This window comes from Comamonas sp. JUb58 (assembly GCF_004364775.1).
GTDB lineage: Bacteria > Pseudomonadota > Gammaproteobacteria > Burkholderiales > Burkholderiaceae_C > Comamonas.
Genome location: NZ_SOAL01000027.1, coordinates 1 through 55,111, shown reverse-complemented (window position 1 = coordinate 55,111; position 55,111 = coordinate 1). Strand labels below are relative to the sequence as shown.

Sequence of the window (55,111 nt, the reverse complement as noted above, 5' to 3'; positions counted from 1 at the left end):
TTCTTGCCGGTCAGAAATCCCATTGGTTTATCCATTTTCTCGAAAAATCTATAATTTTCAACAACTTATTCATATTCTAGCATGAAAAGTTTGCTACCAGCCTTGCTGCCAAAAATTACACTTTGAATTATATCACAATTTATTACTTGAGTTTTTCTATAGGAGATGTAAAGTGAGTCTCATTTACAAACGCATATTGACGGCCGTGCACACAAATACTTATATGTGACTGCACTTAAATTTATCGTGCCAAATTCTCAAGTGCGGTCTAATTCACTGTAATTCATATATTTGTATAAAATCAATACGGGCAACTCAATGAAAAAAAAATCTATTTCGTTTTGGATATTTGTATCCTTCATTGCAATAGTAATTTCTATACTTCTTTTCACATTTTTTGCTCTTTGGTGGAATATGGAGAGAAAGGTTTCTAGAGAAGAAGCGCAAGAATGCATTTCAATGTCTTCCAAAGACATGGAACTGGATATCCTTAAAAATATAAAGTATAAAAAACTAAATGACTTTTATACCACTTACAACTTAGATAATTATAGCGTAGTCAATTTATCTAAAATTAACGATCCTAATCTACCCCGAGTAAATTGGGCATTTGATTTGAAATCGAAAGGAGTAAATTACTATCTACATGGCATGATTGATTGTTCAAGATGGAGGACTGAATATAGTGTAATTAGATAACCAGGTTTTTTAAGATTCTATTTAGTGAATGCGATTTCAACACAAGGAGCTTTAAAGTGACATTGTCAAAGCGTAATTTTTTAATGCAAGGAAGTCTAGTCCCTCTAACGTTGATAGGAAGTGCAAAAGCTGACCCGACATTGCCAGAAGTTGTTGTTGAAGCTCCACAGCCGTTTTTTGATGTTGATCCATCCACCGATTTTTTCATCATGCATCCTAGGTCACCGATGCATAGTGATCAAATGAAGAGAATGCTGTATACCCAAAATCAGATTGATAGCGGGAAATATTTCGAAAATTGGGCTTTATCATGTTTAAGAAAAGATAATGAGGCTGTTTTAAAAGAAATTACCAATGGCGCAGCCATTTTGGTAAATGTAAATAAAGGGACTGGAAGCCCCGAAGTTATGAGTACAAACGAAGCTACGCTTCAAACTATTATTGTATCGGCATCTCCTACGTTTGCCCAGCAGCTGACTGGCTTGATCGCGGGAGTCATGCAGCGAACCCCATTTCTTCCATTTGCTGGAATATGGCTTTATGCCAGTGGCGTGGGGGCGGAAGCGGGTACCGTAGTTCTAGACATCAGAAATCTAGGAATAAACCCCAAGCTACAACATATTGGTCCGCCTAATAACACACTCTCTGCATTCATAGAGAACAATAAAGCAATCGCGGGTGATTATGAATATCACTCCGGACAATTTGGCTATGATACAGCTAATGATGGATTTAAGCCTCGCTTTATAATAGGAAATGTTTCTGCGCTGGTTGATGGTACATTATCGGTGAGTAATGATGGATCTTGGAGTTTTAGAGGTGAGATAGGGTTTTTTAATGATATTTATGACGGAGGGGGATCAAGTTCCCACAGAAACGACGTCGATAATGCAATGACAAATATTTTGGATAGGATTCCAGGTTCGCAGTATGAGATTGAAATTAAAGGTAGGCAACCCTTTACTATAAATGGTAAGTAAAGATGCTTTAATTTAATTCATTTGGTCTAAATAGGATTTGGCGATAGCGTCAGTTCTTCATAATGCGCATGGTTAGGGCTAATCGCTGAATTGAAATTATAATTCCTTATATTAGAAAGAAGCTCTCTATATTTGACCGCTCATATCCGATTCAGGGTATGTGAGCGGTTTTTTCGATGTGCCAGCTCGCTGATAAAGCATCAAAGATCTGGAATTAACGTAGATTAAATTTCCTGGTCGAGTGCTACGAAAAATGCCGATGGCTGGAGCTTTAATGCTCTAATGATCTTGAAGATGTTGATAAGAGCTAGGTTGTGCTCGCCTCGCTCTATCCCTCCCATGTAGCTCCTGTCTATCCCACACACATCACCAAAGGCCTCTTGGGAATAGCCCAATGCCTTCCTATGCTTCCTCACAGCTTGACCGAATGCTATGAGTTCTGGAGCACGAACCTTCTTAGTGTCTTGATTTTTTACCATGCCCCATGGTCATGGAGTGTTGTATAAAACTCCACGGTATATGATTTCACGGGATATAGTTACCTTTTGGCGCTATCATCAGGTAGCTGGTTGCCTCATTGGGGCTAGCTAAAGACCTCTTTAACTTCTAAGTCCTTGATAAATCATGAATAAAAAATCAACTACCATTTTTACCGTTGCTCTTTTTCTGTTGGCTGGCTGCTCAGACGGTCCTGGCAAAAAGGATGTTGTGAATGTGTACGGCAACAACTTAGACAAAATTCAAGGCATTGAAAGAATTGCAGACAGAAACATTGAATTTAAATTGCTAGGTGTTGAGGATGTTGATTGCAAGAAGGATGGAGAAATCTTCTATATCTGTTCAGCAACAGCCAAGATTGAGGTTACGGGTTCAAGGAATACAAACAACAATAAAACAGTTGAAGAAAAGTTCAAGCTGAAGTTGAAAAATCACGAGGGTAAATGGGTCAATTCTAATTCTGATTGGAATTAATTAAATTTCTTGAAGTTGCCCATATGCATAGTCGTAAAGAACTACAAACTACTTCTATTACTGCTCTCAATAGAGTAAAAGCCATTTTTTGGATATTTGTTTTTTCTCCAGTTGTATTCTTTGTGGTATTTGGCCCTTTAAGTGCTGAATTCGTTGGGAAAGCCTATGCAGCATGGGTGGTCGGCAACATCATAATTATTGGTTGTAGGCTAATAGCAAGGGGACTAAATGAACACTCTCCGTTTTTGGAGTACATGGAGAACAGAATCCGTGGAGTCTCTGGAGCAGTTGCATATAGTCACAGACTAGGAGTGATTACATGGGGTGACCATATGGTATGGAATGTGATTGCAGCAGCCGTTCTAGTAGGAAATATTTTTCTCATTCCCAGTTTGCTAACAGTTCCTGTTATGTATATCTATATGAAGGTATTGAATAGGAAAATTTCAAAATTAAATGAGTATTTTGAGGCGGACCCAGAAACTGAAGATTCAGCCATTCCCTCTATGCTTATACCTAAGATAGTTTTCTATTGTGTTGCTATTGCTGTTGTGATAGCTCTTGCGCTGGGTGTCATCCTGTTAGCTTTCGTTTGGTACAGAAAAGTAATTGCATAAAAAACAAAAATTAGCTTGCATGAAATTCAGACTTGAGCAAGAATTAGTTGTCAATTAATTTTTAGGAGTTCTGATGGCTACTTCACTGAGCGACATTCAAGCAAAAATTGCAGCTCTGCAAGAACAAGAGGCAAAACTCATTGAGTCTGAAAAAGATGAGGTAATTCAACAGCTTAAGGAAAAAATTTCAGCTTACAAAATCACCTTTGAAGAGTTGGGGTTTGTTGCTCCCGTTGTCTATGTTGCTCCTAAAAACAAGGCAGAAAAGAAGGAGCCAGCAGAGGCAAAATATCGTGACCCTGCTACGGGTGCAACTTGGTCAGGAGGCCGAGGCAAGAGGCCTGCATGGGTGGCGAGCTTGGTAGAGCAATGGGAAAAGAATGGCAAGAAGTATGAAGATGAAATTCAAAATTATTTGATAAATAAGTAATGCATTTGAAATTACAAAGCCCCTATCAAGGGGCTTTTTTTCGTCTGCATATCTCATCCTATCTTAATCCTTGAATTTTGCTTCTCTTTGTCGTGCTTTTCTTTGTATGCTTGTTCTGTTTGTTTAGCCCTTAAAACTGCGATTTTTTGTTGAAGTTCTGCAAGTTTTAAAGGGTCTTTAACTCCTGCCATTTTTGACAATAAGGAGGCTATTTGACTATCAAAGGAACTTAAAGAACTGCTTGATTGATGAGTTGAATTTACAGAAATATTTGATAATTTATTTTTGAAATTATCAAAATTTAGAGACGGTTTAGGTGTCGGAGCTAGTTCGCTTCGCTCCTGCAAATTGGGGGGCAAGCTCTCGCCTTTTGCCTCTAAGGAGGGCATAGAGGGGGCTACATTCGTTTTTATGGGCTGGCTGGTAGTGTTGTAGCTTGAAGGCTGTTTATGTTCGCTAGAACATGACAAACGGGATTTTATGCCTTCATTTTTGATAAACGAACGGCTGTTTTTTCTTCTTGTATTTTCAAACCTTGGTTTTTTGGGTGATTGGTATCTTTTTAAATTGAATGTACTTCGTTCGGCTTTCAATTTTTCTAATTTGTTTGTATTTATAGCTCTATCTAGTCTACTCAATTCTGTGTTTTGAAAAGTGTTCAATAGTTTATTATAGTCTGTTTCAGGTTTAAAGATTTCTCCTTGAAATCTCATAGATTTTTCTTTGTCTGCAAATTTTACAGATATGTAATCTTGTCCTGCTCTTGTGACTTTGTGGCCATTAGTATTTAAATAATTGATTAAATCAGCTCTATTTTTAATCTTTCCATCTTTTGCCATTTGTTTAATTTTCTTTGAAAATTGAGGCTTCCTTGTTTTTTTCTCAAATGCTTCAAAAGATGAACTAAAACCGTCGCTGGTTACTTGTTTATACCCCGATTTGTCATTTTGTAGAACTTGCCAGGACTTCATTAAATCCATGTTTTTAGCACCAGGTGGAAAAGCATTAAATGCCTGGCCTTTGCTAGTTTGTTTGGGTATTAAAAAGTGTAATTCGGTGTTGCCTTTTTCTCTGTGTAAAACCCAAAGTATAGGTACATCATCATTAGACATATTTGGCAAAAAGGTTTTTTGAAAATCGTCGCACATTTCTTTTATTTGTTCATAGCTGGGTTTTTCGTTATGTCTATAAGCAACAACTCCCGAAGTATATTTATTCTCTCGGTGGTTTTGGTCAATTAAAAAGGCTGTTGAATGTCTGCAACCTTGAAATATAGCGGGCTTTATGGCTCGTTCTTTTCCTTCTGAGTCTTTGCCTAAAAGGTAATTTATTGGGCCTTTGGAGGGGCCTTTTCCTACATTTTTGAAGATTTTTATAATCATCTATTGCCTCTTTTTGTTAGCCTTCTTAATTCTTGCAAGACCTCTTTTAAATCTTGTATGTCTTGTTTAGTTGCTGAGTGAGAATTCAATTTGTAGGCGATTTGATTAACATTAGTACCGATTTTTTGAATCTGATTGAGCATAGAAACCGTTAAATACATATTTTCATTATTTATATATTTCTTTGCTTGATGTTTGGTTAGTGCTGTATCTCGTAGATATTTGGCTATTGATTTTTTTTGTTCAATTGCTTTTTTTTCTATTTCTTTAAATTCTTCTTCGCTTGCTCTTATGTGTATTTGCTTCGTTCTTACATATTGACAAGTATCAGTTCTATCACTTCTGCCAGACTTAATTTTCAATCTTTTTTCTTGCATTTTGTTCCTTAAAATTTCAATATTTTTGTTTTTTGTTTTGGAATTGATTTTTTAATCTCTTGCTCTAAATATTCTTTGTCTCTCAAATTTTTAATAAATACAAAGCAAGAGAAAGCGAACTCTAATTTATCTTTATATTCATCATCTAGAAAATTTATTCCGTCTTTTTCAAAGTCTTTTAATTCTGCTTTTTCTTCAATAGTGAATGCAACTAAATTAATTAACTTATAAAGTTTAACTGTTTCATTTTTCCATTTGATAGGCTTCCAGCTGAACGATTGAACATCTTTTAAATCTTCTTCTTTTAAATACTTGCTAGCAGATTCTGATGATAAACAGGCACCTTTATAAGATGAATTTTTAATATAGTTTATTATGTCTTGTTCTTCTATACTAAATTTTATTGTCATAATTAACCTTGTTGTTTTTATTTTTGGGGCATGGGGGAACCCCATATATAACACTAGGACAAAATTTATTTTGTGTCGCTAGTGAGTTACCTCGTTTATTCTTCGAATAAACTTCGCTTAACCTGCCTAAATCGTATTTAGATTGGTATTAATCACCTTTATACCTGTCTATATTTTTAAGTTTTTCTTGTTTTAAAAGTCTTTGTTTATGGTCATAGATTCTTTGTTGTCTTTTAATTTCTCTATTGAAATTATCATCAATCTCTTGTCTCTTATCAATTCCTGATGTTGAGTTAATGATGTGTGCTATAAGCTTTGCGAATATCCAAAAAATAATAAATGTTACTGATAAAGAATAAAACATTCCATAAATTTCCATATCGTTGGGCTTGCTGCTTGTGAATAAACTTTTAATTATTTGCCATATCATTTTTTAACTCCTTTGAGTTGTTCAGCTTCTCTAAGTCTCGCTTGTATTTCTGCATTGCTAAAAATTGTATTAAAAGTTTTCTCAATTCTCCAAACAATAGCTGTAAAGACACCTGAAAAAATTAGGGCTAGAATTAAGAATGCATAAGCATTTAAAAAATCAAGTATTTCGTTCATAATTATATTTTTCCTTTTTTGATTTCGTGTTTTTTGTGATTAAGCAAAATAACAATATCTGCTCTTAATCTTTTGAAAAAATGCATAAGTTGCCTTTCTTCCTCTTCTTCTTTGTGATTTAAAATATCTTTCTTTTTTAATTCGTAAAGTCTGTTAAATTTGTCTGCTAAATTTTCTTTCATATATAACCTTTTTTAAGTTGTTATATTATTTAAGATACACAAAATAAAACACAAGTCAAATTTATATTTGATGTTTGGTCTTGACAAAGGAAATTTAATTGAATATTATTTAATTAGATTAGTGCAATGCTGATTGTATTATTCATATCTTTAAGAAAAAATTCTGGTGTGGTAGCCAGAACAAGAAAAGCCCCGAAAGGGGCTTTATTGTTTTTGACTTTTAATTTATTTCTGATAAATTAAAAATAACCGAATTCTTAGATTATGAATGAAATAGAAAACTATACAAAACAAAACCCTTTATGGCATTTAGAAATAGAAGGCGATGATTTAAATAATCATCCGTTACCTGTTGTTGTTGAGACTGTGGAGGCTTGGAAGTTCTTTCCTGATGTTCATAAAGCCCAGATGGACTGGACTATTAAAAACATATTTAAAGGTGATGTAGAGGCTTTCCGTAAGTCTGTGCCTATGTTTGTCAAGCTCTGGAAGTTTGAGCATTGGAAGAAGTTAAACACAGTTGTGACTTCTAAAAATGATAAGAATGCAAGAAAATTGAGCAAAGAAAAAAAAGAATTATTGTTATGGTCTGCTCAGCTTTTGAAATTTATAGGAAGAAATGGGGCTAAACAATTGCCATTTTCTTTATTGAATATATATAAAGAGCAACAGAAAAAACAAGAGGAATTTATAAAAAGCCATCGATTAATTGGAAAAAATGGCAGATTTTTTAAACTTAATTCAATTAAAGAAACTAGAAGACATAGAAGAGCACAGAATTATAGAATTTCTAAAACTTTGGAAGATATAGCATTTGATAAAACTTTTACTTTTTCATTTATAACTTTATCTTTGCCTGGCTACATGCATTGCAATCCAAAAAACGGAAATTGCACTTATAGAGGGGCTAAGCCTGGCGAGGCTGTTGCCATGATAAATAATTATTGGGAATTGATTCGGGCTAATTTAGCAAAAGCAGGCTTAAAGGTTGGAGCTGATTTCTTTGGTATCAAAGTTAATGAGGTTATGCTTGACTCAACATTACATATGCATATTATGCTATATCACAGTTATAGAGATAATAATGTAATACATCAAATAATAAGAGATGTTGAAACAAGAGAAAGAATAAAAATAGCCGATTTTTTAGGTGTAAATGTACATAAAAAATTATTAGAGTGGGATATAAGGATTAACAATGGAAAGGCAACGGCTTCAACTTATTTATTTAAATATATTTCAAAAGAAATAAATAAAGATGATGATTTAAAGGTTGAAGCTTGCAGAAGTTTTTATTCAATTAGAGGTTTTAGTTTTTTTGGTGTTGAAAATTGCCTCGGTAAATTTAATCACCTTTGCAGTAATTGCAAGGCTTATGAAAAAGCTTTGACAAAAGATTTGTATAACATTTTTGATACTCGTAATTTTTACGAATTTTTGAAAAATCATTCTCATAAATTTGAAAATTATTCAATTGATAATAAATTTATTGGTGTAATTTATCGAGAAAACTCTCAAACTGTTTTAATTGAGAAAAAGCAGTATTGCTTATTGGAATATCAATCAATACAACAGGAAGATTGTTTTAATGTAAGGCATTCAAAGGATTATTTAAATCAAATTATTTTGAATGTTGAATTTAATAAAAGGCATTCTGGTAATTCTTTCGAGCTTGTAAAATCTAGATGTGAAGTTAATGAAGCTATTGTTCAAAAATTCTTTGAAGAAGAGACGAAGAGGGGTTTTGCTGTCATTTTAAAAAATGGCGAAATATTCGATAATTTTAATTATTTTGATTTATGCACAGATGAAGAAAACAAAGGCAATCAATACTTTAATGATGAAAATGCAAATAATATAATTTTCTATCAATGCTTAAATAATGGTAAATTAGATATTCTTTTAAATACAGTTATACTTATTCAGCATTATTCAAGTAAAAGCTCAGTAGATGAGCTTTTAAGAGTCACGGAGAACATCCGAAGACCGGAAAACCTGCAAAATACAGCTTAAAAAATTCCGTTTCTTAACTTTTCAATCTCTAATTTCTTTGATTTGTAATAGTCAATAAATTCACTTGCCTTGCAATTTCTCTTTCTTATTTCTATACTTCTTTCAGTGTTGTATAGCTTAATTATTTCATCCATTGTTAAGCCGTGTTTTAGCTCGTCTTCAATACAGCTAATTAAATCTGTATGGTATTTTAACAGTTCACTTTTGGAATAAAATAACTTGAATTCTAGTAATTCTATCTTTAAATCATCGGTTGTCTTTGAAAGTTTTATTTTTAATTGTCTAATCTCTTGAATAATTTCAATAATTCTTTTTATATCTGTTTTTGTAATTTCCATAAAAAAACCCTCCTATAACTAGTATAGAAGGGTTGAATTGTGAAAGCAAATTTAAAAAGATGTTCTTAATTTTCTATCAAAAGCTAATTTATAAATCTCTTGCATTGTCTCATTTACTTCGTTGTTTAATTTTTCCAAAGGTATTTTTTAGTGTATGTAGCTGTGTTTATTGAGGTAATTTCATGACCTATAAATTGACATCTATACTCTTCATTTACACCATTCATCATTAGCTCATTGTTGACAAATTTTCTAATGCTGTGCAATACGAGCTTTTTTCTTTTAACCCCTATTTTTTCTAAATGCCTCGTAAAATATCGACTTAAATTATTTGAAGTGATTGTAAAAACTTTTGATTTTTTGGAATTTATGTATTGTTCTAATTCTTCATAAAAATAGCTGTGTATAGGTATCTCTCTAATTCCTGCACTTGTTTTTGAGTCTGTTAATTTTAAGTAATTTATATCATTAATCTTCTTAAAATCGTCTTTTTTAACTGCTGTAATTTCGCTAGCTCTTAACCCTGTTGCTAGTGCTAAAACTAAACAATAGTAGTAGTCTGGTAGTTCTTTCTTTTTGTTTTTAAAGCTTTCACTTTTATAAAAACTCGTAATTTCTTCTTTTTCGAAAAATTCCCATCCATTTTTTAAATTCTCTTTTGCTGTAAGAATTTTCTTATTGGAAAATGGGTTTTTAAATCTGTAATAATTTTGTTTAATTGCAAAATTAAACAATATTGCAAGGTATTTTATTTTGCTGTCAATTGTTCTAGGATGAAGCTTTTTATCTGCTAAGTGATTTTGAAATAAAACAACTTCGCTTTCTTGAATTCTATTAATTGTGATGTTTTTCTTTTTTAGAAATTTAGAAAAATCATCAACGGCTCTTTGATAAAGTAATTTTGTGCTTAGGGTCAAATGACTCTTAATCTTAAAATAGTTGTCTACTAACTCATTAAGAGTTAAGCCCAATAAATCATCTTCTTTTTGTTCTATTGGTGTCATCTGTGGAGAGCTAGACATTGCTTTAAGCTCTTTCAAAGCTTTAAGTGCCTCCATTGCTCTTTGATGTTCCTCGGGTGTGTCTGCTTCTATCACACCTCTCTCAACATTGAGCTTGTACTCTTTGCCTTGTGCTGTGAGCACCTGAGGGAAGTCTTTAAGGGTCGGCTTTTGGGTCATAACTGCAACACTGTTGAGCAACTGGATTGCTCTAAGTATCGCTAGCTTTTTGTAGCCTGTGCCCAGTGACTTCTTGAACTGTCGGCCTCCTACTCTCGTGTGCAAGTAGTAAGAGCCACCTCTGAGATAGATGGGGAGGGCTAACATTGTTACCTCTTTTGCTACCAGGTACTTTTTTAAAACCTGTGTAAGCCGTTGTTTTTAAAGTGAAAACTTCAAAAACAACTGAACCCATTGTTCTTCTCCTGATGAGTTCCAGGCCATGAGGAATGGCCAAAAAAGACTTGGCACCGGGGCAGAGCGTTTCTCGGGGGTAAACGCTTGCACAGGTGGCCAGCTAGGGCAGAATTGTCGCATGCGATTCTGCCTTCCGCTGATTTTGTGTGCTGCTGCGGCAGCACCTGCCTGGGCCAACCATGCCTACGCCCTTTGGGGCGAGCCGCGCTACGGGGCGGATTTCAAGCATTTTGCCTATGCCAACCCCGATGCGCCCAAGGGCGGTGAGCTGCGGCTGGTCAGTGCGCTGCGCTACTCCACCTTTGACAAGTACAACCCCTTCACGATCAAAGGCTCGCCCCCGGCCTACCTGGCCGAGATGCTGTTTGACAGCCTGCTGATCGCCAGCCTGGACGAGACCACGACCGGCTATGGCCTGCTGGCCGAGGACATCGATGTGGCGGCCGATGGCATGTCCGCCACGTTCAAGATGCGCAAGGCAGCGCGCTTTCAGAACGGCAAACCGGTGCTGGCGCAGGATGTGAAGCACAGCTACGAAGCGCTGATCAGCCAGTACGCTGCGCCCGGCTACAAGACCTTGCTGGCCGATGTGGAAGGCTGCGATGTCATCGATGACCGCACGGTGCGCTTTCGCTTCAAGAAACCCAACCGCGATCTGCCGCTGACGGTGGGCAGCCTGCCGGTCTTCAGCCGCGACTGGGGCCTGGGACCTGATGGCAAGCCCAAGCGCTTTGACCAGATCGTGACAGATGTGCCGATCGGCAGCGGCCCCTACAAGATCGGCCCGGTGGTGTATGGCCGTGACATCACCTATGTGCGCGACCCCGACTACTGGGCCAAGGACCTGCCGGTGCGCCTGGGCAGCGCCAATTTTGACCGGATCACGATCAAGATCTACAAGGACAACACCGCCAAGCTGGAGGCGCTCAAGGCCGGTGAGTTCGATGTGATGCGCTTTTTCAGTGCCGGCGACTGGGCGCGGCGCCTGTATGGCAAGCGATTTGACCGGGGCGAGCTGCGCAAGGGGGACTTTGCCAACAAGCTGCCGTCCGGTTTCCAGAGCTATTTTCTGAACCTGCGCCGCCCGGTGCTGCAGGATGTGCGGGTGCGCGAGGCGCTGGGCCTGGCCTTTGATTACGAGTGGATGCAGCGCCAGCTGTTCTACGGCGCCTACGAGCGCGTGCATGGCCTGTTTGGCAATACCGTGTGCGAAACGCATGGCAGCCCGAGTGACGCCGAGCTGGCCCTGCTCAAGCCCTTTGAGAAAGACCTGCCCGCCGGCACCTTGGGGCCGCTGCAAGACCCACCCCGCACCGACCAGGGCAGCAGCCTGCGCGACAACCTGCGCAAGGCGCAGGCGCTGTTGGCCGATGCCGGCTGGAAGGTGGACGCCAACGGCGTGCTGCGCAATGCCAAGGGCGAGGCGCTGGAGCTGGAGTTTCTGGACAGCAACGAAGGCGGCATACGCACCGTGTCCACCTGGATGCGCAACCTGGAAAAGCTGGGCATCAAGCTCAGGCTGCGGGTGGCCGATTATGCGCTCTACCAGCAGCGGGTCGACAAGTTCGACTACGACCTGATATCGGTCAATGTGCCGGGCACCAATATCCCCGGCCAGGAATACGCTGAGCTGTTTGGCAGCGTGGCGGCAGACCAGGAAAGCTCGGGCAACTTCATTGGCTTGAAGAGCCCGGCCGTCGACGCGATGATTGCCAAGATGGTCAGCGCCAAGAGCGAGCAGGAGCTGCTGCCGGCCTGCCATGCGTTGGAGCGCATCATTGTGGCGGGCCACTACCTGATCCCGCAGTGGTATGCCGCAAGCCACCGGGTGGTGTATGACGCCTGGCGCCTGGTGGAGCCGCCCCAGGTGCCCGCCTATGTGCCGGGCGAGACCTGGCTGATGTACTACTGGTGGGCGCGCATGCCGCCGATCACCGCTGACACGGCCAAGCCATGAGCCGGTCTGATGCAGGGCCCAGCCGTTATATGATCCTTCTCACCGCCCCAGCGCGCCTGCCGCGCTGTCCAGACTTTTTTCTGCCACAGTGCCACGGCGCTTGCCCGCCCTTGCTGACATTGGAGCCCGCACCGCATGTTTGCCTACATCCTCAAACGTTTGCTGCTGATGATTCCCACCTTGTTCGGGGTCTTGCTGCTGACGTTTGTGGTGATCCAGTTTGTGCCGGGCGGCCCGGTCGAGCAGTACCTGGCCGAGGCCAAGGCCGGTAACCGGGGCGCCGAAGGGGCCAGCATGGGCTACCGGGGCGCGCAGGGCATTGACCCCAAGCGGCTTGAAGAGATCAAGGCCTTGTACGGCTTTGACAAGCCACCCGTCGAGCGCTTTGTGCAGATGCTGGGCCAATTCGCGCGCTTTGATCTGGGGAACAGCTTTTTCCAGAACAAGAGCGTCTGGCAGCTGATCAAGGACAAGCTACCCGTCTCCATCAGCCTCGGGCTGTGGACCTTTTTCATCAGCTACCTGATTGCGGTGCCGCTGGGCATTGCCAAGGCCGTGCGTGCTGGCAGCCGTTTTGACATGGTCACCACGGTGATCGTGCTGGTGGGCTATGCGATACCGGGCTTTGTGCTGGGCGTGGCGCTGCTGGTGATTTTTGGCGGGCAGCTGCAGTGGTTTCCGCTGCGTGGGCTGACCTCCTCGGGCTGGGAAGAGATGGGCTGGGCCGCCAAGCTGGTGGACTACCTCTGGCATATCACCTTGCCGGTGACAGCCATGGTGGCCGGCAGTTTTGCGGTGACGGCCATGCTCACCAAGAACGCCTTTCTCGAAGAGATCCGCAAGCAGTACGTGATCACCGCCAAGGCCAAGGGCCTGAGCGAGCGCCAGGTGCTGTGGCGCCATGTGTTCCGCAATGCCTTGCTGCCCATCGTCACCGGTTTTCCGGCCGCCTTCATTGGGGCCTTCTTCACCGGCGCCTTGTTGATCGAGACCTTGTTCTCGCTCGATGGCCTGGGCCTGCTGAGCTACGAGAGCGTGCTGCGCCGCGATTACCCCGTCGTGCTGGGCACCCTCTACCTGTTTACCTTGATCGGTCTGCTCACCAAGCTGGTGAGCGACCTCTGCTATGTCTGGGTGGATCCGCGTGTCAAGTTTGACTGAGGCGCGCATGCCTGCATTGGCCACCCCAACCGCTGCGGCCTGCCGCCGCGCTTCAGCCCTTGCGCCGCAGGTACAGGCGCCGCAGCAGCACGGCCACCACCACGATGTTGAGCAGCAGCACCACTGCACCCTGCCAGTGGCGGTGCGCCAGCAGGTGCTGTATTTCCAAGGGAATGTACAGCCCCGAGGACAGCGCGCCCAGCCATTCGCCCCAGGCCTTGTCATGCCACAGGCCCCAGGCCTCCAGCCAGCGCAGCGCGATATAGGTCGCGCCCAGCAGCACCAGAGTATGGATGGAGGTGGCATTGATCTTGTCCACCCAGCTGATCAGCACGGCCGGGTAGCGGGCGTTGGGCGAGAGGCCAAAGTGCCCGATCAGCTCCAGCGCGAGGCGGTGCAGATCGTGGTGCAGCAGGCTCAGCAGCCCCAACAGGCCCAGCAGCGCGGCAACGCCTTTGAGCGCTTCAAAAATGGCAATGCTTTTGAGCGCGGTGCGCAGGGCTTGGGGCGTGGTGCTGGCAGACATGGCGCAGAGCATGGCCGATGGCGCGCCGTTTGGCTGTCGGCCAACAGCGACAACGCTGCGGCCCGTGCCATCGCCGCCACAGCCGCCACCATGGGCCCCAGGCCCCCATATTCAGTGACAGGAGGGGGGCGGTGGCCACACCGTCTCTGCAGACCATAACGATGACCGAGCCTGTTTCCACACTCCCGCCGGGCCGCTCGCCCGCCGCCCGCGCCTGGCGCCGGTTCAAGTCGAACAAGCTGGGCTTTTACAGCTTGCTGCTGTTTTTGGTGCTGGTGGTGCTCAGCCTGTTTGCCGAGCTGATCAGCAACGACAAGCCGCTTATCGTGCGCTATGAGGGGCAGACCTATTTCCCGCTGGCCAAGGACTACCCCGAGACCACGTTTGGCGGCGATTTCCACACCGCCACCGACTACCTGGATCCCTTCATCCAGCAGCAGTTGGGCAAGGATGGCAACTGGGCAGTTTTCCCGCTCAACCATTACGGCCCCAACACCATCAACTACTTTGCCAAGTCGCCCACGCCATCGGCGCCATCGGCCGACAACTGGCTGGGCACCGATGACCGGGGGCGTGATCTGCTGGCCCAGCTGATATACGGCTTTCGGGTCAGCGTGCTGTTTGGCCTGGCGCTGACGGCGGTGGGCACGGTGATCGGCGTGTTGACGGGTGCGATACAGGGCTTTTTCGGCGGCAAGGTGGACCTGATGTTCCAGCGTTTTACCGAGATATGGGGCGCCATGCCGGTGCTGTACCTGCTGATCATCTTCAGTGCGGTGCTGGCACCCAGCGCTGCGCTGCTGCTGGTGCTGCTGGCCTTGTTTGGCTGGATGGCGCTGTCTGACTACGTGCGGGTGGAGTTTCTGCGCAACCGCCAGATGGACTATGTGAAATCCGCGCGGGCCCTGGGCGTGCCGAGCTGGAAAATCATGTGGCGCCACATTCTGCCCAACAGCATGACGCCAGTGGTCACGTTCCTGCCGTTTCAGATGAGCGCCTCGATCCTGACCTTGACCTCGCTGGATTTTCTGGGCCTGGGTGTGCCACCGGGCACGCCAAGCCTGGGCGAGTTGTTGAACCAGGGCAAAAACAGCATTGATGCCTGGTGGATTTCGCTGGCCACCTTTGCGGTGCTGGTCGGCACCCTGCTGCTGCTGACCTTTATGGGCGATGCGCTGCGGGATGCGCTGGACCCGCGCAAGCAGCTCAACACGCCACGCGCTGGCGCAGCACCGGCTGCGACGCCAGCCCAGCCAGCGCCAGCCGCCAGCACCGATGCACAGGAGGCCCGCCATGCTTGAGCCAACACAAGCCCCGGTGGCCGTGCCCGCGCCGCTGCTGCAGGTCAACCACCTCTATGTGGGTTTTGGCGGCCAGGATGTGGTCAAGGACCTGAGCTTTTGCATACAGGCCGGCGAGAAGCTGGCGCTGGTGGGCGAATCCGGCTCGGGCAAGACGATCACCGCGCTGTCCCTGTTGCGCCTGGTGGGCGAGGCCCAGCTGCGCGGCGAAGCGCTGATGGGCGGGCGCAACCTGCTGCAGATCTCGGAGCGCGAGATCCAGGCCGTGCGTGGCGACGAGATTGCGATGATCTTTCAGGAGCCGATGACGGCGCTGAACCCGCTGATGACCATGGGCGCACAGATTGCCGAGGTGCTGCAGCTCAAGCAGGGCTTGGGCGACAAGGCGGCGTGGGAGCAGGCCGTGCAGCTGCTGGCCACCACCGGCATCCCCGAGCCGCAGCGCCGCGCCGGCAGCTATCCGCACCAGCTCAGCGGTGGCCAGCGCCAGCGCGCGATGATTGCGATGGCCTTGGCCTGCCGGCCCAAGCTGCTGATCGCCGATGAGCCCACCACCGCGCTGGATGTGAGCCTGCGCGGCCAGATCCTGGAGCTGTTGAGCGACTTGCAACGCCAGACCGGCATGGCCGTGCTGATGATCACCCATGACCTGCCGCTGGTGCGCCATTTTGCCGACCGGGTGGCCGTGATGGAAAAGGGCCGGCTGGTGGAGCAGGGCGCCGTGGCCGAGGTGTTTGCCACCCCCCAGCATGCCTATACCCAAAAGCTGCTGGCCAGCACGCCCCAGCGCCAGGTGGTGGCCCGCCAGCCCGAGGCGCCGGCGGTGCTGCAGACACGCGGGCTGCGCGTGGGCTATGCGACGCCGCTGCCGGGCTTTGCCGGCTGGTTCCGCAAGGGCCGGTTCGAGGCCGTGCGTGGCGCCAGCCTGGCCTTGGGCCGGGGCCAGACCTTGGGCGTGATTGGCGAATCGGGCTCGGGCAAATCCACCCTGGCCCAGGCGATTCTGGGCCTGCTGCCCAGCGATGGCGAGCTGCGCATTGGCGAACAGGCCTGGCAGCTGCCGGCCCAGCGCAACAGCGCCGCCAACCAGCAGCTGCGCCGCAAGGTGCAAGTCGTGTTCCAGGATCCGTTCTCATCGCTGTCGCCCCGCATGACGGTGCAAGAGATGGTGGGCGAAGGCCTGCAGCTGGCGCAGCCCCACTTGGCTGCTGCCGAGCTGCAGCAGCAGGTGCTGGCGCTGCTGCAGGAAGTGGGTATGAGCGAGGCCCAGTTCCCAGGCCTGCTGGACCGCTATCCGCATGAATTTTCGGGCGGCCAGCGCCAGCGCCTGGCCATTGCCCGTGCGCTGATCGTCGACCCCGAGATCCTCGTGCTGGATGAACCCACGAGTGCCCTCGATGTCACCATCCAGCAGCAGGTGCTGGCCCTGCTGCAGCGCCTGCAGCGTGAGCGCGGCCTGAGCTATGTGCTGATCACGCACGATGTGGCGGTGATCCGCGCCATGGCGCATGAGGTGCTTGTGATGAAGGACGGCGAGGTGGTCGAGAGCGGCGAGGTCATGCAGGTGCTGGATGCACCCCGCCAGCCCTATACACAGCGGCTGATGGCGGCGAGCCTGGAGCTGAGCTGAGGCCGTCCCCATGACACAGATTGACGTAGCGGCAGGCAGCCCAGAGGCGCCTGCGCTAGCACTTGGACATCCATGACAGAACTGCTGCAAGTGACCGGTTTGGGCAAGCGCTTTGGCGGCGTGCAGGCTGTGGCCGATGTGGGCTTTGCCTTGCGCCGCGGCGAAGTGCTGGCGCTGATTGGCCCCAATGGCGCGGGCAAGACGACCACCTTCAACATGCTGGGCGGACAGCTGGTGCCCGATGCCGGCAGCATGCTGCTCAACGGCACGGCTCTGGGCGGCAAATTGCCGCGCGAGATATGGCGCCTGGGGGTCGGGCGCACCTTCCAGATTGCCGAAACCTTTGCCTCGCTGACGGTGGCTGAGAACGTGCAGATGGCCTTGCTGTCTGCCGCCGGCCGCATCTTTGGCCTGTGGCAGAAGGTGGCCCGCTTTCAGCGTGACGAGGCGCTGGCCTTGCTGGCGCTGGTCGGCATGCAGGACCAGGCGGACCGCGCCTGCAATGCGCTGGCCTATGGTGATGTGAAGCGGGTGGAACTGGCCGTGGCGATGGCCCACAAGCCGGTGCTGCTGCTGATGGACGAGCCCACGGCCGGCATGGCGCAGGCCGAGCGCCTGCAACTGATGGCGCTGACCCGGCAACTGGCCCGCGAGCGCGACATGGCCGTGCTGTTTACCGAGCACAGCATGGATGTGGTGTTTGCCTATGCGGATCGCATCATCGTGCTGGCGCGGGGCCGGCTGATTGCCGAAGGCACGCCGGAAGAGGTGCGGCGCAACCCCGAGGTGCAGGCGGTCTACCTGGGCAAGGGCAGCACCTACGACAGTGATGAACAGCGCGAGGAGACCGCCCAATGAGCGTGCAGATGCCGGGTGCAGCGACCGAGCTGCTGCTGCAAGTGGACCAGCTCAATGCTTGGTATGGCGAGGCCCATATTCTGTTTGACGTGGGCTTGGAGGTGCGGCGCGGCGAGGTCGTGGCCTTGATGGGCCGCAACGGCGCGGGTAAGTCCACTACGCTCAAGGCCATCATGGGCCTGGTGGAGCGGCGCAAGGGCGTCGTGCAATTCATGGGCCAGAACATTGCGCAGGCGGACGCCTGGCGCATTGCGCGCCTGGGCCTGGGCTATGTGCCGGAAGAGCGGCGCATTTTCAGCGCGCTGACCGTTCTGGAAAACCTGGAGGTGGGCCGCCAGCCGCCCCGGCGCTGGGCCGATGGCAGCCTGGCCAGCCAGTGGACGGTTGACGAGTTGCTGGCGTTTTTCCCCAATCTGGCTGCCATGCCCCAGCGCCCAGGCGGGCAGATGAGTGGCGGCGAGCAGCAAATGCTGACCGTTGCCCGCACCCTCATGGGCAACCCCTATCTGGTGCTGCTCGATGAGCCTTCCGAGGGCGTTGCGCCCGTCATCGTCGAGCAGATGGCGCAGATGATTCTGCAGCTCAAGCAGCGCGGCGTGAGCATTCTGCTGTGCGAACAAAACCTGCACTTTGCGCGCCTGGTGAGCGACCGGGCCTATGTGCTGGAGAAGGGCGCGATCCAGTTTGCCGGCAGCATGCAGGCGCTGATCGACGAAGAGCGCGCTGGCGCCAAGCGGATTGGCGTCTAAGTCTCTATAAGACAAAGCAAAGCCTGCACGCGGCACGTGCAGGCTTGGATGCCCCTCCGGCGTTTGGAGGGAACTGCCGCTTACCAGTGGCCAGTGGGGTTGATGCCGTCTTGCATCACCCAATGGATGCGTGAAGTCTCCACACCCATCAGCGCCGCCTGGTGTACCAGCATGTCGGTGGTCTTGCCATCGAGCACGGGCTGGCGCGAGAGCAGCTTGAAGGAGTCGGTGGTATCGCCCATCAACATGGCCCAGCGGTAATCCGGGTCGATGGCGACGACATGGTAGCCCTCATGGAAGGGGCCCATGAAGGAGGCCTTCATTGCACCAAAGTTGGGTGCCCCCACGAAGCGGGCAATGCCATGGCCTTCCACCCAGCGGTGGGTGCCGGCATGGAAGCCCCGGGTGGTGATGCCCAGGCTGCCATCGCTCAGCAGTTCGTATTCAACGCGCGAGCGCGTCAGCGGCTTGCCCAGGCCGCGCTCGATGCGGGCGATCTCATACCAGTCGCCGACAAAGCGTTCTGCATCAAAGTCGGCGACCGGCTCAATCAGGTCGACCGGCACGACTTTGCGGGTTTTGTTGCTGGCCCACCAGTAAACGGCCAAGGCTGCTGCACCGGCTACCAGGGGGAGCCAGAGAGAGCGCTGTTGCGGTCGTTGTTGATGATCGAGCTCTTGCATAAGAAATTATTCCTTGTTTTGCTTTATGAATCCTAACCAGATAGGCGTAATTTACAAGCTGGTAGAGCGGGCCAAATGTAAGCAAAGCACCTGATTTGCGTGCTCGCCCTGCGGCTTGCATGCCTAATTTCGCACCCAGGCACGGGAATTAGCAGGTATTTTTATCTGCTCGCTTGGCATCTGTGGCCTAATGTCGGTTTTGTTTATCGCGAGGTCCCAGGATGGGCAACAAAATCGTTACGGAAGCTGACCGCAAGTTCACCCCTCAACCCACGTTGCCTAACGGCAAGAGCCTGCCTACGGCCGGTCGTGGTCAACAGGCTAGCCGTGCCCGTGGCACTGCTACCCGTTCGAAGAAGAACCCAGGCAAGCGCACGCACAAGGGCGGTTAATACCGCTACCGGTTTTGCCCCGTCCGCATGCCGCGCTTGCCACGATCAGGCGCGGCATGCGGATGGTGTATTTTCGGTAAGAAAGAGCCCGCATCAGCGGGCTTTTTTGCGTCTGTCTAAAGCGGGCGTCAGCGCTGCAAGCGGCGGCGCAGCTCCAGCACTTCTTCCATCAGGTCCACGGTCATCGCGGCCAGCTGGGGGTCCGCGTCATAGGTGTGCTCCAGCAGCGCCACGCGGCGTGCGCGCACGATGCAGGTAGCCGCAAAGCGCCAGCTGGCCACGGCATCGGGGTTGCGCGTGCCGGTGCTCGGGGTGAGCACGCCATCCACCACGTGGGCCTGCACCCAGGCCAAGTTGCGCTGGCAGGCCTGGGCCAGGCTGGCGGCGTCAAGGCTGTCGTCGTCGATGATCTGCAAGGTGGTGGTGTGTACGGTCGTGTAGTGGGGCATGGTCACACTCCTTGGCGGGGCTGGTAGTGGGGGAAGGCCTTGGCAAAGGCCGCGTAGGCCTCGCGCTCTTGCTCGGTGGCGGCGGGCGGTATGTGCAACTGCAACTCCAGGTACAGATCGCCAGGCGTGGCCGCCGGCAGGCCCTTGCCCTTGATGCGCAGCTTGCGCCCGGCTGACCAGCCTGCCGGAATAGTCACTTCCAGGGTGCCAGCCGGCGTCTTGACTTCCGCGCTGCCGCCCAAAGCCGCCTCCCAGGGGCTGACGGGCATCGGCATATAGACATCCTTGCCTTCGGCGCGCCAGCGCTTGTCGGGCCTAAAGTGCACTTCCAGCAGCAGATCGCCTGCAGGGCCGCCCTGGTAGCCGGGCCCGCCCTGGCCGGCCAGGCGAATCATCTGGCCTTCGCGCACCCCGGCGGGAATCTTCACCTGCAGCTGGCGCTCCTGGCTGCGCAGCTCGCCGTCCTCGGTCACTTCCTGGCCGTGCAGGGTCAGCATGCGTTCACTGCCCTGGTAGCTGTCAGTCAGGTCGAGCTCGATGCTGGCATGCTGGTCCTCGCCGCGCATCGCCGTGCGTGGCCCGCCGCCGGCCTGGCCGTCGCGCTGGGCACGCGCGGCGTCGCCAAACATCTGACGAAAGAAGTCGCTGTAATCGGCATCGCCCCCCATGCTCTGGCGGCGAAACTGGTAATCGCCGCTGTCAAAGCCCTCGGCACCCCGGAAGGGGTTGCCTGCGCCCGAGGCAAAGCCGCGTGGGGCGTCGAGCATCGCGTCGTACTCGGCGCGCTTTTCCGCATCCGACAGCACGGCATTGGCCTCGTTGACCTCGGACATGCGCTGCTGGGCGTCTTTTTCCTTGCTCAGGTCCGGGTGGTATTTGCGGGCGAGCTTGCGAAATGCCTTTTTGATATCGTCTGCACTGGCCTTTTTGTCCACGCCCAGAACGTCGTAGTAGTTTTTGGAATCCATGCCTGCTCCCGAAGATGTGGCAGCTTGCTGTTGTACCGGCAACTGCCCTATGACTGGTAACTCCCTAGAACTTAGTTGCTTTTGGTTCTGATTCAAGTCAGAGAAGCGCGTATTCGCAAAGGCCGTGGGGCGCTCGGTTACCGCAATGGTGGTAAAAATGCGTCTTTGTTTGCGGATGGATTTTTGTATGACCGAGGCTGCGACGGCGCCCTGGCTGGTGGTGTGTTTGTGCGCGCAGTGGTGCGGTACCTGTGGCCAGTACCAGCCCGCCTTTGATGCGCTGGCCAAGGAATGGCCGGGCATGGACTTTGTCTGGCTCGATGTCGAGGACGAGGAAGAGGCACTGGGTGAGCTGGATATCACCACCTTTCCCACTGTGTTGCTCGGGCGCGGCGCGGAAGCCATGTTCCTGGGCCCCGTCTTGCCTCAGCCCGGCGTGCTGCAGCGCATGCTGGAGCGTTTTTCGCAAGGCGATGCGCGCGCCTTGCCCTCTGGCGACGAGGCCCATGCGCTGCTGCAGCGCACAGTCGCCATCTTGCAGGCCCGCAAGGCGCAGGCTGAGTAGTCCGCGTGCCTAAAAGCCGCTCTGCATCATTGCATTGATACTGGTTTGCCCCTATAATTGATGTCTACACGACCAACCGGGCGGTGCCAACCGCCCGTTTTTTTTGGTCGCATGTTTTTCAGCTCGGTGCTGTGGAATGTGTAACATTCCATGGTTCTCGGGTTTTTTGTATTTGCGGGATAAATAACACACGTGAGCTTGCAAGAAACCACCCTACAAACGGTGAGCGGCCTGGGTTACGACTTGGTGGAGATCGAACGCTCTGCCAGCGGCCTTTTGCGCATCACCATCGACCTGCCTTGGAGTGCGGACGACGTCCGCCCGGAAGGCGTGCCAGAGCAGTTTGTGACGGTGGAGGATTGTGAGAAAGTCACCCGCCAGTTGCAGTTTGCACTGGAAGTCGATGGCGTGGAATACAAGCGCCTGGAAGTGTCCTCGCCCGGTATTGACCGTCCATTGCGCCATGAGCAGGATTTCATCCGCTTCACCGGCGCCGAGGTGGACCTGACGCTGAAGGAATCCATCGGTGCCGCTGCCGAAGGCACGACCATCAGCGCCAATCGCAAGAAGTTTCGGGGCACGCTTGAGCGTACCGAGGCAGGTGGCTGGCAGATCGTCTGGAGCGATGCGCCGCCTGTGAAGCCCGGTGCCCGCGTGAGCAAGAAGCGCCCACCGGCACCGCTGCAAAGCCTGGGTTTTACGCTCGACGAGCTGCGTGAAGCGCGTCTGGCCCCCATCGTGAGCTTCAAGGGCAGGGCGGCGGCAGGCAGTGCCGACGAAGCCCAGGCCTGATTGGCCGCACACATGGTGGCGCTGCTGATGCCGCCTTCTGGTTAAAGATTGAAATAGGAGAGTCGTCGCATGAATCGCGAATTGTTGATGCTGGTGGATGCCATCGCGCGCGAAAAGAACGTAGAGCGCGATGTGGTGTTCGGTGCTGTGGAATCTGCCCTGGCCCAGGCTACGAAGAAGCTGTATTCCGGCGAAGTGGATGTGCGTGTGGCTATCGACCTCGATACCGGCGATTACGACACCTTCCGCCGCTGGCTGGTGGTGCCCGATGATGCGGGCCTGCAAAACCCTGACGCCGAAGAAATGCTGATGGACGCGGTCGACCGTAAGGAAGACGCACAGGTGGGCGACTACATCGAAGAGCAGATCGAATCGGTGCCCATCGGCCGTATCGGCGCCATGGCGGCCAAGCAGGTCATCCTGCAAAAGATCCGTGATGCCGAGCGCGAAATGCTGCTCAACGACTTCATGGCGCGCGGCGACAAGATCTTCAACGGCACGGTCAAGCGCATGGATAAGGGCGACATCATTGTCGAATCCGGCCGCGTGGAAGGCCGCTTGAAGCGCGGTGAAATGATTCCGAAGGAAAATCTGCGCAATGGTGACCGCGTTCGCGCCATGATCATGGACGTGGACCTGACCCTGCGCGGCGCGCCGATCCTGCTCTCGCGCTCTGCGCCAGAGTTCATGGTCGAGCTGTTCCGCAACGAAGTGCCCGAAATTGAGCAAGGCCTGCTGGAGATCAAGAGCTGCGCCCGTGATCCAGGCAGCCGCGCCAAGATTGCCGTGCTGAGCCACGACAAGCGCATTGACCCGATCGGCACCTGTGTGGGTGTCCGCGGCAGCCGCGTGAACGTGGTGACCAATGAGCTGGCTGGCGAGCGCGTGGACATCGTGCTGTGGTCCGAGGACCCCGCCCAGTTCGTGATCGGTGCACTGGCTCCGGCCAATGTATCCTCGATCGTCGTGGACGAAGAAAAGCATGCCATGGACGTGGTGGTGGACGAGGAAAACCTCGCGATCGCCATCGGCCGTGGTGGCCAGAATGTGCGTCTTGCCTCCGATCTGACGGGGTGGAAGATCAACATCATGGACGCGGCCGAATCGGCCCAGAAGCAGGAAGAAGAAACCAGCACTTCCCGCAAGCTGTTCATGGAAAAGCTGGATGTGGATGAAGAAATCGCTGACATCCTGATCGAAGAAGGTTTCTCCAGCCTGGAAGAAGTGGCCTATGTGCCGCTGCAGGAAATGCTGGAAATCGAGAGCTTCGATGAAGAGACCGTCAATGAGCTCCGCACGCGCGCCAAGGATGCGCTGCTGACGATGGAAATCGTCCACGAAGAGAGTGTTGCCCGTGTTTCCCAAGAGTTGCGTGATCTGGAAGGGATGACGCCTGAGTTGGTAGCCCAGCTGGAAGCTGGTGGAATCCACACGCGTGACGACCTGGCCGATTTGGCCATTGATGAATTGACCGAGCTGACCGGACAGTCTGCCGATGACGCAAAAGCCTTGATCATGAAGGCCCGCGAACATTGGTTTGATGGACAGGAATAAGGTCAGGAGGCACGGAACAAGATATGTCGAGTAATACTGTCGCCGAGTTCGCTGTTGAACTCAAAAAATCACCGGATACATTGCTGGAACAACTGCAAGCCGCAGGCGTGTCCAAGCACGACGCATCCGATGCACTGACTGAAACGGACAAACAAGCGCTGTTGTCCCATCTGCAGGCCGCCCACGGCGCTGCAGACCGCAAGAAGATCACATTGACCAAGAAATCTACCAGCGAGATCAAACAAGCCGATGCCACGGGCCGGGCGCGCACTATCCAGGTGGAAGTGCGCAAGAAGCGTACCTTCGTCAAGCGTGACGAAGTCGCCGAACCCGATTCCGACGAAGCACTGAAGCACGCCGAAGCCAAGCAAAAGGAAGCCGAACACAAGGCTGAGCTGGTCAAGCGTGAAGAAGAAGCCCGCCGCGAAGCCGACCTGATCAGCAAGCAGGAAGCGGATCTGGTGCAGCAACGTGCCGATCGCACCGAGCGCGAAGACCGCGAGCGCAAGGAGCGCGAAGCCGAAGAGCGCGCCGCGGCCTATGTGGCCAAGACGCAAGAGCGCAAGGCCCAGGAAGCTGCCGAGCAGGAAGAAGCTGCGCGCCGCCATGCCCAGGAGCTGGCTGCCCGCAACGAAGCCCAGGCTGAAGCCAAGAAAAAGGCCGAAGACGAATCCAAGGCCCGTGAGGCTGAGGAAACGGCACGCGCTGTCGATCTGGACGAGCGCCGCCGCAAGGCCCTGGCCGAGGCGGAAGCCATTCGCGCCATGATGAACGCGCCCAAGAAGGTGCTGGTGGCCAAGAAGCCTTCGGAAGAGAAGAAGGAAGTCAAGCCTGCCGACGCCAAGAAGGGCACCTTGCACAAGCCTGCGACCACCGGGACTGGCGCCGCCAAGCCTGCGGCTGGCGCTGCGCCTGGCAACAAGGAAGTCAAGTCGGCGAAGCTGTCGTCGAGCTGGAGCAACCAGAACGACAACAACGGCAAGAAGAAAGAGCTCAAGACCCGTGGTGATTCCTCGGGTGGCGTGGCTGGCCGTGGCAACAACTGGCGCTCCGGCCCCCGTGGCCGCCGTGGCAATGACCGCAACGACCACCGTGGCCCACAATCGGCTGCACCGGTGGAAGCACGCGTGCTCGACGTCTACGTGCCAGAAACCATCACCGTGTCCGAGCTGGCCCACAAGATGGCCATCAAGGCATCCGAGGTGATCAAGTCGCTGATGAAGATGGGCCAGATGGTCACCATCAACCAGCCACTGGACCAGGACACCGCGATGATCGTCGTGGAAGAAATGGGCCACAAGGCGCACATCGCTGCACTGGACGATCCGGAAGCGTTCACCGCCGAAGAGGAATCCCAGGCCGAATCCGAAGCGCTGCCACGCGCTCCGGTGGTGACCGTGATGGGTCACGTCGACCACGGCAAGACCTCGCTGCTGGATTACATCCGCCGCAGCAAGGTGGCTGCAGGCGAAGCCGGCGGCATTACGCAGCACATTGGTGCCTACCACGTGGAAACGCCACGCGGCATGATCACCTTCCTGGACACCCCAGGTCACGAGGCCTTCACGGCCATGCGTGCCCGTGGTGCACAGTCGACCGACATCGTGATTCTGGTGGCCGCTGCCGACGACGGCGTGATGCCCCAGACCAAGGAAGCCATCAAGCATGCCAAGGCGGCTGGTGTTCCTATCGTGGTGGCCATCACCAAGGCAGACAAGCCCGATGCCAACCCCGACCGCGTCAAGCAGGAGCTGGTGGTTGAGCAAGTGGTGCCTGAAGAGTACGGTGGTGACTCGCCCTTCGTGGCCGTGTCGTCCAAGACGGGTCAAGGCATTGACGAGCTGCTCGAACAAGTGCTGCTGCAGGCCGAAGTGCTGGAACTCAAGGCACCGGTGGAAGCCAATGCCAAGGGTCTGGTGATCGAAGCCCAGCTGGACAAGGGCCGCGGCCCTGTGGCCACGGTGCTGATCCAATCCGGTACCTTGAAGGTTGGCGATATCGTGCTGGCCGGTCAAACCTATGGCCGCGTGCGTGCCATGGTCGACGAAGACGGCAAGGTTGCCAAGGAAGCGGGTCCATCGCTGCCTGTTGAAATCCAGGGTCTGTCGGATGTGCCGCAAGCCGGTGATGACTTCATGGTGCTGCCCGATGAGCGCCGCGCCCGTGAAATCGCCACTTACCGTGCTGGCAAGTTCCGCAACACCAAGCTGGCCAAGCAACAAGCAGCCAAGCTGGAGAACATGTTCGCTGAGATGGGTGCTGGCAACGTGCAATCGCTGCCGATCATCATCAAGGCCGACACCCAGGGTTCGCAAGAAGCACTGGCTGCCTCCTTGCTCAAGCTGTCGACCGACGAAGTCAAGGTGCAGATGGTTTACACCGGCGTGGGCGGTATCAGCGAGTCGGACGTGAATCTGGCGCTGGCCTCCAAGGCGATCGTGATTGGTTTCAACGTACGTGCCGATGCACAAGCGCGCAAGACCGCCGAGAGCAACGATGTCGATATCCGCTACTACAACATCATTTACGACGCTGTCGATGAGTTGAAGGCGGCCATGTCCGGCATGCTGGCTCCCGAGCAACGCGAAGAGATCATCGGTATGGCCGAGATCCGCACCGTGTTCGTGGCCTCCAAGATCGGTACCGTGGCAGGTTCGTACATCACCCAGGGTCACGTTACCCGCAATGCACACTTCCGTCTGCTGCGCGACAACGTGGTCATCTACACGGGTGAGATCGACTCGCTGCGCCGTCTGAAGGACGACGTCAAGGAAGTCAAGGAAGGCTTCGAGTGCGGTATCAAGCTCAAGAACTACAACGACATCAAAGAAGGTGATATGTTGGAAGTCTTTGAGATCAAGGAAATCGCTCGTACGCTGTAATTTCCGATGGCAACTCGCAAGAAAACTGCTGCGCCAAACCGCAGCTTCAAAGTCTCCGACCAGATCCAGCGCGATCTGTCGGAGCTGATCGCCCGTGAGTTGAAGGACCCACGTGTGGGCATGGTGACCCTGCAAGCCGTTGAGGTGACGCCGGACTATGCCCACGCCAAGGTCTATTTCAGCTTGCTGATCGGTGACCCCGACCAGACCCAGGACGCACTGAACCAGGCTGCTGGCTTTTTGCGCAATGGCCTGTTCAAGCGCCTGCATATCCACACCGTGCCGACCTTGCACTTCATCTACGACCGCACCACCGAGCGTGCTGCCGACATGAATGCCTTGATCGCCAAGGCAGTGGCATCGCGCGGACCCGAGGAAGGCTGATCGCATGAATGCCCCTCGCACACGGGTGCAGCGGCGCCCTGTGCACGGGGTGTTTCTGCTCGACAAACCTATTGGCCTGTCCAGCAACGACGCTTTGCAAAAAGTGAAGTGGCTGCTGCGCGCCGAAAAAGCGGGCCATACCGGCACGCTCGACCCTTTGGCCACGGGTGTGCTGCCGCTGTGTTTTGGCGCGGCCACCAAGTTCAGCCAATTGCAGCTCGACGCCCCCAAGACCTATGAGGCCCTGGTGCACCTGGGCGCCACCACCACCACCGGCGATGCCGAGGGTGAGGTGCTGCAGACCTGGGAGGTGGATGCGTCCGCGCTGACGTCCGAGAAGCTGGCCGCCGTGGCGGCCCGGTTCACCGGTCCCATCAGCCAGGTGCCGCCGATGTACAGCGCGCTCAAGCGCGATGGCAAGGCCCTCTACGAATACGCCCGTGCTGGCATCACGCTTGAGCGTGAGCCGCGCGCCGTGACCATCTTGCATCTGAGCCTGTCCCGCGTGGAAGAAGAGCAGGACTTTGTCGCGCTCAAGATGACGGTGCGCTGCAGCAAGGGCACCTATGTGCGTACCCTGGCCGAGGATATTGGCCAGACGCTCGGCTATGGCGCGCATTTGCGCAGCCTGCGCCGCATAGAAACCGGTGGGATCGACCTGTCCCGCTGTATCAGCCTGCAAACCCTGGAAGCGACGCCCGATGCGGAGCGCCTGCAAACCGTGTTGCCTGTCGACACGTTGCTTGCAGCGCACACCCGTGTCACGCTCGATGGTGATAATGCAGGCAGATTTTTGTCCGGCTTGCGCCGGCGGGGTGAATGGGCCGATGCCGATGCAGTGGCCGTTTACGGAGAAGAGCCTCCTGCGCTTTTGGGTGTGGCACACATCCGGGCGCGCGAGCTCATTCCCGACCGCCTCCTGAGCCCCGTCGAGATTCAACAAATTTTGGAAGGAACGCCGCGCCCACAAGCCAGCGGCATTTTGGAAACATCATGAGCAAACAAATCCGCAATATTGCGATCATCGCCCACGTTGACCATGGCAAGACGACCATGGTGGACCAGCTGCTGCGCCAGTCTGGTACCTTCGCCGAACACGAAAAAGTCGTGGATACCGTGATGGACAACCACGCCATCGAGCGTGAGCGCGGCATTACCATCCTGGCCAAGAACTGCGCCGTGTCCTGGAACGACACCCACATCAACATTCTCGACACCCCTGGTCACGCGGACTTCGGTGGTGAAGTGGAACGCGCGCTGTCCATGGTGGACGGTGTGGTGCTGCTGATCGACGCGCAAGAAGGCCCCATGCCCCAAACGCGTTTCGTGACCAAGAAGGCTCTGGCCCTGGGCCTGAAGCCCATCGTCGTGGTGAACAAGGTCGACAAGCCCGGTGCCAACCCCGACAAGGTCGTGAACGCTGCGTTCGACCTGTTCGACAAGCTCGGCGCGACCGATGAACAGCTGGACTTCCCCGTCGTGTACGCCTCGGGTATCAACGGCTGGTCGTCGAAGGAAGAAGGCGAGCCAGGCGCGCAATGGGGTCCCGACATGTCGGCCCTGTTCGAAACCATTCTGGAACACGTGCCATCGGTGCAAGGCGATGCAACTGCACCGCTGCAGATGCAAGTCTCCGCACTGGACTACTCCACCTTCGTGGGCCGTATCGGCGTGGGCCGTATCACCCAGGGCACGCTCAAGCCCGGTCAGCAAGTGGCCGTGATGGCCGGCCTGGACGGCAAGAGCTACACCGGCAAGATCAACCAGGTCCACACCTTCCAAGGTATTGACCGCGTGCAAGCGACCGAAGCCGGTCCTTCCGAAATCGTGCTGATCAGCGGTATCGAAAATATCGGTATCGGTGAAACCGTGACCGACCCGGCCAATCCACAGCCTCTGCCGATGCTGAAGATTGACGAGCCTACGCTGACCATGAACTTCTGCGTGAACACCTCGCCACTGGCAGGTCGTGAAGGCAAGTACGTGACCAGCCGCCAGATCTGGGACCGCCTGCAAAAGGAGCTGCGCTCCAACGTGGCCCTGCGCGTCAAGGAAACCGACGAAGACGGTATCTTTGAAGTGGCTGGCCGTGGTGAACTGCACCTGACCATTCTGCTGGAAGAAATGCGCCGCGAAGGCTATGAGCTGGCCGTGTCCAAGCCACGCGTCGTGATGCAAATGATCGACGGCGTGCGCCACGAGCCTATCGAGCTGGTGACGGCCGACATCGAAGAAGGCCACCAAGGCGGCGTGATGCAAGCCCTGGGCGAGCGCAAGGGCGAGCTGGTTAACATGGAACCCGATGGCCGCGGTCGCGTCCGTCTGGAATACCGCATTCCGGCCCGTGGCCTGATCGGTTTCACCAACGAATTCCTGAACCTGACCCGTGGTTCCGGCCTGATCGCCAACATCTTCGACAGCTACGAGCCACACAAGGGCGAAATCGGCGGCCGCAAGAATGGCGTGCTGATCTCGATGGACGACGGTGAAATCTTCACCTACGCCCTGGGCAAGCTGGACGACCGTGGCCGCATGTTCGTCAAGCCCAACGACCCCGTGTACGAAGGCATGATCGTCGGTATCCACAGCCGTGACAACGACCTGGTGGTGAACGCGACCCGTACCAAGCAGCTGACCAACTTCCGCGTGAGCGGCAAGGAAGACGCGATCAAGATCACGCCTCCTATCGAGCTGTCGCTGGAATACGGCGTGGAGTTCATCGAAGAAGACGAACTGCTGGAAATCACCCCCACCAGCCTGCGCGTGCGCAAGCGCCACCTGAAGGAACACGACCGCAAGCGCGCATCGCGCGAAAACGCATAATCTGCGTAGCGACGTGATCCAACACCAGAAAAGGCCGCATCTGCGGCCTTTTTTGCGTCTGGGCGGAATCAGCCCATGGGCTGGAGCTTAAGAACGTGTTCACGATCTCTACGCAGCCGCGTTGGAGTGCAATCGGGATGAGTTCGAAGGGGTGGTCCGCAGCTTGCACCGGGGTGCAAGCAAGGGCCAGCGCGCAGAAGTCGCCCGATTTCACTCCAACCCGTAGGGACAGTGGCTTTGCGAGCGGTCTGCGGCGTTGCAGCGTGCGCACTGCGCCTAGCATCCCATCTCGCAAAGACACTGTCGCGGCGCGAGGAGATCATGAACACGTTCTAAGTAGCAACTCCTTCAACCGCTGCGCCGTAGCCACCGGCTGGCGCTGGTTCAAAGCCAGCGCTATGCCGATCTGGGGCAGGTGCTGGGTGTCGGTCAGCTCGCGGAAGATGACGCCGGGTGTGGCGGCCTTGGCCACCACGGCCGGCACCAGGGCCACGCCCAGGCCGGCGCCCACCAGGCTCACCAAGGTCTGCGCCTGCACGGCATGCTGCTTGATCTGCGGCATAAAGCCGGCGTTCTGGCAGGCCAGCACCACCAAGGCATGCAGGCCCGGCACCTCACTGGGGCGGTAGTTCACAAAGGGCTGGTCGGCCAGGTCGATCAGCTGCAGGCTCTCCTTGATCTGCAGCGGGTTGCCAGCGGGCAGGGCGGCAATCAGGCGGTCGGGTTCGACGGGCGTGATGGACAGCTCGGTGGCCTGGGTCACCGGGTAGCGCAGCAGGCCGGCATCAAAATCGCCGCTGGCGACCTGGGCGCAAATCTCGCGCGTGGTCGATTCGGTCAGCACCAGGTCAATGGCAGGGTAGGCCGCGCGAAAGGCCTGTACCAGCTGTGGAATCAGCGAGAACGTGGCCGAGCCGATAAAGCCGATGTGCAGACGCCCCAGCTCGCCACTGGCGGTGGCCTGCGACACGGCCTGTACTTGGCGCGCATGGTAGAGCGCGAGCTTGGCGCTCTCCAAAGCAGCCCGGCCCGCGCCCGACAGCACGGTGCCGCGCCGGTCGCGCTCGAACAGCTGCACGCCCAGGTCGTCTTCCAGCTTGCGGATCGACTGCGACAGCGGCGGCTGGGACATATGCAGCTGCTCGGCCGCCTGGCGGTAGTTCAGGGTTTGCGCCAGGGTGACAAAGTGGCGCAGTTGGCGCAAGTCCATTGATATCTCCTGTGTATCAGTACCTGTCAATTGCGACATAGACACAGCTGTGAAACATATCAAATAATGCCATTCATCGCTATCACCACAAAGACGGAGACAAGCCTTGAGTGCATTGACAGGCCTGCGGGTGCTGGACCTTTCCAGCGTGATTTTCGGGCCGCTGGCCAGCCAGGTGCTGGCCGATTACGGCGCCGAGGTGATCAAGATCGAGCCGCCTGGAGGCGACTCCACGCGCTACACCGGGCCGGCGGCTGAGGCCGGCATGTCGGCGCTGTTCATGGGCTCCAACCGCAGCAAGAAAAGCGTGGTGCTGGACCTGAAGGCGCCCGAGGCCCAGGAGGCGCTGCATGCGCTGCTCAAGACCACCGACGTCTTCATGCACAGCATGCGGCCGCAAAAACTGGCCAAGCTGGGGCTGGATCCTGTGCGCCTGCGCAGCCAGTACCCGCGCCTGGTTTATGTGGGTCTGCATGGCTTTGGTGAGGATGGCCCTTATGCCGGTCTGCCCGCTTATGACGATGTGATCCAGGGCATGAGCGGCCTGGCCGACCTGATGGAGCGCCAGACCGGTGAGGCCCGCTACCTGCCCACCATTGCAGCTGACAAGACCTGTGGCCTGGTGGCAGCGCATGCGGTGATGGCCGCCTTGTTCCAGCGCGAACGCACGGGCGAGGGCAGCTTTGTCGAGGTGCCGATGTACGAGACCATGGTGGGCTTCAACCTGGTCGAGCATTTCTACGGCATGCATTTTGAGCCCGCGCTCAGCGGCGCTGGCTACCCGCGTGTGATGGCGCCCTGGCGCAAGCCCTACAAGACCTTGGACGGCCATGTCTGCATGATGCCCTACACCGATGGCCACTGGCGCCGCTTCTTTGCCGCCGTGGGCCAGCCGGAATTGGCGCAGGACGAGCGCTTTGCCACCCAGGCCCAGCGCACCCGCCATATCGCGACGCTGTTGGAGACCATGAGCAGCTATGTCGCGCAAAAAGACACCGCCTACTGGTTGCAGACCTGCGAGGCGCTGGAGATACCCGCCGCCCCCGTCGCGCGCATGGACGACCTGCCGCGTGACCCGCACCTGCAGGCCACCGGCTTTTTTGTCGAAAAGCAGGACCCCGCCATGGGCACGGTGCGCTTCCCGCGCTCATCGGTGCGCATCGATGGTGCGCAGGCACCCATCGGCATGCCACCGCGCCTGGGTGAGCACACGCAGCAGCTGCTGCGCGAGGCAGGCTGGGACGATGCCCGCATTGCCGCTTTGCAGCCTTCCGTGGCTGAATGAACCGCTGAAAGACAAGACGCCATGACCGCGAACAACTGGATTTCTTCCACCGAGAACCGCGCCGCCACGCTGGCCGGCACTGCCCGCATGGGCCAGGGCTTTGTCTGGCAGGACCTGCAGGTCGGCCAGCAACTGCGCACCTTTCGCCGCACGGTGACAGAGACCGACCTGGTCAACTTCATCAACACCACCGGCATGCTCGAAGCCATCTTTATCGAGGACGGCTACGACGGCGGCGCGATCCGGGGCCGGCCGGTACCCGGTGCGCTCACCTACACCTTGATCGAAGGCTTCATTCTGCAAAGCATGATCCAGGGCACGGGCCTGGCCATGCTGGAGCTGCACCAGAAGATTCTGGGCCCGGTGGTGGTGGGCGACACGATCGAGGCGCTGGTGGAAGTGACCGATATCAAGCCGACCAGCAAAGGTGGCCGGGCGGTGGTGACCTCGCGCATCGAGGTCTACAACCAGCGCCAGGAGCAGGTGATGGTCTACACCGCCGTGCGCCTGCTGGCCGGGCGCTAGCGCGGCATTGCGGTAGGTGGCCACCACGGCCTGCGTCAGATGAGAGAACCAATACAGGAGACAAAGATGCAATATGGTTTTGTACGTCGTTCGGCCCTGCTCGCGTTGGCGCTGGTGGCTGTGTGTGGAGCTGCCCAGGCGCAGGATCCCTGGCCCAGCAAGCCGATCACTCTGGTCGTACCGTTCCCGCCTGGCGGGCCCACCGACATGGTGGCGCGCGTGCTGGCCCAGCAAGTGAGCCAGCAGCTGGGGCAGACGGTGATCGTCGACAACCGGCCCGGCGCCAACGGCAATATCGGCAATGCACTGGTGGCCAAGGCCGCCGCCGATGGCTATACGGTGCTCTACAACACCTCGTCGATTGCGCTCAGCCCCTCGCTGTACAAAAAGCTCAGCTACGACGTGGCCAAGGACCTGCGCCCGGTCGCATTGACGGCCGTGGTGCCGCTGGGCCTGGTGGTCAACCCCAAGGTGCCTGCCAACACGGTGCAAGAGTTGGTGAAGTATGCGCAGGACAACAAGGGCAAGCTCTCTTACGGCTCGGCCGGCAATGGCAATGTCACCCACCTAGCCGCCTTTCAGGTGGTGCAGCACTTTGGCATCGATGCCAGCCATGTGCCTTACAAGGGCAGCGCCCCGGCCGATGTGGACCTGGTGGCAGGCCAGATCGAGTTCATGACTGACACCATCAACTCGGTGGCGCCCTTCATCAGGGACGGCAAGCTCAAGCTGCTGGCGGTGAGCACCGCCCAGCGCATTCCGAATTTTCCCAACGCACCCACCCTGGCTGAAAGCGGCATGACCGGCTTTGAGGCCGGTGCCTGGCAGGGCGTGATGGTGCCCGCCAAGACGCCCGATGCCGTGGTGCAGCGCCTCAACGCCGAGCTGATGAAGGCCTTGAAGGACCCCGGCGTTTTGGAGAAGCTGCGCGTGCAAGGCACCGAGCCGCTGGGCTCAACCCCGCAGGCCTATGGCGACTACATCCAGAGCGAGATCAAGCGCTGGGCCGGCGTGGTCAAGAGCACGGGCGTGTCCCTGGATTGAACGAAAGCGAAGACGATGACGATTCTCAACGGACTGGCCCTGACGCGCATCCCGCCCGAAGGCGAGGCGCTGCGCGCCGAGGTGCGTGCCTTTTTGCAAGAAGCGGTCAAAGACATGCCCGCCCATATCCGCGCCAAATCCTGGAGCGGCTACGACCCGGCCTTCAGCCGCAAGCTCGGCGAGAAGGGCTGGCTGGGCATGACCTTCCCCAAGGCCTATGGCGGCCACGCGCAGGGCGCTTTTGCCCGCTATGTGGTGGTCGAGGAACTGCTGAATTTTGGCGCGCCGGTGGGCTCGCACTGGATTGCCGAGCGCCAGAGCGCGCCGCTCATCCTGAAGTACGGCACCGAGGCGCAAAAGCAGCGCTATGTGCCGCCGGTGGCGCAGGGCGAGAGCTTTTTCTGCATTGGCATGAGCGAGCCCAATGCCGGCTCTGACCTGGCCAGCGTGCGCACGCGCGCCGTGCCCAACGATGCCGGCTGGCTGCTCAATGGCCAGAAGATCTGGACCACCAACGCCCAGCACTGCCAGTACATGATTGCGCTAGTGCGCACCTCGGGCGAGGCGGCTGACCGCCAGAAGGGCCTGTCGCAGCTGATCGTGGACCTGAGCCTGCCGGGCGTCACCGTTCGGCCCATCGAGGACATGTCGGGCGACCGCCATTTCTGCGAGGTGTTTTTTGACAATGTGCAACTGGCCCCCGATGCGCTGGTGGGCGCCGAAGGGCAGGGCTGGGAGCAAGTTACCGCCGAGCTGGCTTTTGAGCGCAGCGGCCCCGAGCGCCTGTTCTCGTCGGTGGTGCTGTTGGACCAGTGGCTGGCCTTTTTGCGCAGTCAGACGGCGCCGCGCGCCGAATCGCTGAAGCTGGCTGGTCAGATCCTGACGCGCCTGGCACCGCTGCGCGCGCTGTCGGTGGCGGTGCAAGAGAAGCTGGTGCAAGGCCAAAGCCCCATCGTCGAGGCCGCCTTGGTCAAGGACCAGGGCACGGTGCTGGAGCAGTACATTCCGGCCGCGATTGCCGATGACCTGATGGCGCTGGATGGCGAGGCCGTGCCTCACGAACTGCTGCTGACCCTGAACTACCTCACACTCGTCTCGCCCTGCTACACGCTGCGCGGCGGCACGCGCAGCATTTTGCGCGGCATGATCGCACGCGGCCTGGGCCTGCGTTGAGCGCAAGGAGAAGAACATGGACCATTTGATTACCGAGGCCCTGCGCGATCTGCTGACCGGCCAATGCACGCCCGCCGTGGTGCGCGCGATCGAGAGCGAAGCGGCAGCAAGCGCTGGCGCATCGCCCGCCGCTGCCGCCCTGTGGCAGCAGATTGAAGACAGCGGCTTTGCCGATCTGCTGCTGCCCGAGGCCGCTGGCGGCGCTGGCCTGGCCTTGCGCGATGCCTTTGGCGTCTGGGATGTGCTGGGCCAGCATGCGATGCCGCTGCCACTGGCAGACACCATGCTGGCGCGGGCCTGGCTGTCGGCCGCGGGCGTGGCAGTGCCGCAGGGCGCCATTGCGTTGGCGCCGCAACTGGCCGCCGCCGATGGTGGGTTGCGGGCCAGCGGTGTGCGCGGCGCCCGCGTGGCGCAATGGGTGCTGGGCCAGCAGGGCGCTGATCTGTTGCTGCTGCCGGTGGCCGCCGCGCAGGCCAGTGCCAGCATTTTTGTGCTGGATGCGGATCTGCACTGGCCTGAAGCAGCGCTGGCCTCGGCCACGCGGGTGCCGGCCGCCGCCTCCTTGCTGGTCGCGCAGGCCGGGCTGGTGTCGGCCTTGCTGGCGGGCAGCTTGCTGACGGTGTTTGAAAGCACCCTGAACTTTGCCAACGAGCGCCAGCAGTTTGACCGCCCGATTGGCAAGTTCCAGGCGATCCAGCATGAGCTGGCGGTGATGGCCGAGCATGTGAGCGCGGCACGCATGGCCGCGCAGATCGCCTGCGAGGCCGATGGCGTGGTGGCGGACCCGCTGAAGGTGGCGGTTGGCAAGGCGCGCAGCAGCGAGGCCGCTGTTGAGGTGGCGTCGCTCGCGCACTCCATCCACGGCGCGATCGGCTTTACCACCGAGTTTGACCTGCAGCTCTACACCCGCCGCCTGCACCTGTGGCGCCAGACGGCCGGCAGCGAAGCCTATTGGCAGCTGCAGGCGGGCCGAGCATTGTTGGCGGCCGATGGCCTGGCGCTTGATGTGATCCGCCAGATCACCGACAGCAGCGCGCCCGTAGCCTGATTTGGCACCTGATTGACCGCAGCCCGCGCCGTTTTTCGGCTATGGTGGCGGTTGTTTTCAGAAGAACAAGGAGTCAAATCTTATGTCGGTCTACACCGAAGATGTGCAAAGCGAAGTGCGTGGCCAGCTGGGCTTTATCACGCTCAACCGACCCAAGGCGCTGAACGCGCTGTCGCTGGCCATGGTGCGCGAGCTGCGCGATGTGCTGCTGCGCTGGCAGCAGGACGAGAAGGTGCTGGCCGTAGCAATCCGGGGCAGCAACAAGGAGGGCGTGTTTGGCGCCTTCTGCGCGGGCGGCGATATCCGCTTTCTGCATGCCGCCGGCATGGCCGGCAACCCCGAGCTGGAGGATTTCTTCACCGAGGAATATGCGCTCAACCACCTGATCCATCATTTCGGCAAGCCCTATATCGCCTTCATGGATGGCATCGTGATGGGTGGCGGCATGGGCATCAGCCAGGGTGGCAGCCTGCGCATCGTCACCGAGCGTACCAAGATGGCCATGCCCGAGACCGCCATTGGCCTGTTCCCCGATGTGGGCGGCGGCTACTTTCTGTCGCGCTGCCCCGGCCATGTGGGCGAGTACCTGGGCCTGAGCGGTCAGATGATTGGCGCGGCCGATGCAGTGGCCTACCAGCTGGCCGATGGCTACCTGCCCAGCGCGCAGCAGCAGGCGCTGTGGGACGGCCTGGCCACTGGCAGCTTTGCCAACGGCGATGCGGTGCAGGCCTTTGCCAAGGCTGCCTTGGCGCCCGCACCCGAGCGCGCAGCCAACCCCGATGCGGAGATTGCGCAGTACTTTGGCCTGGCCGATGTGCCGGCCATCATCGCCGCACTGGAGGCCGGCAGCAGCAACTTTGCCCGCGCCACCGCTGAGACCCTGCGCAAGCGCTCGCCGCTGATGCTGTTTGTGGTGCTGGAACAGATCCGCCGTGCGCGTGGCATAAGCCTGGCCCACGACCTGCGCATGGAACGCGACATGGTGCGCCACTGCTTTTACCTGCGCCCCGATCGCAAGAGCGAAACCTTGGAAGGCATCCGCGCGCTGGCGGTGGACAAGGACCACCACCCGCAGTGGAACCCCGCCCGCATTGAGGACGTAAACCTGCAGGAAGTGGCGCAGATGTTTGCCAGCCCCTGGCCGGTAGAGGCGCATCCGCTGCTGGCGCTGGATTGAGCCGATCCGGTCAGCCAACAAGATAAGGGCCTGCGTGAATACGTAGGCCCTTGCCGTCTGTCAAAGGGCCTTGGGAGTGGCTGTGCTATACCTCGGCATGTGATCCTCAGGTATCCATGAAAGGCAAGACCATGACGCATGCAGACTCCCAGGCTTCCTCGATCCGTGTGGAGGCCAATATCGGCGAAGGCTTTTGGCGCAAGGGCCCCCAAGACAGCCTGCCACCACCGGACATGATGGGCGCCTATATGCGCAACCGGCCGGTGCTGGGCGCGCCGGTAGCAGGGCGCAAGGCCTGGATCATCGGCAGCGGCATTGCCGGCCTGGCGGCTGCCTTCTACATGATCCGCGACGGCGGCATGGCCGGCGAAGACATCACCATTCTGGATACCTTGGATGTGACCGGCGGCTCGCTCGACGGCGCGGGCAATGCCGAGCAGGGCTACATCGTGCGCGGCGGTCGCGAGATGAACTGGAACTACGACAACTTCTGGGACCTGTTCCAGGACGTGCCGGCGCTGGAGCTGCCCGAGGGCTACAGCGTGCTCGACGAGTACCGCTTCGTCAACGACAACGACCCCAACTGGTCCAAGGCCCGGCTGATGCACCAGCAGGGCAAGATCCGCGATTTCTCCACCCTGGGCCTGACCAAGGCGCACCAGTGGGAGATCGTCAAGCTGCTGCTCAAGCGCAAGGAAGAGCTGGACGACATCAGCATTGAGTCCTATTTCACCGCCAGTTTTCTGGAGACCAATTTTTGGTACCTGTGGCGCTCGATGTTCGCGTTTGAGAACTGGCAAAGCCTGCTGGAGATGAAGCTCTACATGCACCGCTTTCTGGACGCCATCGATGGCCTGACCGACATGTCGGCGCTGGTGTTTCCTAAGTACAACCAGTACGACAGCTTTGTCGTGCCCCTGACGCGCATGCTCAAGGACAAGGGCGTGAAGGTGCAGTTCAACACCCGCGCTTATGACCTGGACATGCGCGAGGAAGCGGGCAGCCGCACGGTCACTGCGATCCGCTGCAAATCGGCCGGGCAGGAAGTACAGATTGATGTCGGCCCCAACGACGTAGTGTTTGCGCTGACCGGCTCGATGACCGAGGGCACCGCCTATGGCGACCTGGACACGGCGCCGGTGCTGGCGCGTGGCAATGAGGAGCCGGGCGATGACAGCGACTGGACCCTGTGGAAGCGCCTGGCGGCCAAGTCGCCAGTGTTTGGCCGGCCCGAGAAGTTCTATGGCGATGTGAAGGGCTCGATGTGGGAGTCGGCCACCTTGACCTGCAAACCCTCGCCGCTGATCGACAAGCTCAAGGAGCTGTCGGTCAACGATCCCTACTCGGGCAAGACGGTGACTGGCGGCATCATCACCTTCACCGATTCGAACTGGGTGATGAGCTTTACCTGCAACCGCCAGCCGCATTTCCCCGACCAGCCCGGCGATGTGCTGGTGCTCTGGGTCTATGCGCTGCTGATGGACAAAAAGGGCAACATTGTGGCCAAGACCATGCCCGAATGCACGGGCCGCGAGATTCTGGCCGAGCTGTGCTACCACCTGGGCATTGCCGACCAGATCGATGCCGTGGCGGCCAACACCAAGGTGCGCCTGGCCTTGATGCCCTACATCACGGCCCAGTTCATGCCCCGCGCTGCCGGCGATAGGCCCCATGTGGTGCCCGAGGGCTGCACCAACCTGGCCTTGGTCGGCCAGTTTGTCGAGACCAGCAATGACATCATCTTCACGATGGAAAGCTCGGTGCGCACTGCGCGCATCGGCGTCTACAGCTTGCTGGGCCTGCCCAAGCAGGTGCCCGACATCAGCCCCACGCAGTACGACATCCGCAACATCATCAAGGGCGCGCGGGCACTGAACGGCAACCAGCCCTTTGTCGGCGAGCGTCTGCTGCACCGGGTACTGGGCAAGACCTATTTCGCGCACATCCTGCCGCCGCTGCCCGAGAACGACGAGACCCTGCGCGAGCGCGCGGAGTCGGAGCTGGCACAGCTGCTGGGCAAGGGCGGCCAAGCGTTCGGCAAGCTGTCGGCCTGGCTGGAGCGCTACAGCAGCAATCTGCGCGACAAGTCCAAATAAGCGCCACGCTGGGTGGTGCGCCCCAATGCAAAGAGGTGGCCGCAGGGCCACCTCTTGTTGTTTGCGCTAAAGCGGAAGGACGCTAGCCGATCAAGGCTTGGCCAGCTTCCACACACCGCCGCCCATGCCGTCGCCACGCTTGTCGCCTGCTTGGCTGTCTTTCGCAAAGTAGTATAGCGGCCAGCCCTTGTAGGCCCATTGCTGGGTGTTGTCGGTGCGGGTGATGATGCTGAAGTCGCCAATCGGTTTGGCACCGGCGGCTACGCCCAGCGGTGGCCAGTTGGTGGCGCATTGCTGGTAGCAGGTGGAGGCACCGCTGCCTGCGGTGTCCTTGGTGAAGGTGTAGAGCGTACGGCCATCGGGGCCGACGAGCACGCCATCGGCAGAGCGCACCGGGGTGCTGGCGTCCGCTTCCTTCTGGCCCTTGTGGTGCATGGAGCCACAGGCAGTCAAAAGAACGGCGGACAGAGGAATGGCCAGTACAGCAAGCTTGGAGAACATAGACAGCACCCTGGTTGGTTGTAGGTGCTGACCAATATAGTCCGCGCTGCTGGGGGGCCGTGTCAGACGGACGCCCTATATCGCAGGCCTCAGCGCTCGGCCTCGGCGCTGGCGGCGGCCAGTTTCAGCATGCGGTCAAAGGTGGCGACCAGGGTTTCGCGGCGGTCCCGGCGGTAGTCCTCATCCGGGTCCAGCTCGTCGATGCTGCCGTCCCATTCGCGCAAATAGCTTTGCTTCCACTGCTGCAGCTCTTGCAGATCAGGCCAGCGCGGCGCCATGCCGTTTTCTGCCATTACGCACAGCAGCTCGATACGGCAGGGGACGATATCGCCGTCCCACTCATCGGCCTGCATGCTGTCGGGCGATGCCATCGCTTCCTGGATCTCTGCAATCAGCTGGCCGGTGGTGTCGCCGAGCCAGTCCAGTGCTGCGTCGTTGTCAAAATTGCCGTGTGACCAAGTTCCCATGCGGACCTCGCTACTAGAGGGGGAGAGCAAAAAAACAGGGCCAGCAGCGATGGTGGCCCCATGGCAGTTACGCGGAGATTGTCGCTGATCAGCGGTTGTGCACCTTCATCGCACGCTCGACCTCGCGCTTGCCTTCGCGGTCCTTGATCACGTCGCGCTTGTCGTGCTCTGCCTTGCCCTTGGCCAGCGCGATATCGCATTTGGCCAGGCCGTTTTTCCAGTGCAAGTTGATGGGAACCAGGGTGTAGCCCTTTTGCTCGACCTTGCCGATCAGGCGCTTGATCTCGTCCTTCTTCATCAAGAGCTTCTTGATGCGTGCGGCATCGGGGCTCACATGGGTGGATGCGGTCTTGAGCGGGTTGATCTGGCAGCCCATCAGAAAGAGCTCGCCGTTCTTGACCAGCACATAGCCATCGGTCAGCTGGGCCTTGCCTTCGCGCAGCGCCTTGACTTCCCAGCCATGCAGCACCATGCCCGCTTCGAAGCGTTCCTCAAAGAAATAGTTGAATGCAGCCTTCTTGTTATCGGCTATGCGGCTGTTGGTGTTGTTCGTCTTCGACATAATTGCAATATTAGGGGCAAAACGGCTTTCCCAAGTCCATAGGGCTGCTGGAGGCCGCGCTTTTTGTTCTGGTCTATGATTTTATGAATGTTTCGGGCGGCAGCCGGTTTGCTGCTGCGGCCCGCTCTCCTGTCTGCATGAAAACTGTCAACAAGTCCGTCCTGATCTGGTACAGCCCCCAGGAGATGTTCGATCTCGTGGCCGATGTGCCGCGCTACCCAGATTTTCTGCCCTGGTGTGACCACGCCCGCGTGCTCGAACAGCACGACGACGGCGTGACCGCCGAGGTAGGCATTGCGCTGGCCGGCATCAAAAAATCCTTTGTCACCCGCAACACCTATGAGCCGGGCAAGCGCCTGCAGATGGCCCTGGTCAAAGGCCCGTTCTCGCAACTGCAGGGCGATTGGCGCTTTGAGCCGGTGGGTGACGGCAGCCAGCGCGCCTGCAAGGTATCGCTGAGCCTGAGCTACGGCTTTGACAGCATGGCGCTGGCCGCCGTGGTCGGCCCCATTTTTGACAAGATCGCCGCGACGATGATGGATGCCTTCATCCAACGGGCCGAGAAGATCTATGGCTGATACCGCAGCGGGCACGGCGCTGATGCAGATCGAGGTGGTCTGGGCCCGGAACGGCCAGCCGCAGACCGTGCAACTGCAGCTGCCAGCCGGTGCCAACCTGGCCCAGGCCCTGGCAGCGGCTGGCCATCAGAGCGGCCAGGTGTTTGCCGATGCGCAGGATGCCGGCATCTGGGGCCGGGTGCGGCCGCGCAGCCAGCTGCTGGCCGATGGGGACCGGGTGGAGCTGTACGAAGCTCTCAAGGTCGACCCCAAGAAGGCCCGCCGCGAGCGCTTTGCCAAGCAGGGCGCGCGCGGCACCGGCCTGTTTGCTAGGCGCAAGCCGCAGTCCAAGGCCGGTTACGGCGCCTGATTGCAAGCATCGCACCATGAAAAAAGCCAAGCATCTGCTTGGCTTTTTGGCGAGTAGGGGGCTGATCAGCAGTTGTTGAAGATCACGTCATCGGTGCGCTTGATCTCGGCGGCACGCTGCTCGTCGTTCTGGAACACCATCTCGCCCTTTTCATTGGGTACACGCACTGCCTTGCCGGTGTCGTACATGGCCTTGGCCTGCTGGGCACGTTTGCAGTTGTCCGCCTTGGCGGCTGCCTGCTTGGCTTTTTCCGCGGCTTCGGCATCGGCCTTGGCTTTGGCGTCGGCTGCCTTCTTGGCTTCCAGTTCTTTGTCTTTGCCGCTAGGGGCCTTGGCAGCCGGGGCGCCGCTGGCGGGTGCTGCGGCAGCAGCGGGGGCCGGCGCTACTGCGCCATCGCTGGCCTCGCCATCCTGCGGGGCGGGCGCCACATCGCGCAGTGCAGGGCCGGTGCCCGAGGACTGCACGCCCTTGAGTGCGCCATAACCCTTGGGGCGCTTGACGATGTTTTTCTCTGGCACGTCCAGCCCTGGTGGTCGATCGCTGAAGACCTTGCGGCCATCTTTGTCGATCCATTGCCACTGGGCCATGGCGGGAGCGCCAATGCCAATGGCTACCGTGAGCAGGAGCAGCTTGATGAGTTTCATAGAAGGCGAGTGTAGCCTGCCGATTGTCAGTGGCCGATGAAGTTGTTGGTTAGAGATAACAACCTGGAGTTGAGGGGATGTCATAGGCATGCCCTGCAAGCTGCTTACAAAAGACGGTAGAATCCTTTTTTTGGAGCCTTCACAATGCGCCTGATCGGAAAAGCGCTCACCTTCGACGATGTGTTGCTGGTGCCCGCATACTCCCAAGTCCTGCCCAAGGACGTCTCTCTCGCCACCCAATTTTCCCGCAATATCCGCCTGAACCTGCCGCTGGTGTCTGCCGCCATGGACACGGTGACGGAAGCCAGACTGGCGATTGCCATCGCCCAAGAGGGCGGTATTGGTGTGATCCACAAGAACATGACCGCCGAGCAGCAAGCTGCCGAGGTCTCCAAGGTCAAGCGCCATGAATCGGGCGTGGTGCACGACCCGGTGGTGATCACGCCTGAGCACACTGTGCTGCAGATCATGCAGCTGTCCGACGAGCGAGGCATCTCCGGCTTCCCCGTCTGCGACGGCGGCAAGGTGGTCGGTATCGTGACCAGCCGCGATCTGCGCTTCGAGACCCGCTACGACGTCAAGGCGCGCGACATCATGACGCCGCGCGACAAGCTGGTGACCGTCAACGAAAAAGACGACACCACGCCCGCCGCTGCCAAGGCTTTGCTCAACAAGCACAAGCTTGAGCGCATTCTGGTGGTGAACGATGCCTTTGAACTCAAGGGCCTGATCACCGTCAAGGACATTACCAAGCAAACCACCTTCCCCAATGCCGCACGTGACCGTGCTGGCCGTCTGCGCGTCGCTGCAGCAGTGGGCGTGGGCGCTGGTACCGAAGAGCGCGTGGACCTGCTGGTCAAGGCCGGTGTGGACGCCCTGGTGGTGGACACCGCCCACGGCCACAGCCGTGGCGTGATCGAGCGCGTGCGCTGGGTCAAGCAAAACTACCCCCAGGTCGATGTGATCGGCGGAAACATTGCCACCGGCGCAGCAGCGCTGGCGCTGGTTGAAGCGGGCGCTGATGCGGTCAAGGTCGGTATCGGCCCTGGCTCCATCTGCACCACCCGTATCGTGGCCGGTGTGGGCGTGCCCCAGATCATGGCTGTCGACAGCGTGGCCCAGGCCTTGCAAGGCACGGGCGTGCCCTTGATCGCTGACGGCGGTATCCGCTTCTCGGGCGATATCTCCAAGGCACTGGCCGCTGGCGCATCCACCATCATGATGGGCGGCATGTTTGCGGGTACCGAAGAGGCCCCTGGCGAAGTGATCCTCTACCAAGGCCGCTCGTACAAGAGCTACCGTGGCATGGGTTCGATCGGCGCGATGCAGCAAGGCTCGGCCGACCGCTACTTCCAGGAATCGAGCACCGGCAACCCCAATGCCGACAAGCTGGTGCCCGAGGGCATTGAAGGCCGCGTGCCTTACAAGGGCTCGATGGTTGCCATCGTCTACCAAATGGCAGGCGGCGTGCGCGCATCCATGGGCTACTGCGGTTGCGCATCGATTGCCGAGATGAACGAGAAGGCCGAGTTTGTGGAAATCACCGCAGCAGGCATCCGTGAGTCGCACGTGCATGATGTGCAGATCACCAAGGAAGCGCCAAACTACCGCGCTGACTGATGGTCCTGAGAATGGCTGCCGCTGGCAGCCATTTTTTGAACGCCTTCCAAGGAATGCCGATGAAGCTTGCCGAAGCCTTGTTGCTCCGCGCCGACCACAAGAAAAAGCTGCTCTCCTTGCGTGAACGCATTGCGCGCAATGCCATCGTGCAAGAGGGCGAGCAGCCCAAGGAGCGGGTAGAAGACCTACTGGCCGAGGCCACCTCGGCCTTGCTGGCGCAGCAGCAGCTGGTGCGCGCCATCAACACCGCCAATGAGACGGCCCGCTTGGCCGATGGCCGTCTGCTGGCCGACATCCTGGCCGAGCGCGATACCCTGGTCGCCCAGCATTCGCTGCTGGTCGCCACCATCGCCGCCACGCACAAGGATGTGGACCGCTACAGCCAGCGCGAGATCAAATGGCTGCCGCAGATCAATGTAGCCAGCTTGCAAAAGCAGGCCGATGACCTGTCGCGCCGCATCCGCGAGACCAATGTGGTGCTGCAATCGGCCAATTGGCAGGTCGATGTGGCGGCATAGCCGTTCACCAACGCAACAAGGAATCAGCATCTAGTTTTTTGGAGCGCCACGGGCGAGTGCAAAGACCCCGGCCGGGAGCCAGGGGGTTGAAAACATACTGGGTCCCTCTGGATGCGCGGAGGGCAGCGCAAACGTGCTCAATACACGGCTTACCCATCAGCCCGGAACCACGCACCCTGCACCTTTGACAGCGTATACCTCACTACCTTGCACTGACGCGGCGCTCCTCCCTCTTGTGACAACAACCCTTGCTGCGCCACAAAAGGCCACAGCCAAAACCCCTTCAATTCTGGTCTGTTGGCATAAAACTGGTCTGAATGATAGAATCTGGTCTGAATTGATGTTCAGGCCAGATTTTTTTTGTCAGCTACTTCCATGCACAGCGTCGGTATCTACGAAGCCAAAACCCGTTTTTCTGCTCTGGTCGAATTGGTCGAGCAGGGCGAGGAAGTGCGCATCACGCGCCACGGCAAGGAAGTGGTGCGCATGCTGCCGATGCGGCGCAAGCCGGTGATCACCGACGAACAGATTGCCCGTGAGCTGGCGCAGATTGAGGCCTTGCAGGCCAGCATCGCGCCGCCGCCCGAGGCGGATTCGGTCCCCCAGCTGCGCCGCAGCGGCAGGAGCGCTGTATGAGCGCCGCTTTCAGCGCCTTTGTGCTCGATGCCTCGGTCACCGCAGCCTGGCTGCTGCCCGAAGCGGCGAGCAGCCATACCCAGCGCCTCTATGCCCGCATTCGCCGCCATGAGGTGGACCCACAAGCGCCCAACCTCTGGTTCTGGGAATGCAGCAACCTGGTCGCTACCGGTGCCAACAGCGGCCGTATCCCGCTGAGCAGTGTTGAAGGCCTCTGGGGCGTGCTCGATGCCATACGCCACCGGGTAGAGCTGCATGAGCTGGCACCCGCCCAGCACAAGGCCGTGCTGGATGTGGCCCTGGCCACTGGTCTGCCGGTCTACGATGCCGCCTATCTGTGGCTGGCGCAGTCGCTGCGCTTGCCGCTGGCCAGTTTTGATGCGGCGCAAGTGGCAGCAGCGCGCCAATGCGGAATCACCGTGCTGGCCGCCGACGATTTTTGACCCATCCACCCCGTTTTTTCTCCATCCAAACCCAACGATCCTGCTATGCAACACGACAAGATCCTCATCCTTGACTTTGGCTCCCAAGTCACCCAACTGATCGCCCGCCGCGTGCGCGAAGCCCATGTCTACTGCGAAGTGCATCCCTGCGATGTGAGCAGCGACTGGGTGCGCGAGTTTGCCGCAGACGGCAAGCTCAAGGGCGTGATCCTGTCCGGCAGCCATGCCAGCGTCTACGAAGTGGACGACCGCGCACCGGATGCCGTGTTCGAGCTGGGCATTCCCGTGCTGGGCATCTGCTACGGCATGCAGACCATGGCCACCCAGCTGGGCGGCAAGGTCGAAGGCTCCAACAGCCGCGAGTTTGGCTACGCCGAAGTGCGCGCCCATGGCCATACCGAACTGCTCAAGGGCATTGAAGACTTCGTCACCCCCGAAGGCCACGGCATGCTCAAGGTCTGGATGAGCCACGGCGACAAGGTCACCGAGCTGCCACCAGGCTTCAAGGTCATGGCATCGACGCCATCCTGCCCCATCGCCGGCATGGCCGATGAAGCCCGCCGCTACTACGCGGTGCAGTTCCACCCCGAGGTGACGCACACCGTGCAAGGCCAGGCCTTGCTCAACCGCTTTGTGCTCGACATCTGCGCCACCCAGGCCGACTGGATCATGGGCGACTACATCGAAGAAGCCGTGGCCAAGATCCGCGAGCAAGTCGGTGATGAAGAGGTGATTCTGGGCCTGTCCGGCGGTGTTGATTCTTCCGTCGCTGCCGCGCTGATCCACCGCGCCATTGGCGACCAGCTGACCTGCGTGTTTGTGGACCACGGCCTGCTGCGCCTCAACGAAGGCGACATGGTCATGGAGATGTTCGAAGGCAAGCTCCACGCCAAGGTCATCCGCGTCGATGCCTCCGACCTGTTCCTCGGCAAGCTCGCTGGCGTGAGCGAGCCAGAAGCCAAGCGCAAGATCATCGGCGGCCTGTTTGTCGACGTGTTCAAGGCCGAGGCTGCCAAGCTGAAGGCGGGCGACGGCGGCCACAAGGGCGCCACCTTCCTGGCCCAGGGCACCATCTACCCCGACGTGATCGAGTCCGGCGGCGCCAAGAGCAAGAAGGCCGTCACCATCAAGAGCCACCACAACGTGGGCGGCCTGCCAGAGCAACTGGGCCTGAAGCTGCTCGAACCGCTGCGCGACCTGTTCAAGGACGAAGTGCGCGAGTTGGGCGTGGCCCTCGGCTTGCCCCGTGGCATGGTCTACCGCCATCCGTTCCCCGGCCCAGGCCTGGGTGTGCGTATCCTGGGTGAAGTGAAAAAGGAATACGCCGACCTGCTGCGCCGCGCCGACGCCATCTTCATCGAAGAGCTGAACAACTGGGTGGACGACGCCACCGGCAAGACCTGGTACGACCTGACCAGCCAGGCCTTCACCGTCTTCCTGCCCGTCAAGAGCGTGGGCGTGATGGGCGACGGCCGCACCTACGACTACGTCGTGGCGCTGCGCGCCGTGCAGACCAGCGACTTCATGACGGCCGACTGGGCTGAACTGCCTTATGGCCTGCTCAAGCGGGTGTCGAACCGGATCATCAATGAAGTGCGCGGGATCAATCGCGTTACTTATGATGTGTCGAGCAAGCCGCCTGCGACGATTGAGTGGGAGTGAGCTGGCTGTAGAAAGTAGCCAGAACTAGCTTGAAGGCATTCCATGCTGAGCCCGCTGTATAGCGGGCTTTTTTGCGCCCTTCAGGCATCTATGTCTGTCATTTGCAGCTGAGTGCAAGGCCAGTAGCCTGGGGATCTGCGGGCGCATTCTCAGCCAGATTAATGCTGGCGGCGGCGCGTCCAACCAAAGAGCGCAAGCAGGGAAGAAAGAGCAACGGTAGCCCAGATGCCGAGGGTTGGCACCGGTGTGGGAGCTGCAGTTGCTTGCACCGCTGAGATTTCTATCGTGAACGACTTGGTATCGCTGAGCGAGGTGGGGCTACTGGCATCCGTTGCGGAAATTTCCACCGTGAATGTGCCGCTCTGTGTAGGTTTGCCAGATAAGACGCCGGTTACCGGGTCAAGAAGAAGTCCAGCAGGAAGATTGTTTGCGCTCCAAGTCAACGGAGCTAGTCCGCCAGTTGCTTCTACCGTAAATGGTAAATAGTCTTTGCCCTGCATTCCTGCTGGCAGATTTGCAGTGGCGATAGAAACCGGCGGAACCACCTGGGCTGCAGTGCCAGCAGTTAAATCATCAAAGCCAAAGATATCCGTTGCATTACTGTTATTAAAAACAACAGAGACAAATGGATTGTCCATATCTATGAGGCCATAATAAAACACTGAGCCATCTGCGGCGGGATTGCTGTGAGGGACGGCAACTGTACTGGATGTGCCATCTGAATAGGTGATGCTCAGCTGTCCGCCGAAATCGGATATGTCTGTTGCATAGAATCCAAAAGCGGTCTGTGGCAATGAGAAGCTAATGGTGAAGTTAGTGCTGGTTTCTATAAAGTTGGAGCCGGACGTAGGAAATCTGCCAGCTCCTAAAAGGTTGGTGACGGTTGCTGATCCAGAAAGAGTTGCGGTTCCGGATGCGCCCATGTTCACAGAAAAGGGCGCCGGCGTGCCTGCACTGATTGCATCAAAATTCTCAGTATTTGCGCCATTCAGTCGCGCAATAAATGCATCCCGCGCGGCATCGGATTGGGGTCTGGGTGCGCTGGCAGATCCATTAACAGCATCCTCTCCGAAAAATGTCTCTACGGCAGCATTGGCCAAGCCTGCTGATGCCAGCCCTGCCGAAAGAATACCGATCCTGAGAGTATGAAGAACGCGCATTGTCTAGCCTCTTATATGAAAAATAACATTTGATATAAGAGTTCTTTTACGTGCAATCCCCAAAATTAGTGATTTTCACAGTGAAAGGTTGGTGGGCAAATATTCCATGAAGATGACTTTGGTTCACTAGATCCATAAAACATGTGTCACCGAGCGTCAATGTGCAGAGCCGAGGTGCAGCTTAAGGATGGGCTTGAACCAGCGTCGCTAACCACTCCCTCGGCGACACCCCCACCTTCCCCGCAAACGCCCGCGACAAGGCCGACGGATTCGCATACCCCAGTTCCTCCGCCAGTACCTTGATCGAGCGCCCGTCGCGCAGCCCGTTCTGGGCCAGCGCCACACGCCAGCCCGTCAAATAATCGGCGGGCGTTTGCCCCACCAGATCGCGGAAGGCATTGGCAAAGGCGGTGCGCGACATGCCCGCTTGCTCGGCCATGCGCTCCAGGGTCCAGGCGTCGCCCGGGGCATCGTGCATGGCGACCAGGGCGCGGGCCAGTCTTGCATCGGACATGCCATTGATCAGGCCTGGGCGGATGCCTGCGTCCTGCGGATGGTCCAGCAGCCAGCGCAGCAGCTGGATCACGACGACTTCAAACAAGCGATCGACCAGCAGGCGCTGGCCGCAGCGCACCTGGTCGGTTTCGGACAGCAGCAGTTGCAAGGCCATGTCCATGCCCGGCACCTGGGCCAGCGGCAAGGCGACCAGGGGCGGCAGTGAGCGGGCAAGAGGGTTGATCGCGCCGCCTTCAAACACCAGGCGCGCGCAGCTGAAGTCGGCACCTTCCTCTGGTGGGTTGTGGAAGCGGTGCGTGAACGGGGCGGGGTAGAGCAGCACGGTGGGCTCTTCAAAGCGCAACGACTGCGGCACATCGCGGGCGCCAGGGTGGCTCACTTCCAGCTCGCCACGGCGCAGCACATGCAGGTAGCCAAAGCCCTCGCCGGCATCAAAGTGGGTCAGGCCGCAGAGCGCGCCGGAGTGGTGCAGCTGCGCCTTGACACGAAAGCGTTCCAGGATGCCCGAGAGGCGGTCGATAGAGGCTGGGGGCTGCATGATGTACGAATTGGTTCTATTTGTGAACTAATTAGTCCAAATTATACATTCCGGGCGCGCATACTGACCCTGCGTTTCAACCACTTCAGGAGTCTTTTATGTCCCGCGTATCTACCAACAACATCCCCGCCGCCAGCCAAGCCGTGATGGCCCAGATCCAGAGCGCCTTTGGTGCCACGCCCAATATGTTCAAGGCCGTTGCCAACTCCCCCGCCGCGCTGCAAAGCATGTGGGCCGCCTTTGGCGCGCTGGGCAAGGGCAGCATTGGCGCCAAGCTGGGCGAGCAACTGGCCGTGGCCATTGCCAACTACAACCGCTGCGAATACTGCCTGGCCGCCCACACGGTGCTGGGCCAAAAGGCCGGTGCCAGCCAGGCCGACATGTCGGCCGCCCAGGTTGGCCAATCGGACGACCCGAAGACCGCTGCCGCCCTGGACTTTGCACTGAAGGTCGTGGCGCAGCGCGCACAGATCAGCGATGCCGACGTAGCTGCCCTGCGTGCTGCCGGTTTTGGCGATGAGCAAGTCGTTGAGATCATTGCGCATGTGGCCTTGAATCTGTTCACCAACTACATCAATGTCGCGCTGGATGTGCCGGTGGACTTCCCCAAGGTTGCGCTGAAGTAAGACCTCTTACAGCCCCAGCCCTGTGTGGCCCATGCCGCAGGGCTGGTCTCGTTGAACGAATGCTTTCCGGCGGAGGCCACTATGCAGCACGACATGGATGCCAGCGAATGGCTGAACACCCCCGAGCCCTTGCGTCTGTCTGCCTTGCGCGGGCGGGTCGTGGTCGTCAGCGCTTTCCAGATGCTGTGCCGGGGTTGCGCCGAACACAGCTTGCCCCAAGCCGCCAAGCTGCACCAGGCGTTTGCGCGAGAGGACCTCGTCGTCATTGGCCTGCACAGCGTGTTTGAGCACCATGCGGTGATGACGCCCGATGCGCTGCGTGCCTTTGTGCATGAGTACCGGCTGGGATTTCCGATTGCGATTGACCGGCCGCAAAGCCATTCGGCCCTCCCAGCCACCATGCAGGCATGGGGACTGCGCGGCACGCCGAGCCTGATGCTGTTTGGCCGTGATGGCGTGCTGGCATACGAGCATTTTGGGCATCTGGACGACTTGCGCCTGGGTATGGTGCTGGGCGAGCTGCTGGCGCACAGCGCTCCAAAAGCCACTGCCGTGGCGGCTGCAGCAGCTGACAGCCCGGCCCCCGTCTGCCGCATCAACTGATATTTTGAGAAAGGGCCCGTCCCATGAAAATCGCTGTGTTTGATACCTATGTGCAGCGGCCCGATGGCCGCCGCATGCATTTCGACATCCTCGTGCGCGACCAGAGTCCGGACAAGGACATCGATGTGGTGCTGGCCCATGGCCGCCGCTACCTCGCTGCCAAGCAGCTACCGGCTGCCTCTTTGAGCGCGCAGGAATGCCGGTTTTGCCATGTCGAATCCGCACCGCCGTCGGTGGAGGAGGAGATTGCGCGCATCGGCTTTGCGATTATCGAATTGCAGAACTGTGATTGATGTCTGGGCGGCTGCGATGCTGCCCGCTCGACCTAGGACTGCATGCAATGCGGTGCCAAGGGGTGTAAAGAGGCGAAGGTTTTAGACCTTCGCCTTTTCTTTGGGTTTGACTTTAGTGGGATGCTGCGTAGGCGGCAGCCAGCTTGTCCAAAAAGCCAAACAGCTGCTGGTTCATGGCTGCATAGCCATTGGCCCGCAACGCTGCGGGCTGCTGCACAAAGCGGTGTGCGGTCAAGGTCGCCAGCTCTGGTGCAGATGCCTCGATCAGCAATTCGATGACCTCCGGTGTGAATTCCATATGGCACTGAAAGCCATAGGCGAGCGCGCCGTATTCAATGATCTGGCGCGGGCAGCCCTCGCTGCTGGCCAGCACTTGGGCCGTGGGGGTCAGGCCCGGCATATCGCTGTGCCAGTGGCCCACCTCCAGGCTTGCGCCAAAGTGCGCGAGCTTGTCGTTGGCCAAGCCTGCGGCCGTCAAGCGGATGGGGAAGTTGCCGATTTCCTTATGCGGGCTGTGTTCGCAGGCAGCACCCAGCGCCTCGCCCATCAGCTGCGCGCCCAGGCACACGCCGACGACGGCCTTGCCTGCGCTGATGCACTGGCGGATCAGCGCGCACTCGGCGGCGGCATCAAAGTGCGGGCATTCTTCGAGAGTGGTGGATGGGGACTGCGGACCGCCCAGCACCACCAGCAGGTCCATGCCATCGGCCGATGTGGGTAGTGGCTCCTGCGCATAGACACGCGAATAGCTGGCGCTGTGGCCGCGCTCGCGCACCCAGGTTTCATAGGCGCCGGGCGCTTCAAAGGCTTCGTGGACAAGAAAGTGGACTTGCATGGCGGTTCTCGGTGTTTACTGAGGGATGGAACAGGAGGGAGATCATCGCTCTAGTGAAGGTTTGCGGAAGTTTCCGACAAATAACAGGATTGTTTATGACGTGCTAAAGTTTGTCATAGGACAAGTGTACGCTGATGCAGAAATGTTTGCAGCGCCCCATCCACCCGCTCAGCAGGCCATTCCATGAACACACAGACTCTCTCCGACACCTCCACCCGGCATGACCAGCACGGCCGCTGGCCGCAGGCCGAATCTGTCGATGATTTTCGGCACAACCTGGCCGTTGTCCAGTCCCGCATTGCGGCGGCTTGCCAGCGGGTGGGGCGCGATCCAGCCACGGTGCGCCTGCTGCCCGTCAGCAAGACCAAGCCTGAAGCCAGTCTGCGCCTGGCCTATGCCGCAGGCTGCCGCATGCTGGGCGAGAACAAGCCCCAAGAGGCCTATGGCAAATGGGAGCTGATGCAGGATCTGCCCGATTTGCAATGGTCCGTGATCGGCCATCTGCAGACCAACAAGGCCAAGCTGGTGGCGCGCTTTGCGACCGAGTTCCAGGCGCTGGACAGCCTGCGCGTGGCCGAGGCCTTGGAGCGGCGGTTACAGGCGGAGGGGCGTGGCCTGGACGTGTTTGTGCAGGTCAATACCTCGGGCGAAGCCAGCAAATACGGCCTGGCGCCGGACGAGGTCGCCGCCTTTGTGCGTGCGCTGCCCACCTTCTCTGCACTGCGTGTGCGCGGGCTGACGACCTTGGCGCTGTTTTCTGCCGAGGCCGAGCGGGTGCGCCAGTGCTTTGTGCGCCTGCACGGCTTGCGTGACCAGCTGCGGCAGCAGGCGCCGTCCGGGGTCAGCCTCGATGAGCTCTCGATGGGTATGTCCGGCGACTACGAGATTGCGATCGAAGAGGGCGCCACCGTGGTGCGCGTCGGGCAGGCGATTTTTGGGGCGCGGGCGACGCCGGACAGCCACTACTGGCCGGTGGCTGGTGACAGGGCGGCCGGATGATGTGGTGTCGGTCTGGTCAGCCGCATTTCGGAGGGGGTGGGAGAAAACTGGTAGTAAATGTTGAATTACCTAGTTTCAGGGATAGACAGTTTCATACACAAGGTAACAAAATGAACGATTGTTCACCTTTTGATTGCTTGCCATGCTGCCCTTGTCTTCTGCGCTGCCGTCTCGTACCAAGCCTATGGGGGCGTTTTTTGTGCCATTAGCCTTGTCTATGGCACTGGCTACATCGGCGGTCAATGCTCAGAGTGTCGATACAACGACGACTTGGGACGGGAGTTCTTCCGTATCGTCCTTTGGCTTGCCCAATACGGCCACCTACGGTCAAACCATCATGGCGCCTGCTTTTCCCGCAAAGTTGCAGGCCTTCGAGATACGTATAAATCCACAGGGAGTGGCCTTTCCCTTTAAATTTTATGTTTATGAATGGGACCCAGTCGCTCAGCAGGCAACGGGACCACAAATGTACGCTAGCGCAGTGCAGACGACTGAAGCTGTGTCGGTCTTTCAGACCTATGCCGTTTCTGACTTGAATGTCACGCTGGTGCCCGGCAAGCCGTACGTGTTGTTTGCCAGTGTGTCTGAGACGCCAGGACCTGTTGCTTCCTCCTGGTGGGGAAGCGTTGACGGTGGCAGCTATGCGGATGGTCAATTTGTATTCGTGAACAACTTCGGGAATCCTTCGGCGTGGACCAGCGAGCAGTGGACGACTAACTGGAACGGTGGCATAGATCTGGCTTTCAAAGCGGGGATTGTTTATGTTGGTGCGCCTGCCGCTCCTATGCTATCCCTGGCTTCTACAGGTGACAGCCGTGCCAGTTTCGGACTCAGCCTGTCGGACTCCGGTGCTGCTCCCCTGCAGCAGTACAACCTGAGTTGCTCGCCGCAAGGCGATGGAGCGGTGGTAACGGGCAGTGGCTCCACCAGCACGCTCACCTTGATTGGCCTGGTGAACGGTACCACCTACGATTGCACTGCAACGGCCACCAATGGCGATGGATTGACCGGCCCCGCATCGAATATCGTTGCCGTTACCCCGCGTGCCGCTCCAGCGGCTCCAACGCCAGTTCCAACGCTTGGTGAGTGGGGAACCATGCTGCTGTCCACTCTTATAGCTGCCTTGGGCATCCTGGGTATGTCTCGCGCCAGTCGCCGCCGCCGTTAAGGTCGCAGCCGCCTGGCCCTGCTTCGCTGCAGAGTGCGTTGGGGCGAAGGTGCCCAGCAAATCAATGCTCCACCTGTCTAAATTCCTCATCTCGCCTTTGATTATAGATATCGAATGAGGAAAATACTGGCCGGCCTGGGTTCGGCCTGGGTTCGGCCTGGGTGAGCATGCGTCTGCGACGTGCACCGTCACCTTTTGTGCCGTAGGCGCGGATGTGGTGGCAACAGGGCGAGGAAGCATCAACACCAACGTTATGGAGGTGTCGCGCATGGGTATACCGTGCGGACCCACTGGAAATGGTGCTGCAAACCCAGGCGGCCTGATTTTTATGGGACAGGGACCTGCGGGTGGGTTTGTAGTCGACGCAATCTCCAACCCCATGCCTTTCGGCAGCGAAGTAACCACATTCGCAGACAGCGGATCAGGAGATCCGGTTTTTATGCCGTTGGAGACTCTGTTGCTGTCTGCGAACTATGTATCGGGTGCTCCGCTGAGCAGCTCCAATACCTATAGCGAGCAAAGTTTTGCCTCTCTGGGGCTGGCCAGAGGAACCTACACGTACAACCTGAGCTCTGGTGACAAGCTGGTGCCGCAGGTAGGGGCGGTCGCTGCGCCCACCCCGGTCCCGGGCTTGGGCGCCTGGTGAACTGCACCCCAAAAGTTGGACACCAGTCCAACCTTTGGGGTGTTTTTCATGACGAAATACGATGAGAGCTTCAAGCTCAAGATGGTCCAGA

60 protein-coding genes (1 of these 60 cut by a window edge) are annotated in these 55,111 nt (G+C 56.9%); 37 read left to right on the top strand and 23 right to left on the bottom strand.

Translation table 11 applies throughout. The annotated features are described in order from the left end of the window. Both fabI and EDF71_RS22790 read right to left on the bottom strand, forming a co-directional pair. Positions 1–23 carry the 5' portion of an enoyl-ACP reductase FabI gene (gene fabI, locus EDF71_RS22795; RefSeq protein ID WP_021027875.1) on the bottom strand. Its footprint begins 778 nt before the window's first position, so 23 of the gene's 801 nt are visible here — the first part of the coding sequence; the start codon lies at positions 21–23; its stop codon lies off the left edge, out of view. Between the two features lie 234 nt (positions 24–257). Next, the gene (locus tag EDF71_RS22790; protein ID WP_133858822.1) at positions 258–476 is read right to left on the bottom strand and encodes a hypothetical protein; all 219 of its coding nucleotides are present in this window, start codon (positions 474–476) and stop codon (positions 258–260) included. A 279-nt stretch (positions 477–755) separates the two neighbouring features. On the opposite strand from EDF71_RS22790, the gene EDF71_RS22785 reads away from it, so the two are divergent. Continuing rightward, on the top strand, positions 756–1,679 hold the full coding sequence (locus EDF71_RS22785) for a lipid II-degrading bacteriocin (protein WP_133858821.1): 924 nt from the start codon (positions 756–758) through the stop codon (positions 1,677–1,679). 224 nt (positions 1,680–1,903) lie between these two features. Here EDF71_RS22785 and EDF71_RS22780 read toward each other — a convergent pair whose 3' ends face one another. Further along, complete coding sequence (locus tag EDF71_RS22780) at positions 1,904–2,158, bottom strand: helix-turn-helix transcriptional regulator (protein ID WP_133858820.1); 255 nt, start codon at positions 2,156–2,158, stop codon at positions 1,904–1,906. Positions 2,159–2,303: 145 nt separating this feature from the next. Here EDF71_RS22780 and EDF71_RS22775 point away from each other — a divergent pair, with 145 nt between their 5' ends. The 3 genes from EDF71_RS22775 (at position 2,304) to EDF71_RS22765 (ending at position 3,698) form a co-directional block, all read left to right on the top strand. Next, positions 2,304–2,651 carry a hypothetical protein gene (locus EDF71_RS22775; protein WP_133858819.1) on the top strand — a complete coding sequence of 116 codons (348 nt, stop codon included), beginning with the start codon at positions 2,304–2,306 and terminating at the stop codon, positions 2,649–2,651. Positions 2,652–2,674: 23 nt separating this feature from the next. Beyond that, complete coding sequence (locus tag EDF71_RS22770; protein WP_133858818.1) at positions 2,675–3,268, top strand: hypothetical protein; 594 nt, start codon at positions 2,675–2,677, stop codon at positions 3,266–3,268. Between the two features lie 73 nt (positions 3,269–3,341). Then, positions 3,342–3,698 (top strand): H-NS histone family protein, encoded by a 357-nt coding sequence (locus tag EDF71_RS22765; protein WP_133858817.1) that lies wholly within the window; start codon positions 3,342–3,344, stop codon positions 3,696–3,698. Positions 3,699–3,751: 53 nt separating this feature from the next. On the opposite strand, the gene EDF71_RS22760 is transcribed toward EDF71_RS22765, so the two are convergent. The 6 genes from EDF71_RS22760 to EDF71_RS22735 form a co-directional block, all read right to left on the bottom strand. Beyond that, positions 3,752–5,080 (bottom strand): relaxase/mobilization nuclease domain-containing protein, encoded by a 1,329-nt coding sequence (locus tag EDF71_RS22760; RefSeq protein ID WP_133858816.1) that lies wholly within the window; start codon positions 5,078–5,080, stop codon positions 3,752–3,754. Next, entirely contained in the window at positions 5,077–5,457 is a 381-nt protein-coding gene (gene mobC / locus EDF71_RS22755) for a plasmid mobilization relaxosome protein MobC (protein WP_133858815.1), read from the bottom strand. The genes EDF71_RS22760 and mobC overlap by 4 nt, the downstream gene beginning before the upstream one ends. Before the next feature lie 8 nt (positions 5,458–5,465). After that, a complete protein-coding gene (locus tag EDF71_RS22750; protein WP_133858814.1) occupies positions 5,466–5,867 on the bottom strand; it encodes a hypothetical protein in 402 nt (133 codons plus the stop codon). Positions 5,868–6,015: 148 nt separating this feature from the next. Further along, positions 6,016–6,297, bottom strand: a complete 282-nt coding sequence (locus tag EDF71_RS22745) for a hypothetical protein (protein ID WP_133858813.1) — start codon at positions 6,295–6,297, stop codon at positions 6,016–6,018. Beyond that, a complete protein-coding gene (locus tag EDF71_RS22740; RefSeq protein WP_133858812.1) occupies positions 6,294–6,473 on the bottom strand; it encodes a hypothetical protein in 180 nt (59 codons plus the stop codon). Before EDF71_RS22740 ends, EDF71_RS22745 begins: the two co-directional genes overlap by 4 nt. A gap of 2 nt (positions 6,474–6,475) precedes the next feature. Beyond that, a complete protein-coding gene (locus tag EDF71_RS22735) occupies positions 6,476–6,655 on the bottom strand; it encodes a hypothetical protein (protein WP_133858811.1) in 180 nt (59 codons plus the stop codon). Positions 6,656–6,919: 264 nt separating this feature from the next. Here EDF71_RS22735 and EDF71_RS22730 point away from each other — a divergent pair, with 264 nt between their 5' ends. Further along, positions 6,920–8,668: a replication endonuclease gene (locus EDF71_RS22730; RefSeq protein ID WP_133858810.1), complete on the top strand. Its 1,749-nt coding sequence runs from the start codon at positions 6,920–6,922 to the stop codon at positions 8,666–8,668. On the opposite strand, the gene EDF71_RS22725 is transcribed toward EDF71_RS22730, so the two are convergent. Next, positions 8,665–9,006 carry a hypothetical protein gene (locus tag EDF71_RS22725; RefSeq protein ID WP_133858809.1) on the bottom strand — a complete coding sequence of 114 codons (342 nt, stop codon included), beginning with the start codon at positions 9,004–9,006 and terminating at the stop codon, positions 8,665–8,667. The two genes, EDF71_RS22730 and EDF71_RS22725, sit on opposite strands and share 4 nt — an antisense overlap. A gap of 125 nt (positions 9,007–9,131) precedes the next feature. Further along, entirely contained in the window at positions 9,132–10,334 is a 1,203-nt protein-coding gene (locus EDF71_RS22720) for a tyrosine-type recombinase/integrase (protein ID WP_133858808.1), read from the bottom strand. Between the two features lie 208 nt (positions 10,335–10,542). Between EDF71_RS22720 and EDF71_RS22715 the strand changes: the two genes are divergently transcribed. Both EDF71_RS22715 and EDF71_RS22710 read left to right on the top strand, forming a co-directional pair. Beyond that, a complete protein-coding gene (locus tag EDF71_RS22715) occupies positions 10,543–12,381 on the top strand; it encodes an extracellular solute-binding protein (protein ID WP_133858807.1) in 1,839 nt (612 codons plus the stop codon). A gap of 135 nt (positions 12,382–12,516) precedes the next feature. After that, the gene (locus tag EDF71_RS22710) at positions 12,517–13,542 is read left to right on the top strand and encodes an ABC transporter permease subunit (protein ID WP_133858806.1); all 1,026 of its coding nucleotides are present in this window, start codon (positions 12,517–12,519) and stop codon (positions 13,540–13,542) included. Positions 13,543–13,594: 52 nt separating this feature from the next. Here the strand turns inward: EDF71_RS22710 and EDF71_RS22705 are convergent, their stop codons facing one another. After that, positions 13,595–14,068, bottom strand: coding sequence for a DUF2127 domain-containing protein (locus tag EDF71_RS22705; protein WP_133858805.1), 474 nt, complete (start codon positions 14,066–14,068; stop codon positions 13,595–13,597). A 161-nt stretch (positions 14,069–14,229) separates the two neighbouring features. Here EDF71_RS22705 and EDF71_RS22700 point away from each other — a divergent pair, with 161 nt between their 5' ends. From EDF71_RS22700 to EDF71_RS22685, 4 genes are all read left to right on the top strand, one after another. Next, a complete protein-coding gene (locus tag EDF71_RS22700; RefSeq protein WP_133858804.1) occupies positions 14,230–15,369 on the top strand; it encodes an ABC transporter permease in 1,140 nt (379 codons plus the stop codon). Further along, the gene (locus EDF71_RS22695) at positions 15,362–16,999 is read left to right on the top strand and encodes a dipeptide ABC transporter ATP-binding protein (protein WP_133858803.1); all 1,638 of its coding nucleotides are present in this window, start codon (positions 15,362–15,364) and stop codon (positions 16,997–16,999) included. Before EDF71_RS22700 ends, EDF71_RS22695 begins: the two co-directional genes overlap by 8 nt. A 72-nt stretch (positions 17,000–17,071) precedes the next feature. Beyond that, positions 17,072–17,857: an ABC transporter ATP-binding protein gene (locus EDF71_RS22690; RefSeq protein ID WP_133858802.1), complete on the top strand. Its 786-nt coding sequence runs from the start codon at positions 17,072–17,074 to the stop codon at positions 17,855–17,857. Further along, a complete protein-coding gene (locus tag EDF71_RS22685) occupies positions 17,854–18,606 on the top strand; it encodes an ABC transporter ATP-binding protein (protein ID WP_133858801.1) in 753 nt (250 codons plus the stop codon). Before EDF71_RS22690 ends, EDF71_RS22685 begins: the two co-directional genes overlap by 4 nt. Before the next feature lie 80 nt (positions 18,607–18,686). On the opposite strand, the gene EDF71_RS22680 is transcribed toward EDF71_RS22685, so the two are convergent. The 3 genes from EDF71_RS22680 to EDF71_RS22670 form a co-directional block, all read right to left on the bottom strand. Then, on the bottom strand, positions 18,687–19,289 hold the full coding sequence (locus tag EDF71_RS22680) for a lipocalin family protein (protein ID WP_133858800.1): 603 nt from the start codon (positions 19,287–19,289) through the stop codon (positions 18,687–18,689). 520 nt (positions 19,290–19,809) lie between these two features. Then, positions 19,810–20,130 (bottom strand): MerR family transcriptional regulator, encoded by a 321-nt coding sequence (locus EDF71_RS22675; protein WP_133858799.1) that lies wholly within the window; start codon positions 20,128–20,130, stop codon positions 19,810–19,812. Between the two features lie 2 nt (positions 20,131–20,132). Further along, positions 20,133–21,098 carry a DnaJ C-terminal domain-containing protein gene (locus EDF71_RS22670; protein ID WP_133858798.1) on the bottom strand — a complete coding sequence of 322 codons (966 nt, stop codon included), beginning with the start codon at positions 21,096–21,098 and terminating at the stop codon, positions 20,133–20,135. A 187-nt stretch (positions 21,099–21,285) separates the two neighbouring features. On the opposite strand from EDF71_RS22670, the gene EDF71_RS22665 reads away from it, so the two are divergent. The 7 genes from EDF71_RS22665 to typA all read left to right on the top strand — a co-directional run bounded on the left by EDF71_RS22665 (position 21,286) and on the right by typA (position 30,098). Next, positions 21,286–21,663 (top strand): thioredoxin family protein, encoded by a 378-nt coding sequence (locus tag EDF71_RS22665; RefSeq protein ID WP_243854411.1) that lies wholly within the window; start codon positions 21,286–21,288, stop codon positions 21,661–21,663. A 192-nt stretch (positions 21,664–21,855) separates the two neighbouring features. Then, positions 21,856–22,455: a ribosome maturation factor RimP gene (rimP, locus tag EDF71_RS22660; protein WP_133858796.1), complete on the top strand. Its 600-nt coding sequence runs from the start codon at positions 21,856–21,858 to the stop codon at positions 22,453–22,455. A 69-nt stretch (positions 22,456–22,524) separates the two neighbouring features. Next, positions 22,525–24,009, top strand: a complete 1,485-nt coding sequence (gene nusA, locus EDF71_RS22655) for a transcription termination factor NusA (protein WP_133858795.1) — start codon at positions 22,525–22,527, stop codon at positions 24,007–24,009. Positions 24,010–24,032: 23 nt separating this feature from the next. Further along, entirely contained in the window at positions 24,033–26,891 is a 2,859-nt protein-coding gene (gene infB, locus EDF71_RS22650; protein WP_133858794.1) for a translation initiation factor IF-2, read from the top strand. Between the two features lie 6 nt (positions 26,892–26,897). Further along, positions 26,898–27,275, top strand: a complete 378-nt coding sequence (gene rbfA, locus EDF71_RS22645; RefSeq protein WP_021027862.1) for a 30S ribosome-binding factor RbfA — start codon at positions 26,898–26,900, stop codon at positions 27,273–27,275. Between the two features lie 4 nt (positions 27,276–27,279). Continuing rightward, the gene (gene truB, locus EDF71_RS22640) at positions 27,280–28,272 is read left to right on the top strand and encodes a tRNA pseudouridine(55) synthase TruB (RefSeq protein WP_133858793.1); all 993 of its coding nucleotides are present in this window, start codon (positions 27,280–27,282) and stop codon (positions 28,270–28,272) included. Continuing rightward, the gene (gene typA / locus EDF71_RS22635) at positions 28,269–30,098 is read left to right on the top strand and encodes a translational GTPase TypA (protein ID WP_133858792.1); all 1,830 of its coding nucleotides are present in this window, start codon (positions 28,269–28,271) and stop codon (positions 30,096–30,098) included. Before truB ends, typA begins: the two co-directional genes overlap by 4 nt. A 319-nt stretch (positions 30,099–30,417) precedes the next feature. Here typA and EDF71_RS22630 read toward each other — a convergent pair whose 3' ends face one another. Continuing rightward, a complete protein-coding gene (locus EDF71_RS22630) occupies positions 30,418–31,308 on the bottom strand; it encodes a LysR family transcriptional regulator (protein ID WP_133858791.1) in 891 nt (296 codons plus the stop codon). Between the two features lie 106 nt (positions 31,309–31,414). Between EDF71_RS22630 and EDF71_RS22625 the strand changes: the two genes are divergently transcribed. The 7 genes from EDF71_RS22625 to EDF71_RS22595 all read left to right on the top strand — a co-directional run bounded on the left by EDF71_RS22625 (position 31,415) and on the right by EDF71_RS22595 (position 39,656). After that, positions 31,415–32,593: a CoA transferase gene (locus EDF71_RS22625; RefSeq protein ID WP_133858790.1), complete on the top strand. Its 1,179-nt coding sequence runs from the start codon at positions 31,415–31,417 to the stop codon at positions 32,591–32,593. Positions 32,594–32,614: 21 nt separating this feature from the next. Beyond that, positions 32,615–33,118, top strand: coding sequence for a MaoC family dehydratase (locus EDF71_RS22620; RefSeq protein WP_133858789.1), 504 nt, complete (start codon positions 32,615–32,617; stop codon positions 33,116–33,118). 66 nt (positions 33,119–33,184) lie between these two features. Then, a complete protein-coding gene (locus EDF71_RS22615) occupies positions 33,185–34,162 on the top strand; it encodes a tripartite tricarboxylate transporter substrate binding protein (RefSeq protein WP_133858788.1) in 978 nt (325 codons plus the stop codon). 15 nt (positions 34,163–34,177) lie between these two features. Further along, positions 34,178–35,335 (top strand): acyl-CoA dehydrogenase family protein, encoded by a 1,158-nt coding sequence (locus EDF71_RS22610; RefSeq protein WP_133858787.1) that lies wholly within the window; start codon positions 34,178–34,180, stop codon positions 35,333–35,335. A 16-nt stretch (positions 35,336–35,351) separates the two neighbouring features. Beyond that, the gene (locus EDF71_RS22605) at positions 35,352–36,383 is read left to right on the top strand and encodes an acyl-CoA dehydrogenase (RefSeq protein ID WP_133858786.1); all 1,032 of its coding nucleotides are present in this window, start codon (positions 35,352–35,354) and stop codon (positions 36,381–36,383) included. Positions 36,384–36,465: 82 nt separating this feature from the next. Continuing rightward, positions 36,466–37,560 (top strand): enoyl-CoA hydratase/isomerase family protein, encoded by a 1,095-nt coding sequence (locus EDF71_RS22600; protein WP_133858785.1) that lies wholly within the window; start codon positions 36,466–36,468, stop codon positions 37,558–37,560. Between the two features lie 131 nt (positions 37,561–37,691). After that, the gene (locus EDF71_RS22595; protein WP_133858784.1) at positions 37,692–39,656 is read left to right on the top strand and encodes an oleate hydratase; all 1,965 of its coding nucleotides are present in this window, start codon (positions 37,692–37,694) and stop codon (positions 39,654–39,656) included. Between the two features lie 90 nt (positions 39,657–39,746). Here EDF71_RS22595 and EDF71_RS22590 read toward each other — a convergent pair whose 3' ends face one another. The 3 genes from EDF71_RS22590 to smpB form a co-directional block, all read right to left on the bottom strand. Further along, on the bottom strand, positions 39,747–40,157 hold the full coding sequence (locus tag EDF71_RS22590) for an ATP-binding protein (protein WP_133858783.1): 411 nt from the start codon (positions 40,155–40,157) through the stop codon (positions 39,747–39,749). Between the two features lie 89 nt (positions 40,158–40,246). Continuing rightward, on the bottom strand, positions 40,247–40,624 hold the full coding sequence (locus EDF71_RS22585; RefSeq protein WP_133858782.1) for a DUF4259 domain-containing protein: 378 nt from the start codon (positions 40,622–40,624) through the stop codon (positions 40,247–40,249). 88 nt (positions 40,625–40,712) lie between these two features. After that, a complete protein-coding gene (smpB, locus tag EDF71_RS22580; protein ID WP_021027262.1) occupies positions 40,713–41,186 on the bottom strand; it encodes an SsrA-binding protein SmpB in 474 nt (157 codons plus the stop codon). A 137-nt stretch (positions 41,187–41,323) separates the two neighbouring features. Between smpB and EDF71_RS22575 the strand changes: the two genes are divergently transcribed. Together EDF71_RS22575 and EDF71_RS22570 are read left to right on the top strand one after the other, a co-directional pair. After that, positions 41,324–41,764, top strand: coding sequence for a type II toxin-antitoxin system RatA family toxin (locus EDF71_RS22575; RefSeq protein ID WP_133858781.1), 441 nt, complete (start codon positions 41,324–41,326; stop codon positions 41,762–41,764). Then, complete coding sequence (locus EDF71_RS22570; protein ID WP_133858780.1) at positions 41,757–42,113, top strand: RnfH family protein; 357 nt, start codon at positions 41,757–41,759, stop codon at positions 42,111–42,113. The genes EDF71_RS22575 and EDF71_RS22570 overlap by 8 nt, the downstream gene beginning before the upstream one ends. Positions 42,114–42,178: 65 nt before the next feature. Here the strand turns inward: EDF71_RS22570 and EDF71_RS22565 are convergent, their stop codons facing one another. After that, positions 42,179–42,757 (bottom strand): DUF4124 domain-containing protein, encoded by a 579-nt coding sequence (locus EDF71_RS22565; protein ID WP_133858779.1) that lies wholly within the window; start codon positions 42,755–42,757, stop codon positions 42,179–42,181. Positions 42,758–42,901: 144 nt separating this feature from the next. Here EDF71_RS22565 and guaB point away from each other — a divergent pair, with 144 nt between their 5' ends. From guaB to guaA, 5 genes are all read left to right on the top strand, one after another. Beyond that, positions 42,902–44,377 (top strand): IMP dehydrogenase, encoded by a 1,476-nt coding sequence (gene guaB, locus EDF71_RS22560; protein WP_133858778.1) that lies wholly within the window; start codon positions 42,902–42,904, stop codon positions 44,375–44,377. A gap of 59 nt (positions 44,378–44,436) precedes the next feature. Continuing rightward, complete coding sequence (locus EDF71_RS22555) at positions 44,437–44,895, top strand: DIP1984 family protein (protein ID WP_133858777.1); 459 nt, start codon at positions 44,437–44,439, stop codon at positions 44,893–44,895. A gap of 375 nt (positions 44,896–45,270) precedes the next feature. Then, entirely contained in the window at positions 45,271–45,531 is a 261-nt protein-coding gene (locus tag EDF71_RS22550; RefSeq protein WP_133858838.1) for a type II toxin-antitoxin system prevent-host-death family antitoxin, read from the top strand. Continuing rightward, positions 45,528–45,974, top strand: a complete 447-nt coding sequence (locus EDF71_RS22545; protein ID WP_133858776.1) for a type II toxin-antitoxin system VapC family toxin — start codon at positions 45,528–45,530, stop codon at positions 45,972–45,974. The genes EDF71_RS22550 and EDF71_RS22545 overlap by 4 nt, the downstream gene beginning before the upstream one ends. A 45-nt stretch (positions 45,975–46,019) precedes the next feature. Continuing rightward, complete coding sequence (guaA, locus tag EDF71_RS22540; protein ID WP_133858775.1) at positions 46,020–47,636, top strand: glutamine-hydrolyzing GMP synthase; 1,617 nt, start codon at positions 46,020–46,022, stop codon at positions 47,634–47,636. Between the two features lie 158 nt (positions 47,637–47,794). Here guaA and EDF71_RS22535 read toward each other — a convergent pair whose 3' ends face one another. After that, a complete protein-coding gene (locus EDF71_RS22535) occupies positions 47,795–48,796 on the bottom strand; it encodes an IPTL-CTERM sorting domain-containing protein (protein ID WP_133858774.1) in 1,002 nt (333 codons plus the stop codon). 181 nt (positions 48,797–48,977) lie between these two features. After that, entirely contained in the window at positions 48,978–49,850 is an 873-nt protein-coding gene (locus EDF71_RS22530) for an AraC family transcriptional regulator (RefSeq protein ID WP_133858773.1), read from the bottom strand. 98 nt (positions 49,851–49,948) lie between these two features. Between EDF71_RS22530 and EDF71_RS22525 the strand changes: the two genes are divergently transcribed. The 3 genes from EDF71_RS22525 (at position 49,949) to EDF71_RS22515 (ending at position 51,372) form a co-directional block, all read left to right on the top strand. Further along, positions 49,949–50,476: a peroxidase-related enzyme gene (locus EDF71_RS22525; RefSeq protein ID WP_133858772.1), complete on the top strand. Its 528-nt coding sequence runs from the start codon at positions 49,949–49,951 to the stop codon at positions 50,474–50,476. An 81-nt stretch (positions 50,477–50,557) separates the two neighbouring features. Next, positions 50,558–51,079: a redoxin domain-containing protein gene (locus EDF71_RS22520; RefSeq protein ID WP_133858771.1), complete on the top strand. Its 522-nt coding sequence runs from the start codon at positions 50,558–50,560 to the stop codon at positions 51,077–51,079. A gap of 23 nt (positions 51,080–51,102) precedes the next feature. After that, positions 51,103–51,372: a DUF2024 family protein gene (locus tag EDF71_RS22515; RefSeq protein WP_133858770.1), complete on the top strand. Its 270-nt coding sequence runs from the start codon at positions 51,103–51,105 to the stop codon at positions 51,370–51,372. A gap of 112 nt (positions 51,373–51,484) precedes the next feature. On the opposite strand, the gene EDF71_RS22510 is transcribed toward EDF71_RS22515, so the two are convergent. After that, positions 51,485–52,207, bottom strand: a complete 723-nt coding sequence (locus EDF71_RS22510) for a type 1 glutamine amidotransferase (protein WP_133858769.1) — start codon at positions 52,205–52,207, stop codon at positions 51,485–51,487. 183 nt (positions 52,208–52,390) lie between these two features. Here EDF71_RS22510 and EDF71_RS22505 point away from each other — a divergent pair, with 183 nt between their 5' ends. Both EDF71_RS22505 and EDF71_RS22500 read left to right on the top strand, forming a co-directional pair. Continuing rightward, positions 52,391–53,206 (top strand): YggS family pyridoxal phosphate-dependent enzyme, encoded by an 816-nt coding sequence (locus EDF71_RS22505; protein ID WP_133858768.1) that lies wholly within the window; start codon positions 52,391–52,393, stop codon positions 53,204–53,206. A gap of 142 nt (positions 53,207–53,348) precedes the next feature. Next, positions 53,349–54,374, top strand: coding sequence for an IPTL-CTERM sorting domain-containing protein (locus EDF71_RS22500; RefSeq protein ID WP_133858837.1), 1,026 nt, complete (start codon positions 53,349–53,351; stop codon positions 54,372–54,374). Positions 54,375–55,111: the final 737 nt, after the last annotated feature.

Coding starts and splice junctions, on each gene's coding strand:
- EDF71_RS22790 (WP_133858822.1), bottom strand. CDS start 476: ATGTCTTTGGAAGACATTGAAATGCATTCTTGCGCTTCTTCTCTAGAA.
- EDF71_RS22780 (WP_133858820.1), bottom strand. CDS start 2,158: ATGGTAAAAAATCAAGACACTAAGAAGGTTCGTGCTCCAGAACTCATA.
- EDF71_RS22775 (WP_133858819.1), top strand. CDS start 2,304: ATGAATAAAAAATCAACTACCATTTTTACCGTTGCTCTTTTTCTGTTG.
- EDF71_RS22770 (WP_133858818.1), top strand. CDS start 2,675: ATGCATAGTCGTAAAGAACTACAAACTACTTCTATTACTGCTCTCAAT.
- EDF71_RS22765 (WP_133858817.1), top strand. CDS start 3,342: ATGGCTACTTCACTGAGCGACATTCAAGCAAAAATTGCAGCTCTGCAA.
- EDF71_RS22760 (WP_133858816.1), bottom strand. CDS start 5,080: ATGATTATAAAAATCTTCAAAAATGTAGGAAAAGGCCCCTCCAAAGGC.
- mobC (WP_133858815.1), bottom strand. CDS start 5,457: ATGCAAGAAAAAAGATTGAAAATTAAGTCTGGCAGAAGTGATAGAACT.
- EDF71_RS22750 (WP_133858814.1), bottom strand. CDS start 5,867: ATGACAATAAAATTTAGTATAGAAGAACAAGACATAATAAACTATATT.
- EDF71_RS22745 (WP_133858813.1), bottom strand. CDS start 6,297: ATGATATGGCAAATAATTAAAAGTTTATTCACAAGCAGCAAGCCCAAC.
- EDF71_RS22740 (WP_133858812.1), bottom strand. CDS start 6,473: ATGAACGAAATACTTGATTTTTTAAATGCTTATGCATTCTTAATTCTA.
- EDF71_RS22735 (WP_133858811.1), bottom strand. CDS start 6,655: ATGAAAGAAAATTTAGCAGACAAATTTAACAGACTTTACGAATTAAAA.
- EDF71_RS22730 (WP_133858810.1), top strand. CDS start 6,920: ATGAATGAAATAGAAAACTATACAAAACAAAACCCTTTATGGCATTTA.
- EDF71_RS22725 (WP_133858809.1), bottom strand. CDS start 9,006: ATGGAAATTACAAAAACAGATATAAAAAGAATTATTGAAATTATTCAA.
- EDF71_RS22720 (WP_133858808.1), bottom strand. CDS start 10,334: ATGTTAGCCCTCCCCATCTATCTCAGAGGTGGCTCTTACTACTTGCAC.
- EDF71_RS22715 (WP_133858807.1), top strand. CDS start 10,543: ATGCGATTCTGCCTTCCGCTGATTTTGTGTGCTGCTGCGGCAGCACCT.
- EDF71_RS22710 (WP_133858806.1), top strand. CDS start 12,517: ATGTTTGCCTACATCCTCAAACGTTTGCTGCTGATGATTCCCACCTTG.
- EDF71_RS22705 (WP_133858805.1), bottom strand. CDS start 14,068: ATGTCTGCCAGCACCACGCCCCAAGCCCTGCGCACCGCGCTCAAAAGC.
- EDF71_RS22700 (WP_133858804.1), top strand. CDS start 14,230: ATGACCGAGCCTGTTTCCACACTCCCGCCGGGCCGCTCGCCCGCCGCC.
- EDF71_RS22695 (WP_133858803.1), top strand. CDS start 15,362: ATGCTTGAGCCAACACAAGCCCCGGTGGCCGTGCCCGCGCCGCTGCTG.
- EDF71_RS22690 (WP_133858802.1), top strand. CDS start 17,072: ATGACAGAACTGCTGCAAGTGACCGGTTTGGGCAAGCGCTTTGGCGGC.
- EDF71_RS22685 (WP_133858801.1), top strand. CDS start 17,854: ATGAGCGTGCAGATGCCGGGTGCAGCGACCGAGCTGCTGCTGCAAGTG.
- EDF71_RS22680 (WP_133858800.1), bottom strand. CDS start 19,289: ATGCAAGAGCTCGATCATCAACAACGACCGCAACAGCGCTCTCTCTGG.
- EDF71_RS22675 (WP_133858799.1), bottom strand. CDS start 20,130: ATGCCCCACTACACGACCGTACACACCACCACCTTGCAGATCATCGAC.
- EDF71_RS22670 (WP_133858798.1), bottom strand. CDS start 21,098: ATGGATTCCAAAAACTACTACGACGTTCTGGGCGTGGACAAAAAGGCC.
- EDF71_RS22665 (WP_243854411.1), top strand. CDS start 21,286: ATGACCGAGGCTGCGACGGCGCCCTGGCTGGTGGTGTGTTTGTGCGCG.
- nusA (WP_133858795.1), top strand. CDS start 22,525: ATGAATCGCGAATTGTTGATGCTGGTGGATGCCATCGCGCGCGAAAAG.
- infB (WP_133858794.1), top strand. CDS start 24,033: ATGTCGAGTAATACTGTCGCCGAGTTCGCTGTTGAACTCAAAAAATCA.
- rbfA (WP_021027862.1), top strand. CDS start 26,898: ATGGCAACTCGCAAGAAAACTGCTGCGCCAAACCGCAGCTTCAAAGTC.
- truB (WP_133858793.1), top strand. CDS start 27,280: ATGAATGCCCCTCGCACACGGGTGCAGCGGCGCCCTGTGCACGGGGTG.
- typA (WP_133858792.1), top strand. CDS start 28,269: ATGAGCAAACAAATCCGCAATATTGCGATCATCGCCCACGTTGACCAT.
- EDF71_RS22630 (WP_133858791.1), bottom strand. CDS start 31,308: ATGGACTTGCGCCAACTGCGCCACTTTGTCACCCTGGCGCAAACCCTG.
- EDF71_RS22620 (WP_133858789.1), top strand. CDS start 32,615: ATGACCGCGAACAACTGGATTTCTTCCACCGAGAACCGCGCCGCCACG.
- EDF71_RS22615 (WP_133858788.1), top strand. CDS start 33,185: ATGCAATATGGTTTTGTACGTCGTTCGGCCCTGCTCGCGTTGGCGCTG.
- EDF71_RS22610 (WP_133858787.1), top strand. CDS start 34,178: ATGACGATTCTCAACGGACTGGCCCTGACGCGCATCCCGCCCGAAGGC.
- EDF71_RS22605 (WP_133858786.1), top strand. CDS start 35,352: ATGGACCATTTGATTACCGAGGCCCTGCGCGATCTGCTGACCGGCCAA.
- EDF71_RS22600 (WP_133858785.1), top strand. CDS start 36,466: ATGTCGGTCTACACCGAAGATGTGCAAAGCGAAGTGCGTGGCCAGCTG.
- EDF71_RS22595 (WP_133858784.1), top strand. CDS start 37,692: ATGACGCATGCAGACTCCCAGGCTTCCTCGATCCGTGTGGAGGCCAAT.
- EDF71_RS22590 (WP_133858783.1), bottom strand. CDS start 40,157: ATGTTCTCCAAGCTTGCTGTACTGGCCATTCCTCTGTCCGCCGTTCTT.
- EDF71_RS22585 (WP_133858782.1), bottom strand. CDS start 40,624: ATGGGAACTTGGTCACACGGCAATTTTGACAACGACGCAGCACTGGAC.
- smpB (WP_021027262.1), bottom strand. CDS start 41,186: ATGTCGAAGACGAACAACACCAACAGCCGCATAGCCGATAACAAGAAG.
- EDF71_RS22575 (WP_133858781.1), top strand. CDS start 41,324: ATGAAAACTGTCAACAAGTCCGTCCTGATCTGGTACAGCCCCCAGGAG.
- EDF71_RS22570 (WP_133858780.1), top strand. CDS start 41,757: ATGGCTGATACCGCAGCGGGCACGGCGCTGATGCAGATCGAGGTGGTC.
- EDF71_RS22565 (WP_133858779.1), bottom strand. CDS start 42,757: ATGAAACTCATCAAGCTGCTCCTGCTCACGGTAGCCATTGGCATTGGC.
- guaB (WP_133858778.1), top strand. CDS start 42,902: ATGCGCCTGATCGGAAAAGCGCTCACCTTCGACGATGTGTTGCTGGTG.
- EDF71_RS22555 (WP_133858777.1), top strand. CDS start 44,437: ATGAAGCTTGCCGAAGCCTTGTTGCTCCGCGCCGACCACAAGAAAAAG.
- EDF71_RS22550 (WP_133858838.1), top strand. CDS start 45,271: ATGCACAGCGTCGGTATCTACGAAGCCAAAACCCGTTTTTCTGCTCTG.
- EDF71_RS22545 (WP_133858776.1), top strand. CDS start 45,528: ATGAGCGCCGCTTTCAGCGCCTTTGTGCTCGATGCCTCGGTCACCGCA.
- guaA (WP_133858775.1), top strand. CDS start 46,020: ATGCAACACGACAAGATCCTCATCCTTGACTTTGGCTCCCAAGTCACC.
- EDF71_RS22535 (WP_133858774.1), bottom strand. CDS start 48,796: ATGCGCGTTCTTCATACTCTCAGGATCGGTATTCTTTCGGCAGGGCTG.
- EDF71_RS22530 (WP_133858773.1), bottom strand. CDS start 49,850: ATGCAGCCCCCAGCCTCTATCGACCGCCTCTCGGGCATCCTGGAACGC.
- EDF71_RS22525 (WP_133858772.1), top strand. CDS start 49,949: ATGTCCCGCGTATCTACCAACAACATCCCCGCCGCCAGCCAAGCCGTG.
- EDF71_RS22520 (WP_133858771.1), top strand. CDS start 50,558: ATGCAGCACGACATGGATGCCAGCGAATGGCTGAACACCCCCGAGCCC.
- EDF71_RS22515 (WP_133858770.1), top strand. CDS start 51,103: ATGAAAATCGCTGTGTTTGATACCTATGTGCAGCGGCCCGATGGCCGC.
- EDF71_RS22510 (WP_133858769.1), bottom strand. CDS start 52,207: ATGCAAGTCCACTTTCTTGTCCACGAAGCCTTTGAAGCGCCCGGCGCC.
- EDF71_RS22505 (WP_133858768.1), top strand. CDS start 52,391: ATGAACACACAGACTCTCTCCGACACCTCCACCCGGCATGACCAGCAC.
- EDF71_RS22500 (WP_133858837.1), top strand. CDS start 53,349: ATGCTGCCCTTGTCTTCTGCGCTGCCGTCTCGTACCAAGCCTATGGGG.